This is a genomic window from Pseudomonas sp. 7-41, from assembly GCF_021233075.1.
GTDB classification, from domain to species: domain Bacteria; phylum Pseudomonadota; class Gammaproteobacteria; order Pseudomonadales; family Pseudomonadaceae; genus Aquipseudomonas; species Aquipseudomonas veronii.
The window spans coordinates 3507793-3565463 of sequence record NZ_CP089551.1 but is presented as its reverse complement, the minus strand read 5'-3'; the positions used below and the strand labels follow the sequence as shown (position 1 = coordinate 3565463).

The 57671-nt window shown below is 59.6% G+C and carries 42 protein-coding genes and 4 pseudogenes (1 of these 46 running past the window's edge); 18 read left to right on the top strand and 28 right to left on the bottom strand.

The genetic code is table 11. The features are described 5' to 3' along the window. The 5 genes from LQ249_RS15820 to LQ249_RS15800 form a co-directional block, all read right to left on the bottom strand. Nucleotides 1–4023, bottom strand: the 5' portion of a protein-coding gene (locus tag LQ249_RS15820) for a hypothetical protein (RefSeq protein ID WP_232565616.1). It extends 741 nt beyond the left edge of the window; only the first 4023 of its 4764 coding nucleotides appear in the window; its start codon is at nt 4021–4023; its stop codon lies off the left edge, out of view. Nucleotides 4024–4134: 111 nt separating this feature from the next. Next, nucleotides 4135–5844, bottom strand: coding sequence for an ATP-binding protein (locus tag LQ249_RS15815; RefSeq protein ID WP_232565615.1), 1710 nt, complete (start codon nt 5842–5844; stop codon nt 4135–4137). After that, entirely contained in the window at nt 5841–7343 is a 1503-nt protein-coding gene (locus tag LQ249_RS15810) for an ATPase domain-containing protein (RefSeq protein ID WP_046383506.1), read from the bottom strand. The genes LQ249_RS15815 and LQ249_RS15810 overlap by 4 nt, the downstream gene beginning before the upstream one ends. Before the next feature lie 142 nt (nt 7344–7485). Then, a complete protein-coding gene (locus tag LQ249_RS15805) occupies nt 7486–8544 on the bottom strand; it encodes a tetratricopeptide repeat protein (protein ID WP_017846266.1) in 1059 nt (352 codons plus the stop codon). A gap of 76 nt (nt 8545–8620) precedes the next feature. After that, nucleotides 8621–9514 carry a bestrophin family protein gene (locus LQ249_RS15800; RefSeq protein ID WP_201021066.1) on the bottom strand — a complete coding sequence of 298 codons (894 nt, stop codon included), beginning with the start codon at nt 9512–9514 and terminating at the stop codon, nt 8621–8623. Nucleotides 9515–9750: 236 nt separating this feature from the next. On the opposite strand from LQ249_RS15800, the gene LQ249_RS15795 reads away from it, so the two are divergent. The 5 genes from LQ249_RS15795 to LQ249_RS15775 are packed head-to-tail and all read left to right on the top strand — an operon-like array spanning nt 9751 to nt 15310. After that, nucleotides 9751–11400: an AMP-binding protein gene (locus LQ249_RS15795; RefSeq protein ID WP_057004148.1), complete on the top strand. Its 1650-nt coding sequence runs from the start codon at nt 9751–9753 to the stop codon at nt 11398–11400. A gap of 22 nt (nt 11401–11422) precedes the next feature. Then, the gene (locus LQ249_RS15790; RefSeq protein WP_017846263.1) at nt 11423–12190 is read left to right on the top strand and encodes an SDR family NAD(P)-dependent oxidoreductase; all 768 of its coding nucleotides are present in this window, start codon (nt 11423–11425) and stop codon (nt 12188–12190) included. A 13-nt stretch (nt 12191–12203) separates the two neighbouring features. Next, complete coding sequence (locus LQ249_RS15785) at nt 12204–13388, top strand: acetyl-CoA C-acyltransferase (protein ID WP_017846262.1); 1185 nt, start codon at nt 12204–12206, stop codon at nt 13386–13388. A 9-nt stretch (nt 13389–13397) separates the two neighbouring features. Next, nucleotides 13398–14525, top strand: coding sequence for an acyl-CoA dehydrogenase (locus tag LQ249_RS15780; protein WP_046383503.1), 1128 nt, complete (start codon nt 13398–13400; stop codon nt 14523–14525). Between the two features lie 11 nt (nt 14526–14536). Then, nucleotides 14537–15310 carry an enoyl-CoA hydratase gene (locus LQ249_RS15775; RefSeq protein ID WP_017846260.1) on the top strand — a complete coding sequence of 258 codons (774 nt, stop codon included), beginning with the start codon at nt 14537–14539 and terminating at the stop codon, nt 15308–15310. Nucleotides 15311–15373: 63 nt separating this feature from the next. Here LQ249_RS15775 and LQ249_RS15770 read toward each other — a convergent pair whose 3' ends face one another. The 14 genes from LQ249_RS15770 to arnC form a co-directional block, all read right to left on the bottom strand. After that, the gene (locus tag LQ249_RS15770) at nt 15374–16525 is read right to left on the bottom strand and encodes an acyl-CoA dehydrogenase family protein (protein ID WP_057004145.1); all 1152 of its coding nucleotides are present in this window, start codon (nt 16523–16525) and stop codon (nt 15374–15376) included. A gap of 3 nt (nt 16526–16528) precedes the next feature. Further along, a complete protein-coding gene (locus tag LQ249_RS15765) occupies nt 16529–17632 on the bottom strand; it encodes an enoyl-CoA hydratase/isomerase family protein (protein ID WP_232565614.1) in 1104 nt (367 codons plus the stop codon). A 134-nt stretch (nt 17633–17766) separates the two neighbouring features. Further along, a complete protein-coding gene (locus LQ249_RS15760; RefSeq protein WP_017846257.1) occupies nt 17767–18612 on the bottom strand; it encodes an alpha/beta hydrolase in 846 nt (281 codons plus the stop codon). Beyond that, nucleotides 18609–20234: a cytochrome P450 gene (locus tag LQ249_RS15755; RefSeq protein ID WP_046383500.1), complete on the bottom strand. Its 1626-nt coding sequence runs from the start codon at nt 20232–20234 to the stop codon at nt 18609–18611. The genes LQ249_RS15760 and LQ249_RS15755 overlap by 4 nt, the downstream gene beginning before the upstream one ends. A gap of 2 nt (nt 20235–20236) precedes the next feature. Beyond that, nucleotides 20237–21754, bottom strand: coding sequence for an acyl-CoA dehydrogenase family protein (locus LQ249_RS15750; protein ID WP_046383499.1), 1518 nt, complete (start codon nt 21752–21754; stop codon nt 20237–20239). A gap of 233 nt (nt 21755–21987) precedes the next feature. Continuing rightward, the gene (locus LQ249_RS15745) at nt 21988–22698 is read right to left on the bottom strand and encodes an HPP family protein (protein WP_232565613.1); all 711 of its coding nucleotides are present in this window, start codon (nt 22696–22698) and stop codon (nt 21988–21990) included. Nucleotides 22699–22886: 188 nt separating this feature from the next. Continuing rightward, nucleotides 22887–24497: an ArnT family glycosyltransferase gene (locus tag LQ249_RS15740; protein WP_057004143.1), complete on the bottom strand. Its 1611-nt coding sequence runs from the start codon at nt 24495–24497 to the stop codon at nt 22887–22889. A 15-nt stretch (nt 24498–24512) separates the two neighbouring features. Continuing rightward, a complete protein-coding gene (locus LQ249_RS15735; RefSeq protein ID WP_057004142.1) occupies nt 24513–25892 on the bottom strand; it encodes a UDP-glucose dehydrogenase family protein in 1380 nt (459 codons plus the stop codon). Further along, on the bottom strand, nt 25889–26302 hold the full coding sequence (gene arnF, locus LQ249_RS15730; RefSeq protein ID WP_046489489.1) for a 4-amino-4-deoxy-L-arabinose-phosphoundecaprenol flippase subunit ArnF: 414 nt from the start codon (nt 26300–26302) through the stop codon (nt 25889–25891). Before arnF ends, LQ249_RS15735 begins: the two co-directional genes overlap by 4 nt. Next, nucleotides 26299–26646 carry a 4-amino-4-deoxy-L-arabinose-phosphoundecaprenol flippase subunit ArnE gene (arnE, locus tag LQ249_RS15725; RefSeq protein ID WP_017846250.1) on the bottom strand — a complete coding sequence of 116 codons (348 nt, stop codon included), beginning with the start codon at nt 26644–26646 and terminating at the stop codon, nt 26299–26301. Before arnE ends, arnF begins: the two co-directional genes overlap by 4 nt. Next, a complete protein-coding gene (gene arnT / locus LQ249_RS15720; protein ID WP_169881054.1) occupies nt 26643–28298 on the bottom strand; it encodes a lipid IV(A) 4-amino-4-deoxy-L-arabinosyltransferase in 1656 nt (551 codons plus the stop codon). Before arnT ends, arnE begins: the two co-directional genes overlap by 4 nt. After that, nucleotides 28295–29179: a 4-deoxy-4-formamido-L-arabinose-phosphoundecaprenol deformylase gene (arnD, locus tag LQ249_RS15715; protein WP_128191418.1), complete on the bottom strand. Its 885-nt coding sequence runs from the start codon at nt 29177–29179 to the stop codon at nt 28295–28297. The genes arnT and arnD overlap by 4 nt, the downstream gene beginning before the upstream one ends. After that, nucleotides 29179–31170, bottom strand: coding sequence for a bifunctional UDP-4-amino-4-deoxy-L-arabinose formyltransferase/UDP-glucuronic acid oxidase ArnA (arnA, locus tag LQ249_RS15710; RefSeq protein ID WP_232565612.1), 1992 nt, complete (start codon nt 31168–31170; stop codon nt 29179–29181). The genes arnD and arnA overlap by 1 nt, the downstream gene beginning before the upstream one ends. Continuing rightward, a complete protein-coding gene (gene arnC / locus LQ249_RS15705) occupies nt 31167–32204 on the bottom strand; it encodes an undecaprenyl-phosphate 4-deoxy-4-formamido-L-arabinose transferase (RefSeq protein WP_032804319.1) in 1038 nt (345 codons plus the stop codon). Before arnC ends, arnA begins: the two co-directional genes overlap by 4 nt. A gap of 512 nt (nt 32205–32716) precedes the next feature. Between arnC and LQ249_RS15700 the strand changes: the two genes are divergently transcribed. Next, on the top strand, nt 32717–33529 hold the full coding sequence (locus LQ249_RS15700; RefSeq protein WP_046383491.1) for a M949_RS01915 family surface polysaccharide biosynthesis protein: 813 nt from the start codon (nt 32717–32719) through the stop codon (nt 33527–33529). A 108-nt stretch (nt 33530–33637) separates the two neighbouring features. Continuing rightward, nucleotides 33638–34552: a site-specific integrase gene (locus LQ249_RS15695; protein WP_017846244.1), complete on the top strand. Its 915-nt coding sequence runs from the start codon at nt 33638–33640 to the stop codon at nt 34550–34552. Between the two features lie 43 nt (nt 34553–34595). On the opposite strand, the gene LQ249_RS15690 is transcribed toward LQ249_RS15695, so the two are convergent. Further along, nucleotides 34596–35807, bottom strand: a complete 1212-nt coding sequence (locus LQ249_RS15690; RefSeq protein ID WP_108524167.1) for a multidrug effflux MFS transporter — start codon at nt 35805–35807, stop codon at nt 34596–34598. Between the two features lie 190 nt (nt 35808–35997). On the opposite strand from LQ249_RS15690, the pseudogene LQ249_RS31805 reads away from it, so the two are divergent. After that, a pseudogene (locus LQ249_RS31805) lies at nt 35998–36762 on the top strand (MCP four helix bundle domain-containing protein); the annotation flags it as partial. Next, nucleotides 36757–37620, top strand: coding sequence for a methyl-accepting chemotaxis protein (locus tag LQ249_RS31800; protein ID WP_371920069.1), 864 nt, complete (start codon nt 36757–36759; stop codon nt 37618–37620). The pseudogene LQ249_RS31805 and the gene LQ249_RS31800, both read left to right, overlap by 6 nt. Before the next feature lie 168 nt (nt 37621–37788). On the opposite strand, the gene flgG is transcribed toward LQ249_RS31800, so the two are convergent. Next, on the bottom strand, nt 37789–38574 hold the full coding sequence (gene flgG, locus LQ249_RS15680) for a flagellar basal-body rod protein FlgG (RefSeq protein WP_232565611.1): 786 nt from the start codon (nt 38572–38574) through the stop codon (nt 37789–37791). Nucleotides 38575–38649: 75 nt separating this feature from the next. Continuing rightward, a complete protein-coding gene (flgE, locus tag LQ249_RS15675) occupies nt 38650–39966 on the bottom strand; it encodes a flagellar hook protein FlgE (RefSeq protein ID WP_232565610.1) in 1317 nt (438 codons plus the stop codon). A 312-nt stretch (nt 39967–40278) separates the two neighbouring features. On the opposite strand from flgE, the gene LQ249_RS15670 reads away from it, so the two are divergent. Further along, nucleotides 40279–40785: an AAA family ATPase gene (locus LQ249_RS15670; protein WP_046385296.1), complete on the top strand. Its 507-nt coding sequence runs from the start codon at nt 40279–40281 to the stop codon at nt 40783–40785. A gap of 87 nt (nt 40786–40872) precedes the next feature. Here LQ249_RS15670 and LQ249_RS15665 read toward each other — a convergent pair whose 3' ends face one another. After that, complete coding sequence (locus tag LQ249_RS15665; RefSeq protein ID WP_046383487.1) at nt 40873–41775, bottom strand: LysR family transcriptional regulator; 903 nt, start codon at nt 41773–41775, stop codon at nt 40873–40875. A gap of 147 nt (nt 41776–41922) precedes the next feature. On the opposite strand from LQ249_RS15665, the gene LQ249_RS15660 reads away from it, so the two are divergent. From LQ249_RS15660 to LQ249_RS15640, 5 genes are all read left to right on the top strand, one after another. Further along, nucleotides 41923–42696, top strand: a complete 774-nt coding sequence (locus LQ249_RS15660; RefSeq protein ID WP_046383486.1) for an SDR family NAD(P)-dependent oxidoreductase — start codon at nt 41923–41925, stop codon at nt 42694–42696. 43 nt (nt 42697–42739) lie between these two features. After that, nucleotides 42740–44059 (top strand): MFS transporter, encoded by a 1320-nt coding sequence (locus tag LQ249_RS15655; RefSeq protein ID WP_232565609.1) that lies wholly within the window; start codon nt 42740–42742, stop codon nt 44057–44059. A gap of 316 nt (nt 44060–44375) precedes the next feature. After that, nucleotides 44376–45107, top strand: a complete 732-nt coding sequence (locus LQ249_RS15650; RefSeq protein ID WP_046383484.1) for a GntR family transcriptional regulator — start codon at nt 44376–44378, stop codon at nt 45105–45107. A 135-nt stretch (nt 45108–45242) separates the two neighbouring features. Then, the gene (locus LQ249_RS15645; protein WP_046383483.1) at nt 45243–46532 is read left to right on the top strand and encodes an MFS transporter; all 1290 of its coding nucleotides are present in this window, start codon (nt 45243–45245) and stop codon (nt 46530–46532) included. A gap of 28 nt (nt 46533–46560) precedes the next feature. Continuing rightward, nucleotides 46561–47406: an amidohydrolase family protein gene (locus LQ249_RS15640; protein WP_232565608.1), complete on the top strand. Its 846-nt coding sequence runs from the start codon at nt 46561–46563 to the stop codon at nt 47404–47406. A 153-nt stretch (nt 47407–47559) separates the two neighbouring features. Here LQ249_RS15640 and LQ249_RS15635 read toward each other — a convergent pair whose 3' ends face one another. Further along, nucleotides 47560–48162, bottom strand: a complete 603-nt coding sequence (locus LQ249_RS15635) for a MepB family protein (RefSeq protein ID WP_232565607.1) — start codon at nt 48160–48162, stop codon at nt 47560–47562. Between the two features lie 247 nt (nt 48163–48409). Between LQ249_RS15635 and LQ249_RS15630 the strand changes: the two are divergent. Continuing rightward, nucleotides 48410–48598 (top strand): annotated as a pseudogene (locus LQ249_RS15630) (site-specific integrase); the annotation flags it as partial. A gap of 67 nt (nt 48599–48665) precedes the next feature. Here LQ249_RS15630 and LQ249_RS15625 read toward each other — a convergent pair. The 4 genes from LQ249_RS15625 to LQ249_RS15610 are packed head-to-tail and all read right to left on the bottom strand — an operon-like array spanning nt 48666 to nt 55124. Next, entirely contained in the window at nt 48666–49505 is an 840-nt protein-coding gene (locus LQ249_RS15625; protein ID WP_232565606.1) for a DUF7281 domain-containing protein, read from the bottom strand. Further along, entirely contained in the window at nt 49502–50743 is a 1242-nt protein-coding gene (locus LQ249_RS15620; protein WP_232565605.1) for a hypothetical protein, read from the bottom strand. The genes LQ249_RS15625 and LQ249_RS15620 overlap by 4 nt, the downstream gene beginning before the upstream one ends. Next, a complete protein-coding gene (locus LQ249_RS15615; protein ID WP_232565604.1) occupies nt 50740–51402 on the bottom strand; it encodes a hypothetical protein in 663 nt (220 codons plus the stop codon). Before LQ249_RS15615 ends, LQ249_RS15620 begins: the two co-directional genes overlap by 4 nt. Beyond that, nucleotides 51399–55124, bottom strand: a complete 3726-nt coding sequence (locus LQ249_RS15610) for an ATP-binding protein (protein ID WP_232565603.1) — start codon at nt 55122–55124, stop codon at nt 51399–51401. Before LQ249_RS15610 ends, LQ249_RS15615 begins: the two co-directional genes overlap by 4 nt. Before the next feature lie 186 nt (nt 55125–55310). Between LQ249_RS15610 and LQ249_RS15605 the strand changes: the two are divergent. Both LQ249_RS15605 and LQ249_RS15600 read left to right on the top strand, forming a co-directional pair. Further along, nucleotides 55311–56184: pseudogene (locus LQ249_RS15605) on the top strand (helix-turn-helix transcriptional regulator). A gap of 220 nt (nt 56185–56404) precedes the next feature. Next, nucleotides 56405–57566, top strand: a pseudogene (locus tag LQ249_RS15600) (IS3 family transposase). Nucleotides 57567–57671 lie beyond the last annotated feature (105 nt).

Sequence of the window (57671 nt, the reverse complement as noted above, 5' to 3'; positions counted from 1 at the left end):
GTCGCCATCCGGCACGGACCCGGCCACCATCGCATGGCCGGGAGAGTCGATCATCACGGTCTTGCCCCCAGGCGCATTGGCCAGTTCCGTAATCATGTCCTGATACGTTACCTGGCGCTGTGGGTTACCGGCGTGAAACATGGTCGGTATACTGATGCTTTTTTGCACATCGTCTAATGTGCGAGCAAATACTCGCGACCCCTCAGCCCGCGGATTGGCGGCGGCAACGTACAGGTTGTCAATAAATACGCGTTCTTTTCCTTGCGCCTTGGCCGATGCGAACGTACGCGAGAGAGCGGCGCACTGCCCATCGGAAAGGTGGTTGACCTGGCTAAGGTAGATGGTCTGAGGTACGGGGGTGAACGTTCCTCCGACGGCATTTACGTGGGCGTTGAAATGCTGTGTGCCGTTGAGCCCGTGCTGGACAGCCAGCCTTTCCTGCTGGCGGACCAAGGTGCCCACCTCTTTTGCTGTTTTGTCCGGGCGTAGCGCCAGCTTCATCACGTCTTCTGATTTCATGCCCTTGGCATAGCCTTTAATCAGTTCCGGCGCGCCGTCCTCATAGCCACTCTTAAACGCAGCGCTGGGCGTCACCCCATCGCCCTGGTAACGGTCCAGTAGCTTTCCCCAGTCTTTTCGAATTTGAATCGACTCCGGCGAGAGCGCGCGTTGCGTGTTTTGCCACGCATGAAGCTCCTGAGTACCGCCTCGTATTGACGGCTGGAAATCGTCCAGTGCTTTGCCAAACGGGCGTCGGGTCGTCGTATCAAAGGCATACCATTTACCGTCCTGAAGAACCGCGGCACCTTGCAAGGTCTCGCCGGACGTCTTGAAGGTACCCATCGCTGCTGCGTCGTATTGTTTGCTCGCGGCGACCAGGTCGTAGCCAGTGTGGGTGCCGCGTAGGTGCCGGATGTCTTGAATCGTGTCGGTGATGACGCGTTTACCGACGCTTGCCACGCCGCGACCGGTAGCGCGCAGTAAATCCGCCGCGCCGTCCAACGGATTAACCAGGCTGATCGCGCTCAACCCCAGGGTCTTTCCTATATGCAAGGCCTTGCTACCGGCAGACAGGGTCTTGGTTGCAACGTTAGCCAGTTTCCCTACGGTGGAGGCTCCAACGGTCATGATGCCAAACAGGTCGAGTGATAAGTCGATGATCCCTTCGCCGAGGTTGCCCTCCGTAAAATGCTTGATGGCTGACCGTAATGGGATCAGGTTAAGAAGCAACTCATTTAACTTTTTGTAAAAGGGTACCTCGGACTCAACCGTCGTCACCCCTCGAGCCTCGGCCTCCAGCGCGCCCCATACGCTGCTGACCTTGGCCACCGTGGCACCGATGGCCGCGCTCCGGGGGCTGGCGAAACTGTTCAACGGCCCGGCGGTGTCGGTGTTTTCTTGTAGCAGCTGTTGCCGTACCAGCGGGGAACCTTCATCGGGAATGGACAGTGTGACGGGGACCATGTCGGTATACGGCGTGTTGTTATCGCGCGGTTTTCCGTCTTCTATATGAGCCCCAGGCTGATAACCGGGCTGGAAATCGCCGAGGTCCCCGCGTTTGGTGAGCGTGTTCTTCTGGACATTCAGTTCATAGGTATGGGCAATCCCGTCGCGCATCACTTTCAATAGCACAGGGTTGCCGTCGGCAGCCGGGACCCGGACGATACCGCTGAGCTGATGTTCGCCCTTGAACTCCTTGAAGATCGAAAGGCTTCCGTATTCGATATTCTGCCGGTCCTCCAGCGGCAACTGGGCGATCAGGTGCTTGACCTGCGTGGCGACGCTGCTGTCGAGGGCGCGACCAAACTGTTGGAACTCACTGACGAATTCCCTGCTGATATTTTTCAGGTTTTGCGTCTTGCTCAAGACCTCCTCGAGGGTGAAGTTAGGCGTGTTTGCAGCAGAGCGTCCGGGGCCCCTGCGCGGTGGCGTGTAAGGCTCGATCACCCATTGATTGGGGTGTGACGCATTGTTGTGCCGGGCCGGGTGGTAGGGCACATTGGGCGGGTTGTGCAGCATGTTCTCCATGTACAAATCCAATATCGAATACGGCCCGGGTCGATCTTTATCGTAAGTGTCCAGTACGATGCACTTCAGTTCCAGGCGCGCGTCATCGCCCAAAACTTCGCGCAGTTCGGCCAGGGCCATCTCCTTGCGAGACGCCGGCGCGGGCGTGCGCTGTGCTTCGGAAGCTGTTCGCAGTTCGCCGACCTGTTGGTTAAAGGCGTCGGCGATGGTTTGCATATCTGCAGGCGACGTCACACTCGTGACGATGCTGTTGGTCAGGCCCCATTCCTTGAGCGCGTCATGCTGGGCGACATATTCGATCTGACGCTGAGCCTGGGACACTGGAGCGATATCCGCGTACAACATGACCTCGCCGTAACTCATGGTGGATGCCCGGCCCGGCGTCTCAGCCTCTATGCGCGCCACCGCGGTACTGAAGCTGACGTGGGCGGGGGAGCCGTGAGTGACCGTGGCGGGGATATCCTTGACCAGCAACTCTGGCGCCTTCGAGGTCAGTTTCAGGTTGGCCTGGATATTGGCTTTTTCCGGTGACGAAGCCTCTTTCGTGACGTAGTACAAATGGTCGGCCACACGCTGGGCCGTCTCTGATAAAGGTTTGCCTTTAAGCTGCTGGCCGGCCAGGTCAAAGCCTGAAATGTGCTTCTGGGGCAAGGTTGCCTGGGTGAATGCATCGGTGTAATTCAGGTTCAAGGCCGCCATTAACCAGTCATTGACGCTGCCTTTGACCGACAGTGTGTTGAACTTGGCCTGGATGGCCGCCCCCAGCGCCTGGCCCTTGGGCGACTGGATGATGCGGTCGAGCAGTTGCCGTGGGTTGCGAAGCTCGTGGGCTTCGACTGCTACACCTTGCATCAACGCTTCCAACACATTGCGGTTGCTCCCCAGGTTCAGGTCACCCACATTGCCGTGCTGCAAGAACGCCAACAGTTGGCGCTGGGTGTCCGTGTCAATCGGCTGCGGCCAGGACAGGGCACCGCCGTAGTTACCATGGACGGGGCTTCGCGGTGTGGGGGTGAGGAGGAATCGCCTGAGGTTCTCCACGTCCTGTGCGGTGCCGGGTTTTTCAAAGCCGTGGTATTCAAGAAAATCAGCCAGGCTAGCCACGCCTCCTTGCTGCACGTCTCGGTCCCGTTCGTATGAGGAGTGGGGGTTCAATTCGAAGGTGGTTTCACGCAGATACGCGGGGACCTGCGACAGCTGAAGGCTGCCTGAGGCAAGCACTGTCCCCAGATGCTTCAACAACACAGTCGCTTGGTGCCGGTTGTTGATGTTCCCCAGCAGCGTCTGCTGCTGCTCGAGTGCGTCCTCGCTGCGCGTTTCCTGGAGCCCAGGGAATACAGCGGGGTCAAGCGGGGCAAAGGTTTTATCGCGCTCCAGCTCGGCGGCGCGTTGCTGGAGTTCGGAAGGGGCGATTCGCGTCGGCTCTTTGTAGAACTGCCCAACCAGCCAGGCCGGCGCACGGTTGGCGCTCTCGGACGACGGAAGGGGAAACGGCCTGTTCCTGTCGGAGATGACCCCTCCGGCATCCATTAACGGCCCTCGTACCGCCGACCAGCGCTTGTCCTCGCTCGCACGCAACTGTAAGGGCGCATTGAGCGAAACATCTGGGGTTACACGGTAGGTGACTTGACCACTTTGCGGCAGGATTTTGATCGAGTCGGGCAGGGCTCTGACCGTGAGCCGCCAGTCGAGGAACTCCGGCGACCGAGCGGCATTGCCTAGTAACTTCCACCACTGGCCAAATGTTGAATTCGGCGGAATATCCACCATGATCGCGTTGTCGTGGGCGGGAACGCCGCTGAAGCCCTGCAATGCCTTGCCGTAGTTCTGCGCCAACGCACTGTCGCCCCTGGCCCGGGGGGAATCGCCAGGGGCAGAGAGGTGGGGGCTTTCGCGGTCAGGCTCTACAGCTACCTGCTCGACTGGCTCCAGCGTGTCGCTGGCAATGGAAGAATGCGGGGGAAAAGCGTGGGCAAGGCTGTTGGAAATCGTCATGGGGGGCGGCTCTATCATCAGGATTGAGGTCCACTGGGTGAAAATTCCAGGTCCCAGTGGTAATCCTTCGTACCCAAGCCCCTTGACCGATTCCATTTTCGAACCGTGGCTTTATTGCACCTTGTTGCCGGTCGCCTCCGCTTGGCTGGCGGCTGCGCGGATCATTTCCCTGACTTTCGCCGTCAAGAGATCAAACGTGAACGGCTTGGTAATCAACTGCATCCCAGGGTCCAGAAAACCACCGCGCACCGCCGCGTGTTCGGCATAGCCGGTGATAAATAGGACCTTGAGTTCCGGCCGAATCTGCCGGCCGATTTCCGCCAGTTGCCGGCCGTTCATACCCGGCAGCCCGACGTCGCTGATCATCAGGTCAATGCGCTGGTCGGACTCGATGATCGGCAGTGCGGTGTTGGCATCGCTGGCCTCGACAAAGGCATAGCCCAGTTCCTTGAGCACCGCGCTGACCAGCACCCGTACCGCCGGGTCGTCCTCGACGATCAACACTGTTTCACCGGCATTGGCAAAGGGCAGCCGCGCGGGGTTCGCAGCTTCGGCCACGACCATTTTACCGACGAAACGCGGCAGGAACAGGCTGACGGTAGTGCCTTTTCCGACTTCGCTGTGGATCGTCACATGGCCACCGGATTGACGTGCAAAGCCGTAAATCATCGACAGGCCGAGGCCGGTGCCCTGGCCGATCGGTTTGGTGGTGAAGAAAGGATCGAAGACGCGCCCCATTAAACTTTCCGGGATACCGCAGCCGCTGTCGCTGACGCTCAATTCAACGTAGTCACCGGGTTGCAATGTGCCGTAGGCGGCGGTGAACACGCTGTCGAGATGGCGGTTGCTGGTTTCCACGGTGAGGTTGCCGCCGTTCGGCATGGCATCGCGTGCGTTGATCACCAGGTTGAGCAGCGCGCTTTCCAACTGGTTGGGGTCGGCTTCGGCGGTCCAGAGCGGGTCGCTGAGGCGCATGTCCAGCGCAATGCTTTCATTGATGCTGCGTTGCAACAGTTCGCCCATGGAGGTCACCAGTTGGTTGATCTCGACGGGTTTTGAATCCAGCGACTGCCGCCGGGAGAACGCGAGCAGGCGGTGGGTAAGGCCGGCGGCCCGGTTGGCGGAGGTGACGCCCAGGTCGATCAGGCTGTCCAGGTCGTCCAGCTTGCCGCGGGAGACGCGCCTGCGCAGTAACTCCAGGCTGCCGATGATGCCGGTGAGCATGTTGTTGAAGTCATGGGCGATGCCGCCGGTCAACTGGCCGACGGCCTCCATCTTCTGCGATTGACGCAGTGCTTCTTCATTGCTGCGCAGCTGCGCCGTGCGTTCTTCTACTTGCTGCTCGAGCGTCTCCAGCGTGCGTTGCAAGCGCAGTTCGCTTTCGCTCAGGTCGATCAGCCGGTCGCGCGCATCGTATTGTCGGCGTCGTCCGCGCAGTGCCGCCGTAACCAGGCTGATCAACGTCACAGGATGGAAAGGCCGCTCGAGAAAGGTGACATTGCCCAATAACCCGCTCAGGTGCGAGGAACCGTTCTGCTCGGCGCCGCCGTGATGGGTCATCAATACGATGGGCAAGTCCGACCACGCAGGCTGTTGGTGCAAATACTCGAGCAGCGGCTCCAGATCGACGCCGCGCAAGGCTTCGGCAGCAATAATCAGCAGGCCGGCCCCTTCTTCCAGTGCGTTGCACAAGGCCGTCAGGCCCGTGGCGATCATGCCGTTGTACCCGGCCTCGTTGAGCATCATCAGCGCCAACGCGCCGTCGCGGCCCATCGGCGCAAGTACGATGGCGCGCTCGGAGACGGGGGAAAGGCTCGTCACTGGCCCTCATCCTTGAGCAGAGGAGAGCCGGCGCCCATGTACGTGGGGATACCGCGCAGTACGCCCTGGAAATTATCGAGCGGCTCGCCGACAGTCATGCCCTGGCTGCTGATGCGGTACTCGCGAATGGTCGATTCATGGGCACCGGTGCGTTTCTTGATGATTGAAATGGCGCGGCGCACCTTGCCCAGCGCTTCGAAATAGCGCAGCAGAATGACCGTGTCGGCGAGGTAGGTAATGTCGACGGGCGCCTGCATGTCACCGACCAGGCCGTGCTGGGCGACGGTCATGAACGTGGCGGCGCCGCGGCGGTTGAGATACAGCAGCAGTTCGTGCATGTGCAGGATCAGCGCATTTTCTTCCGGCATGGCGGCCTGATAGCCGTTGATGCTGTCGATCACCACAGTCTTGATCCCGCGCTCATCCACGCAGCGCCGCACGCGGTGCGAGAACTCGCCGGGGGTCAACTCGGCCGCGTCGACTTGTTCGATCAGCAGGTTGCCGGTGGCTTGCAGCGCGGCGAGGTCGATGCCCATGTTTTTCATGCGCTCGAAGAGCAGGCCCAGTTCCTCATCGAAGATGAACAGCGCGGCTTTTTCGCCCCGCGCCACGGCGGCGGCGGCAAACACCATCGAGATCAGCGACTTGCCGGTGCCGGCGGGGCCGAGGATCAGGCTGCTGGAGCCGGTCTCGACTCCGCCGCCCATCAAGGCATCCAGTTCGCGAATGCCGCTGCTCAGGGTCTCGCGCACATAGCCGCCGCGATGCTCGGCCGCCACCAGCCGCGGGAACACATGCACGCCATCGCCCATGATGGTGAAATCGTGGAAGCCGCCGCGGTACTTTTGGCCGCGGTACTTCACGACCCGCACGCGACGGCGTTCGGCGCCGTAATTGGGCGTCAGTTCTTCCAGGCGAATCACCCCGTGGGCGACGCTGTGTACGGTTTTGTCGAGGGATTCGGTGGTCAGGTCGTCGAGCAGCAACACCGTGGCGTCGTAGCGCACGAAATAGTGCTTGATCGCCAGGATCTGTCGTCGATAACGCAGGGAACTTTGCGCCAGCAGACGGATTTCGGAGAGGCTGTCGACCACCACGCGGGTCGGCTTGACCCGTTCCACCACTTCAAAGATCTGCCGCGTGGCCTCGCCCAGTTCCAGGTCGGAAGAGTACAACAGGCTTTGCTGCTGTTCGGCATTGAGCAGGCTTTCCGGCGGGGTCAGCTCGAAAATATGGATATTGTCATCCAGATCCCAGCCGTGGGATTTTGCGCCCTGGCGCAATTCACGTTCGGTTTCGGACAAGGTGATATAGAGCGAGCGTTCACCATTTTCTGCCCCTGCCTTCAGGAAGTGCAGGGCGACGGTGGTTTTGCCGGTCCCTGGTTCGCCTTCGAGCAGAAACAGATGGCTGCGGGACAAACCGCCGCAAAGAATGTCATCAAGACCTTCGATACCGGTGGCCGCCTTTTCGGATAACAGCGCGTTGGACATAGACAAGAAGTGCCCTCAGGTCACATACGAGTAAGGGGTGCGCGTTCGTTCGAGCGCGCTATACCTTCTTGACCCTGGCGTATGAGCGGGGTTCCACCTTTTCGTCTTTTGCGCGCAATGTCAGCGCCTGGGCGGCGATGCGGCGCGCCTACAGGCCCTGTTGCAGCGCCGGATCATCCGGGTTTTGTTGCTCCAACTGCGCCAGCAGCACCTGAACGTTCTGCAATTGACCGCTTTCTTTCCAGTAGCTGACCAGCAGCACTCGCGCCTTGCGATTGGCCGGGTGGCGCTGGATGATTTCTTCCAACTGGCGCTGGGCGGCTTCGAGTTCTTCCTGAGCGTGCAGGGTGGTGGCCAGGTCGTAACGGTAATCCTGATTGCTCGGTTCCAGTTCCACTGCCTTGGACAGGCCGAGCAAGGCGTAAGCACGCTCGCCATGGTGCAGCAACCACATGCCCAGGGCGTGTTGCAGGTACGCGGATTCGGGGTGCGCCGCGAGCTGGCGGGCGAGCAGTTGGCGGGACTCGTCGGTCTTGCCCTGTTTATCCAGCAGTTCGATTTGCGCAACCACGGCTTGCAGGTTGTCCGGCTGCAGGCGCATCGCTTGCTCCAGGGCGTTCTGCGCCTCCGGCAGCAGCGCGCTGTGGATGTACAGGCGCGCCAGTTGGAGCCAACCTTCGGCGGTTTCAGGTTGCGCCTTGAGCTTCTTCACGAACTCATCGAGTACCTGCTGCAAGGGCCCGAAATACAGGCCGAGGGTGTCGGGCGAGAGGCCGAGCAATGCGTTGGCGGCGGCAAAGCGCACGTCTTGTTGCGGATCGTCGAGCAACGGCCCGAGTAGCAGCGTGCGCTGGCCCGTGGGCACCAGGCCGACGATGCTGTGAATCGCCGCTTCACGCACCTGCGGCGAGTCATCGGCCAGGTCCTTGTCGGCGAGCTTCAGTGCCTGGGGGCTGGGGTAATTGGGCAGCTCGGCGTGCAAGGCCACACGACGCTCGTCGGACAAGTCCGGCCGGGCCAGTTGCTGGTACAGCACGCGGGCGGCGCCCGGTTCGCCGTTGCGCGCCTGTTTCAAGGCTTTCGCGTAGCCATGGGCAATGGCGGGCGGCACGGCCACCGGGGTGGAACGGGAGAAATACCAGGTGATCAGCACAATCAACAACAGGGCGCACAGGCCGATGATGGAGTAACGGCGTGACTTTGACATGCAGGCGTCCGAGAGCTTAGGCAGCTAGGGCAAAGCTCTCAGCTTCGGTCAGACCACGGCGAGTGTCAAACCTGTATCAGGTCAGCACGTATTCCACCGGCTCCAGGACAGGCGGCAAGGCCGTTTCGCCGAGGGCCGCCAGAATCTCGCGCTCCAGGGTCCGCACGATCGCGTTGCAGGGCAGGTCGTTCTCATCGAAGCCGAAGGGGTCCTCCAGGTCGTCGCCGATTTCGTCGAGGCCAAAGAAGGTGTAGCTGACGATTGCGGTGAACACCGGTGTCAGCCAGCCCAGCGGTTCGGCCATGGCAAACGGCAACAGAATGCAGAACAGGTAGATGGTGCGGTGCAGCAGCAGGGTGTAGGGGAAGGGCAGCGGTGTGCTTTTGATCCGCTCGCACGCTGCCTGCACCTGGGTCAGGCTGACCAGTCGGGTTTCCAGCTGGGTGTAGCGCCATTCACTGATCACGCCCCGTTCGGCCAGCCCGGAAAACCGCGCGCCGAGCTGTTGCAGGACCTGGTCCGGGAGGTTGGGGTGGCCTGCTTCGACGTCGATCCAGGGCTTCACCGCTCGCGCCTCATCTTCCAGGCGCAGGCGCGCGATCAATCCATGGGCAAAGCCGCACAGGCCGCGCAGCAGGCCGGCCCGCTCCAGCGGGTCGCTGAATACCTGGGTTTCACGGATCAGTGAGCGCACTTCGATGGTCATCTGCCCGAGTTGCTTGCGGCCTTCCCACCAGCGGTCGTAGCAAGCGTTGTTGCGAAAACTCATGAAGATCGACAGCGACAGCCCGAGCAAGGTGAACGGCGTGGCATTGACCTTGGAGAAATACGCCGGGTGCAGGGTTTCCACCAGCACGATGACCGAGGCCAGCAACGTGACCAGCAGGCTGCGCAGGGCGATGCGCTTGGCGATCGAGCCCTTGAGCGAAAACAGAATGCCCAGCAGGTTGGGTTTGGGGCGAACGATCATCGGGAGGGGCTTCTTCGGTGGCGCAGGCCATCAGGTTAGAAGCTGGCGGCCGGCGCGTCCAATCGCTTGGGCCGACCGCTTGATCGGCGGGGTCTATGATCAAGCGGCATTGGCCAAACCAGTCAGGCATGTTGGTGGCTTTGACCATTGCTGCTGCAGCGCTCTAGAGCGACTATTTCCGCGGCTCTCGTCCGAAAAAACGTCCTGAAAATAAAAATACTGAAGGATTTGAAGCGATGCGTGACTATTTGGCTGCCACTACCGAGTTCGATTACCAACATACCGTCGACAGCGCCTTGGCCGGTAACCTGCAAGGCCTCAATGCCTGCGTGGAATGCTGCGACCGACATGCGTTACCAGGGCGCATTGCGCTGTTCTGGGAAGGCAAGGATGGGCGCAGTGCCACATCCACCTTCAGCGACTTGCAAGACCAGGCTGCACGCTTCGCCAATTTCCTGTTGGCCCAGGGCGTCAAACGCGGCGACAAGGTGGCCGGCCTGTTGCCACGCACCGCCGAATTACTGGTGGTGGTCCTTGCGACCTGGCGCATCGGCGCCGTCTATCAACCGTTGTTCACCGCCTTCGGCCCCAAGGCCATTGAGCATCGCCTGAACAGTTCCGGCGCGGCCGTGGTGGTCACCGATGCGGTGAACCGGCCCAAGCTCGCGCAAGTGGAAGGCTGCCCGACGATCGTCACGGTCACTGGCGCCAAGGGCGAAGGCCTGGTACGCGGTGATTTCAGTTTCTGGGCCGAGCTGGCCACCTATTCCAACCACTGCGAGCCGGTGCTGCTGGGCGCTGACGACCCGTTCCTGCTGATGTTCACCTCGGGCACCACCGGCCCGTCGAAAGCGCTGTCGGTGCCGCTCAAGGCCATTGTTGCGTTCCAGAGCTACACCCGCGACGCGGTGGACCTGCGCCCCGAAGACGCATTCTGGAACGTTGCCGACCCGGGCTGGGCCTATGGCATCTATTTCGGCGTGACCGGACCGTTGTCCATGGGCCACCCGATTACTTTCTACGATGGCCCGTTCACCCTCGAAAGCACCTGCCGGGTGATCAATAAATACGGGATCACCAACCTGACCGGCTCGCCGACCGCGTATCGCCTGTTGATTGCCGGCGGCGAGCAATTCGCCCGCTCGATCAAGGGCAAGCTGCGTATTGTCAGCAGCGCCGGCGAGCCGCTGAACCCGGAAGTGATCCGCTGGTTTGCCGACAACCTGGGGGTGACCATCCATGACCATTACGGCCAGACCGAGTTGGGTATGGTGCTGTGCAATCACCACGGCCTGGAACACCCGGTGCATGTCGGTTCGGCGGGTTTTGCCTCGCCGGGGCATCGCATCGTGGTGCTGGACGACGATCACCAGGAATTGCCCGCCGGCCAGCCAGGGATTCTCGCCGTCGACCGCGAGCAATCGCCGATGTGTTGGTTCGCCGGCTATGACGGCGTGCGGACCAAGGCGTTTGTCGGCAAGTACTACCTCAGCGGCGACACCGTCGAACTGAACCCTGACGGCAGCATCAGCTTCGTCGGGCGCAGTGACGATGTGATCACCACTTCCGGCTACCGCGTCGGCCCGTTCGATGTGGAAAGCGCGCTGGTCGAACACCCGGCGGTGGTGGAAGCGGCGGTCGTCGGCAAGCCCGACGCGGAACGCACCGAACTGGTGAAAGCCTTCGTGGTGATCAACGAACAGTTCCGCGCCACCCCCGAGTTGGCCGAGGAATTGCGCCTGCATGTACGCCAGCGCCTGGCCGCGCATGCCTACCCGCGGGAAATCGAATTTGTCAGCGACTTGCCCAAGACCCCGAGCGGCAAGCTGCAGCGCTTCATTTTGCGTAATCAGGAAATCGCCAAGGCGCAAGCCGTGTTGGCCTGATCCACTTTTCAAGGAAACAACGATGCAGATTGCAAACAAGGTTTTTCTGGTCAGCGGCGGCGCGTCGGGCCTCGGCGCAGCCACCGCTGACATGCTGGTCGCCGCCGGCGCCAAGGTGATGCTGGTGGACCTGAACGCCGATGCCGTCGCGGCCAAGGCCAAACAACTGGGCGACAACGCCCGCAGCGCGGTGGCGGACATCAGCCAGGAAGCCGCTGCCGAAGCCGCCGTGCAGGCCACCGTTGCGGCCTTTGGGGGCTTGCACGGGCTGGTGAACTGCGCCGGTGTGGTACGTGGCGAGAAGATCCTCGGCAAGAACGGCCCCCATGGCCTGGCCAGCTTTGCCCAGGTGATCAACGTCAACCTGATCGGCAGCTTCAACCTGCTGCGCCTGGCCGCTGCGGCCATCGCAGAAACCCAGGCAGACGCCGACGGTGAACGCGGCGTGATCATCAATACCGCGTCGGTAGCGGCGTTTGACGGGCAGATCGGCCAGGCGGCGTATGCTGCGTCCAAAGGTGCGATCGCCAGCCTGACCCTGCCCGCCGCACGCGAATTGGCGCGCTTCGGCATTCGGGTGATGACCATCGCCCCCGGCATTTTCGAAACCCCGATGATGGCTGGCATGACCCCGGAAGTCCGCGATTCCCTGGCCGCTGGCGTGCCGTTCCCGCCACGCCTGGGCAAACCGAGCGAATACGCCGCGTTGGTTCGGCACATTATTGAAAACAGCATGCTCAATGGCGAGGTGATCCGTCTCGACGGCGCCTTGCGCATGGCAGCCAAGTAAGAGAGGAAGCGTCATGAGTGACCCCATCGTAATTGTCAGCGCCGCACGCACCCCCATGGGCGGGTTCCAGGGCGATCTCAAAGGCCTGACCGCACCGCAACTGGGCTCCGCGGCGATTCGCGCCGCCGTCGAGCGTGCCGGCATCGCCAGCGATGCCGTGGATGAAGTGCTGTTCGGCTGTGTACTGCCGGCCGGCCTCGGCCAGGCCCCGGCACGCCAGGCCGCGCTTGGCGCCGGGCTGGACAAGGCCACCCGCTGCACCACCCTCAACAAAATGTGCGGCTCGGGCATGGAGGCGACGATGCTTGCCCATGACTCGCTGCTGGCCGGCAGCGTTGATGTGGTGATTGCCGGCGGCATGGAAAGCATGTCCAACGCGCCGTACCTGCTGGACCGCGCACGCAGCGGCTACCGCATGGGCCACGGCCGCGTGCTCGACCATATGTTCCTCGACGGCCTGGAAGACGCCTACGACAAAGGCCGCCTGATGGGCACCTTTGCCGAAGACTGCGCACAACATAACGGCTTTACCCGCGAGGCCCAGGATGCGTTTGCCATTGCATCCCTGAGCCGCGCACAAGCCGCGATCAGCAATGGCAGCTTCGCGGCCGAGATCGTCCCGGTGCAGGTCACAGTGGGCAAGGAGCAAAAAACCATCCTGCATGATGAGCAACCACCCAAAGCCAAGCCGGAGAAGATCGCCAGCCTGAAGCCGGCGTTCCGTGAAGGGGGCACAGTGACTGCGGCCAACTCCAGTTCGATTTCCGACGGTGCGGCGGCTTTGCTCCTGATGCGTCAGTCCGAGGCGCACAAGCGCGGGCTGCAACCCTTGGCGGTGATCCGTGGGCATGCGGCGTTTGCCGATGAGCCGGGCCTGTTTCCGGAGGCGCCGGTGGGGGCGATCCGCAAGTTGATGAGCAAGACCGGCTGGAACCTGGGCGACGTGGACCTGTTCGAAATCAACGAAGCCTTTGCCGTGGTCAGCCTGATCACCATGAGCAAGCTGGAGATCCCCCACGACAAGGTCAACATTCATGGCGGCGCCTGTGCCCTGGGCCACCCGATCGGCGCCTCAGGCGCGCGGATTCTGGTGACGCTGCTGTCGGCCCTGCGCCAGAAAGGCCTCAAGCGTGGCGTCGCCGCCATCTGCATCGGCGGCGGTGAAGCCACGGCCATGGCAGTCGAATGCCTGTATTAAGGATTGAACATGCTGCCCAATGACGAACAACTGCAAATCAGCGACGCGGCCCGACAATTCGCCCAGGAACGCCTGAAACCGTTCGCGGCCGAGTGGGACCGCGAGCACCGCTTTCCCAAGGAGGCCATCGGCGAAATGGCCGAACTGGGCTTCTTCGGCATGCTGGTGCCGGAACAGTGGGGCGGTTGCGACACCGGCTACCTGGCCTACGCCATGGCCCTGGAAGAAATCGCCGCCGGCGACGGGGCCTGCTCGACCATCATGAGCGTACACAACTCGGTGGGCTGCGTGCCGATCCTCACGTTCGGCAACGATCAGCAGAAAGAGCAGTTCCTCAAGCCTCTGGCCAGCGGCGCGATGCTCGGCGCCTTCGCGTTGACCGAGCCGCAGGCCGGTTCCGATGCCAGCAGCCTGAAAACCCGAGCGCGCCGCGAAGGCGACCACTATGTGTTGAACGGCTGCAAACAATTCATCACCTCCGGGCAAAACGCCGGCATCGTGATTGTGTTTGCCGTCACCGACCCGGCGGCGGGCAAGCGCGGCATCAGCGCGTTTATCGTGCCGACGGATTCGCCGGGCTACACGGTGGCGCGGGTCGAGGACAAGCTGGGCCAGCATGCGTCGGACACTTGCCAGATCCTGTTCGAAGACGTCAAGGTGCCGCTCGCCAATCGTCTGGGGGAGGAGGGCGAAGGCTACCGCATCGCCCTGGCCAACCTCGAAGGCGGGCGGGTCGGCATTGCCTCGCAATCGGTGGGCATGGCCCGCGCCGCCTTTGAAGCGGCGCGCGACTATGCCCGCGAGCGCGAAAGTTTTGGCAAAACCTTGATCGAACACCAGGCCGTGGCCTTCCGCCTGGCGGACATGGCCACGCAAATCGCTGTCGCGCGGCAAATGGTGCATTACGCCGCCGCCCTGCGCGACAGCGGCAAACCGGCGCTGGTCGAGGCGTCCATGGCCAAGCTGTTCGCCTCGGAAATGGCCGAGAAAGTCTGCTCCGCCGCCTTGCAAACCTTGGGCGGTTACGGTTACCTGAGCGACTTCCCCTTGGAGCGGATCTACCGCGATGTGCGGGTCTGCCAGATTTACGAAGGCACCAGCGATATTCAGCGCATGGTCATCTCACGCAATCTTTAAGGAGCCATTACATGAGTTACGAAACTATTTTGCTCGACGTGCAGGGCCGTGTCGGGTTGATCACCCTCAACCGCCCGCAAGCCCTGAACGCGTTGAACGCACAACTGATCAACGAGTTGAATCAGGCGCTGGACACCCTGGAACGCAACCCTGAAATCGGCTGCATCGTGCTGACCGGCTCGAAAAAAGCCTTCGCCGCCGGCGCCGACATCAAGGAAATGGCCGAGCTGACCTACCCGCGGATCTATATCGACGACCTGTTCAGCGAGGCCGATCGCGTGGCCAACCGTCGCAAGCCGATCATCGCGGCCGTCAACGGCTTCGCCCTGGGCGGCGGCTGTGAGCTGGCGCTGATGTGCGACTTCATTCTGGCGGGCGACGGCGCCAAGTTCGGCCAGCCGGAAATCAACCTCGGCGTGCTGCCGGGCATGGGCGGCACCCAGCGCCTGACCCGCGCCGTGGGCAAGGCCAAAGCCATGGAAATGTGCCTGACCGGGCGCTTTATCGATGCGGTGGAAGCCGAGCGTTGTGGGGTCGTGGCGCGTATTGTCCCGGCCGATGAACTGCTCGAAGAGGCGCTGAAAGTCGCCACGCTGATTGCCGGCAAGTCGGTGCCGATCAGCATGATGGTCAAGGAAAGCGTGAACCGGGCGTTTGAAGTGAGCCTGTCGGAAGGCGTGCGCTTTGAGCGTCGGGTATTCCATGCGGCGTTTGCGACGCAGGATCAGAAGGAAGGCATGGCGGCATTTGTGGCCAAGCGCGCGCCTGAATTCAAAGACCAGTAAGCAGCTTATAAACGCCACAACCCCCCTGTGGGACGCTCCCACAGGGGGGTTGTGGCGTGTCAGTCAGAGCTGGTAGTTCTTCAGCTCCCGTGCAATCACCATCCGCTGAATTTCGCTGGTGCCCTCGTAGATCTGCGTGATCCGCGCATCGCGGTAGTAGCGCTCCACCGGATAATCCTCCAGATACCCATACCCGCCATGAATCTGCATGGCCGAGGAGCAGACCTTTTCGGCCATTTCCGAGGCGAACAGCTTGGCCTGGGACGCTTCCGAAAGGCACGGCTTGCCCGCACTGCGCAGGCGTGCGGCGTGCAGGATCAGCAAGCGTGCGGCATTGAGCCGGGTTTGCATGTCGGCCAGCAGGTTGGCCACGCTCTGGTGCTCGATGATGGCCTTGTCGAACTGCACGCGGTCACGGGCATACGCCAGCGCCGCTTCAAACGCAGCACGGGCGATGCCCAGGGCTTGAGCGGCAATGCCGATGCGCCCGCCTTCCAGGTTGGACAGCGCAATCGCCAGGCCTTTGCCGCGCTCACCCAGCAGGTTGGCCTCAGGCACGCTGCATTGGTTGAGGGTGACGGCACAGGTGTCCGAGGCGCGGATGCCCATTTTGTGTTCGGTACGGTCGACCACGAACCCCGGCGTGTCGGTCGGCACCAGGAAGGCAGAAATGCCGCGCTTGCCCAGTTCCGGATCGGTCACCGCAAACACAATCGCCAACTTGGCGCGCTTGCCGTTGCTGACAAACTGCTTGGCGCCATTGATCACCCACTGGCCGTCGCGCAGTTCGGCACGGGTACGCAGGTTGTGGGCTTCGGAGCCGGCCTGCGGTTCGGTCAGGCAGAAGCAGCCGATGGCCTGGCCGCTGGCGAGGTCGGCCAGCCAGGTTTGTTTCTGTTCAGGTGTGCCGTAGTTGAGGATTGGCCCGCAACCCACTGAATTATGGATACTCATCAGGGCGCCTGTGGCACCGTCGCCGGCGGAAATCTCTTCCACGGCCAAGGCATATGCCACGTAATCGACATAGGTGCCGCCCCATTCTTCCGGCACCACCATGCCCAGCAGGCCCAGTTCGCCCATCTTCGCCACCAGGGCATCATCGATCCAGCCGGCTTTTTCCCAGGCCTGGGCGTGAGGGGCGATTTCGCCACGGGCAAAGTCGCGCGCCATGTCGCGAATCATGATCTGTTCTTCAGTATATTCAATATCTTGCATGGCTTATCTCGCAACCTGCGTGAAGTTGTGGAAGAAGCTTTCCACGTGGCTCGGGTCCAGTCCATGGAGCGTCGACGGGTTCCAGCGCGGGCTCTTGTCCTTGTCGATGATCAGGGCGCGGACGCCTTCAATCAGGTCGCCACGCTCGAACCACTGGCGATCCAGATGCAGTTCCAGGGCGAAACACTGCTCCAGCCGCAAACGGCGCCCGCGCCGCAGCATTTCCAGGGTCACGGCCATGGCCAGCGGCGAACGGGTTTGCATCAGGTTGGCCGTGGTCAGCGCCCATTCATGGCTGTTGGCAACCGTTACTTGCTGCAGTTGTTCGACAATGCTCGGCACGTCCGGCAAGGCAAAGAAATGATCGATGGCGGGGCGCAAGGCGGCGAGCGGGGCGTCCGGCAGTTGTTGCACGGCCAGCTTGGCCAACACGCCTTGCAGGTCCTTGAGAGGGGAGTCTTGCCATTGCAGTTGATCGAGTTTCTGGTCGAGGTCGGCCAGCTTGGTGCTGTCCAGGTACCAGTCCGCCAGCCCGCAGTACAGCGCATCGGCCGCGCGAATCTGCACGCCGGTAACGCCCAGATAAATGCCCAGTTCGCCAGGAATGCGCGGCAGGAAGTAGCTGCCGCCGACGTCGGGGAAGTAACCGATCGCCACTTCCGGCATCGCCAGGCGGCTGCGTTCGGTGACCACGCGCAGATCCGCGCCTTGCACCAGGCCCATGCCGCCGCCTAGGACAAAACCGTCCATCAGGGCCAGTATCGGTTTGCGGTAATGGTGGATGGACAGGTCGAGGGCGTATTCCTCGACGAAGAAATCCTGGTGCAGGCTGTCGCCGTTCTTGAAGCTGTCGTAAAGCGAGCGAATATCGCCGCCGGCGCAGAAGGCTTTTTCATCGGCACCGCGTAGGACCACGGCGTACACCTGGGGATCGTCTGCCCAGGCCTGTAACTGTTCGGTCAGGCTGCGAACCATGTTCAGGGTGATGGCGTTCAAGCCGGCGGGGCGATTGAGGGTAAGGTGGCCAATATGGTTGCGAACGTCGGCCAGAACCTCTTGCTGAAGCCTGTCGGCGTGGCTTGCCTCGGATGAAACCTGAGCAGTCATCTGTAACTCCCTGCTTTTATTGTTCTTTATCAATATGTTCGGGGACGAACGCTCCCGCGATCGTACCAGTGCAAATTTGCCCAGTACAACCCGGAATCATGCAGGTCGTTTTTGCATTTATGCAGAACCGGCGATCAGGCCGCCGAAGGATGAAAATAGCCGGCCAGAGCCTCGGCGCAGAGCAGCACGGCCCGCCTGGCCGCAGGCTCGGCAGCGGGGTGGTTGATAAACCCGTGGCGCATGCCTGGGTACTCTTTGTGCCGCACCGGCACCCCGGCGGTTTTCAAGCGTCGCGCGAAGGCGCGCCCTTCATCGCGCAGCGGATCGCAGCCGGCGGTGATGATCAAGGCCGCAGGCAAGCCCTGCAGGCACGGATCGCGGGCGGGTGAAAGCCAAGGATGCGCCCGCGGCGTATCGGCGGGTACGTAGTGGCTCACGTACCACTCCAGCAATTCGGCCGTCAGCCCGAAGCCTGTGGCGAAGTCATGTCGGGAACGATTGCGCGCCAGGCAGTCGAGAAGCGGGTAGAGCAGTAATTGAAAACCGATGTGCGCCTCGCCCAGGTCCCTGGCCATTTGGCCGATCACCGCGGCAAGCCCGCCGCCCGAGCCACCGCCCGCCACGGCGATACGCCGAGTGTCCAAGCCCAGGCTGGCACCGTGGCGGGCGATCCAGACCGTGGCGGCGTAACAGCTTTTTACCGCGGCGGGGAAGCGTTGTTCCGGTGGCCTCGGGTAGTCCACCGCCACCACGGCGCAGCCGGCCCACTCTGCCATCACCCGGCAAAAGCTGTCGTGGGTATCGAGGTCGCCTGTGACCCAGCCGCCGCCATGGAAATACATCAGCACCGCTGCCGGCGCAGGACGGGCCGGCCGGTACAGCCTCACGGCCACCGGCTGCCCCGGTGTGGCCAGGGTCAGGTCGCTGACATCCATCACCACCGCATCACGCACTTCCCGACGTGCCTGCTCGGGGCTCATGGCCTGGCCTCCGGTGCCTGTGCCTGGGCTTCGATTTCCACCAGGTAGTCCGGGGTTATCAGCGCCTTGACGCCCAACAACATGGTGGTCGGTTCGCAGCCCTCGAAAAACTCCTTATGCGCTTGGGCGATTTGCGGCCACCACTTCACGTTGGTGGTGTACATGCGTGTGGCAATCACTCGGGTGCGATCGGTGCCCAGCCGTTTAAGCGCCGCTTCGATGATTTCCAGGCAGCGACGGGTCTGTAAGTACACATCGTCGCTGGCGTAGGGGTTGCCCTGCTCGTCGAAGGCTACCGTGCCACTGGTGACGATGGTTTCACCGACGCGCAAGGCACGGCAGTAACCGCCATTTTTCTCCCAGGGGGCGGCGGAAAAGCAGCGCTGGATCGATGCGCCCTTTGGAATCGGTTCAAGTTCGACGTGGAGGGTCTTCAAGCCGCGGAACTGCAGGTTACTGGTACGCCACACCGGCGGCTTTTTCTCCTGCAGGCGCAGGTTCGGGAAGCGCTTGAGCAGGCTGCTGAACACCACCTCGGCCTCCAGCCGGAACAGCGCCGGGCCCAGACAGAAATGCACGCCACGGCCAAAGGCCAGGTGGTCGTTTTTCGCGCGTTGAATGTTGAAGCGGTCCGGGTCGGCGAAGTGCTCCGGGTCGCGGTTGGCAGCGGCACGTATCAGGTACACCAGATCGCCTTTGCGCAGGGTCTGGCCTCTGAGCTCGATATCTTGCGTCACGACGCGATGGCTGAACTGCCCCGACGGATCAATGCGCAGCATTTCTTCGATCGCGGGTTTCATCAACGAACCATCGGCCAGCAGTGCGTTCAACTGGGCAGGGTTGGTCAACAAGTACCACAGGCCGATGCCCAGCATATCGGCGCTGGTGGTGTAGCCAGCCACCAGAACAAAGGCCACCTGGGCCAGCAGATCGTCTGTGCTCGTGTCGGGGCCGGCGGCGGCAATGACACGGCTGACCAAGTCGTCACGCGGGGCCTGTCGGCGTCGCTCGATCAGGTTGCCGAAGTACGCATACATCTCCTCCAGGCCTTGCGCGGCGGCGCCGGGAGTATTCGCCGGGTCAAGGTTGCCGACCAGAAACATCAGGATCACATCGGTCCAGCGCCGCAGCTTGAGCGCATCTTTTTTGGGGATGCCGTAGAGCATCGCCAGCACTCTGGCCGGCACCTGATTGAACAGGCGGCTCATCAGTTCGGCGGAAGGGCCCACTGTGGCGAGGAGTTCATCGGTAACCGCCTGGATGTCTGCCCGCAGCGCTTCAATCGAGCGCGGCGTGAATGCGCGGCCGAGCAGATGGCGGCTGGCCTCATGGACTTTGCCATCCTGGGCGTACATCCAGCGCGATGCTTTTTCAATAAAGGGCTCGTACATCGCGCGTTTTTCGGGCGGCAGTTGCGCGTTTACCAACTGGCGTATCCGATCCGAGGAGTAGCGCGCGGCGTCGCTTTGCGCCTTGAAGACGTCATCGAAGCGAGTCAGCATCCACGCCTTGTGCTGGGAACTCCAATACACGGGATGATGGGTGCGTAGAAACGCGTAGGCCGGGTAGGGATCGCGAACCGTGTCGGGGTCGCGGAAGTCGGGTTTGCCTTGAGGGTTCATGGTTATTGATCCTCATACAATGCGCGGGTGAACTGCTGGATGTAGTCGGCTTTCGCGATAGGCGCGTCGACCAGCTCGTCAGGCGGCTTCAGCCAGTCGCCGAGCCAGGCAATGCGCGCAATGCTGGCGCACGGTTCGTCATCGTGAGCGAGCCCCCAGCGGTGCAAATAGGCGACAAACACTGCGATCAAGTCGCGCAGCAGGCCCGGTTCGAGCGGCTGGCCTTCGAGCGCCTGAATGATCAGATCGAGGGCGCGGGCGTAAGTCAGCCCCACCGCTTGCGGGTGGGAAAAATCACCGGCGTCTCGGCACTGCCGGACAATGCTCCGCTCGATTGCCTGGCCCGGGTTACAGGGCGCGACCCGGTCAAATCGCGGACGGGACAGCGCATCCTTGATCACTTGGTAGGCCATCACGCTGTTGTCCCCGGCGAATGTCGGGCTGATCTCGAAGTCCATGCGCAGGGTGACGATCTGGTTGTAGTGGTGAAACCCTTGTGAACCACACAACTCACGGCACTGGGCGATCACTTCCAGGCCCATCCAGGTGCCGATGCATTTGCTTAATGCCGCGAGAATGTGCAGGTCTTTACGCCGTTCGGTCTGCGGCCATTGCGCTTCGAAGCGTTCGAGGATGGCTTGCTCAAGATACTTGAGGGCCAATGCCTTGAGCTGGACGTTGTACAAGCGCTGGCGAAACAGCGGGTTGCCCAGTAGCGGGCCGGCCTGTGTCAGGCGGTGGCGGGCGAATTGATAGGCCAGGTGCGCGCTCAATCCTGCACCAAGGCGCGAGGCGGCCATCAACAGCAGGCGCTCCTGAAGGAATGTCTCCAGTGCATTGATAAAACGTTCGTTTTTGGGCAGGTCGCTGACGAACTGGCCGTTGCGGGTAAACCTGGCGTGGCGTTGCAACAAGGCGTCGGTGTCCAGCTGCATCTGGCAAAAGCGCAAACCGCCGACCTGATTGGCGTGAATGCCGCCCTTGGGGTCGCAAGCCATGACCTTGACACCCGGGCGCAACGGGCCGTTCTCCGCGTCGCGAATCACCACGCGAAACCAGTGGTGCCCCTGGTCTTCGCCATTGACCTGCAATCGCGCGAGTACCATCGCCACCTGGGCAGCATACAAACTGTTGCCGATCCAGTATTTACAGGCGCCGGCGCACGGTGAGTCGAGCACCAGGCAGTGCCGGGCAGGATCGTAGGTAACGGTCGTCTTGAGGTTACGCACGTCGGTGCCGCTGGCGATTTCAGTGCAGCCAAAGGCATACACAGCGCGCATCTGAATGACTTCATCGCGGTAGCGCGCCACTTGCTCCGGGCTGCCCTGGGTCAGTAAGGCGTTGGCGGCAATCATGTGGTCGACCAGCGAGGAATACAGTGCGTAATCGTAGGCGCCGATCACGCCGATCTGTTCGCACAGCGCCCTGAAATGTGATTCGTCCGGTTGGCCGAGCCACATGTCATTGTTGATCACTCCGGCATTGAAAATGGCGTGCATACGCCTGATGGTCAGGTCCATGTAGGCCCTGAGGGGGAGGTGGTGACGTTCTCGAGCAGCAAATAACGGGGTGCGAAGCAGGTGTTGCAGACATTCGTTCATACCGTAACCCTCAGCCAGACTCTGCATGTCTTCGCTACTGGGTTACGGCGTTCCAGACCTCAAGTGAACCACTGACATAGTTAGAACTTTAGCCGCCGTGTACTGCGTCGCAACTCTGTGGACACGCCACTCGTCGTGCGCCATGCACGGGCTCAATTGACACGGCTTGCCAGTACCTCACCGATACTGCGGCGGCGCGCGTGGGTTTCTGCGGCGTGGATCAACTGTTCCAGTTCATTGGGTTCCACATCGTAGAACTGTTCCATCTCGGCCAATGCCAGCTTCAGGTCGGCGGCGGTAATCGCCGGATCGCGTGCGGCCCTGGCATCCTTAAAGATTGCTGTCGGCGACTCGCTGGCACCTTTGGGATAGCGCGTGCGGGTGGCATTGTTGTAGGCCAGTGCACAGGTCAATAACGCTCCGGCGCCGAGCATCACCACCGGCAGTTCCTGCCAGCCGAGCGCCGCCGAGGCCGGATCGGCCAGTACCAGCGTCATCGCCAGGCCTCCCGCGGGCGGGTGCAGGCAGCGCAGCCAGCAGATCAGGATCACAGTCATGCCCGCAGCCAGGCAGGCGCTGCCCAAGGTGCGCCCCAGGACCCGCGCGACTAACAGCGCGATCACGGCCGCACACAGGTAGCTGCCGATGATCGACCACGGCTGGGCCAGGGCGCCGGATGAAACGGCAAACAGCAGCACGGCCGACGCGCCCAGCGGGCCGAGCAGGTGCAGGGCGACCTCCATGCCAAACACTTGGGCGCAGAGCCATACGCTGAGCAGAGTGCCCAAGGCCATGCCGATCGCGGCACGGCTCCATTCGGCAGGGCGGGTATTGATGGCGGCGGGTAACCAGCGAGCGAGCATCGACAACTTCCATAAACAGCGGGCAAAAAAAAGGCTTGTCTGGTTTCCCGGAAAAGCCCTTGAAAGTTCCTGCATTTGGGGGAGGAACCTGCGTAGTGTGCCGAGCGCGATGCAAGGTCGCCAATGCATATTAATGCAGGTTAAATACAAAAATAATGGACTCAACTGGCCGGCTGCCGCCGGCGCAGTCAAGGTTGGAGGGGCTTGTCCAAGTGCAGCAGCACGTAGGGATTCTTGTCGAATGTGCCGGTGAGCGTCGGTGTGATCGAGCGCAATCGCGGGTCTTGCAACGCTTCGAAGTCGTCCTGGCTCATGACCAGCCACGCCGGGCCTTGCAACGTCGCCAGGTCGGCGGGCTGCTGTGTGAACAACGGCACTCGGTCGCAATCGAGGTTGACGATGAACTTGATGGCTTTGGCATCTTTGCCCAGCGCATGCAGCACGACGGGCGCCGGTTGCTGGTGGACCTGGGCCTGGACTTGCAGGCTGAAGGTACGCGTGTCATAGAGGCTACGCTCCAGTGGCTCGACCACCCAAATATAGGTGGTCCATACCGCCAGCACGGCGGTCAGCGCCGGCGCCAGCATGCGCAGGCGTGCCTGGAACACTGCCACCAACGCCAGCACTTGAAGCACGCCAAGCACGCCCAACACCCAGCCGATGTGCGCCAACTGCTCCGGGTAACGCGGGCGCGCCATCCAGAGCCCGGCGATCAGCAACGCAGGTAACACGGTCCACAGGCTCAGCATCAAACCGCGCAGCCAGCCGAACAACCGGCCGTGGGCGACTTGAAACGGATACGCCGCAATAATGGCCGCCATCGGCAGCATCGGCAGCACGTAACGCGCTTTCTTCGCCTGGGGCACCGACAAGCCGAGCATCACCAGCAAGCCCGCCGCGGCGCAGTACAGCACCAACTGCAACGCCGGATCAGGTGCGCGTCGGCCGCCCAGCGCTATCGCCAGCAGCACCAGCAACGCCAGCGGGTAAGCCAGCGCGTAGTTGCCCAGGGAACTGCTGAAGTAATACAACGCACCGCTGGAGCCTTCACTGCCATCCATCCGCCCGAGGAACTGCATGCGGATCACGTCCTGCATGAACGCTTCGCCGCCACTGAGCTTGGCCAGCAGCAACAGCAGGCCGACGCAGGCCCCCAGCAGTGCCAGGGCCAACAGGCCGAAGCTGAACAGTTGGCGCCATTGACGGTTGATCAGGAAGTAGCTGCACAGCACGCCTGTGGGAATCACCAGGCCAATCGGCCCACGGATCGCAAAGCCCACGATCAACAGCAGGTACAGCCAATGCAAGCGCTTGGCGGCGCCGAAGTGATCATGTGCATAACCCAGGTAGAACACCGTCAGGGCCACGGCCGCGAGCATCTGGTCCAGCGACACAGCGCGGGTTTCGCTGATAAACGTGCTGCTGAGCAACAGCAGCGCAACACTCAGCAGGCCCCAACGCTGGGAGTAGGGCGCCGTCAGGCGATACACCAGCATGACGATCAGCGCCGAAGCGATGGACGTCGGCAACCAGGCCGTGAAGCTGTTGACCTGGCCCAGGGGCAAGGACAGCAGCCACGTCATCAGCGTCGAGGTCGCCAGGTAATCGGCATACGGTTGCCCGTAGGTCGTGGGGAAGAAGCTCGGCCCATGGCGCAGCATCTCCTGGGCGAATACCACGAAGCGCGAGTCAAACCCGATGATTGCCTGGTGCCAGTTACCGGCGATGAATAACAGCAACGCCAGCAGCGCCAACCCCAGCGACTGGCGCCGGATCGCTGCGTTCATCAGCTGGGGCATTTGATCTTTCACTTGTCAGGCTTCCCCTGCTTGCGGCACCCACTGTTGCTGGGGAATCGGCAACTGGCAGGAGTCGCCACGGCCCATCGGGAAGTACTGGAAGCCTTTGCGCGCCAGGCGCTCGCCGTCGTACAGGTTGCGCCCATCGAAGATCACCGGAGTGTTCAGGCGTTGGTGGATCAGGTCGAAGTCCGGTGCCTTGAACTGCTGCCATTCCGTGCAGATGATCAGCGCATCGGCGCCGCTCAGGGTGGATTCCGGAGTGCCCATCAGCATCAGCCGTGGGTCGTCGCCGTAGATCCGCAGGGTTTCCTGCATGGCTTCGGGGTCAAACGCGCGCACATTGGCGCCGGCTGCCCACAGCGCTTCCATCAACACGCGGCTCGGGGCATCGCGCATGTCGTCGGTGTTGGGCTTGAAGGCCAGGCCCCACAGGGCGAAGGTTTTACCGCGCAGGTCGCCCTTGAAGAAGGCGTTGACGCGCTCAAACAGCTTGCTCTTCTGGCGCTGGTTGATCGCTTCGACGGCTTCGAGCAGGTCGCTCGAGCAATGGGCCTGCTTGGCGCTGTGGATCAGGGCGCGCATGTCCTTGGGGAAGCACGAGCCGCCGTAGCCGCAGCCTGGGTAGATGAAGTGATAGCCGATGCGCGAGTCGGCGCCGATGCCCAGGCGTATCGCTTCGATGTCCGCCCCCAGGTGTTCGGCCAGTTCGGCGATCTGGTTGATGAAGCTGATCTTGGTGGCCAGCATGCAGTTGGCGGCGTACTTGGTCAGTTCGGCGCTGCGCAGGTCCATGAAGATGATGCGATCGTGGTTGCGGTTGAAGGGCGCGTACAGGTCGCGCATGACTTCGCGCACTTCTTCACGCTCGCAGCCGATGATGATGCGGTCCGGGCGGCGGCAGTCGGCAACCGCCGAGCCTTCCTTGAGGAATTCCGGGTTGGAGACGATATCGAACTCCAGGTGCCGGCCGGTCCCGTGCAGGGCCTTTTCGATATGGGCGCGCAAGGTGTCGCCGGTGCCGACGGGTACAGTGGATTTTTCCACCAGGATCACCGGCTCGATGCGATGGCGGGCAACCGCATCGCCGACCGACAGCACGTATTTCAAGTCCGCCGAACCGTCTTCATCCGACGGCGTACCTACCGCGATAAACAGCACTTCGCCATGTTCGACGGCGAGCTTTTCATCGAAGGTGAAGCTCAGTCGTCCGCTTTCAAGGTTCTCCTTGACCATCGCCGCCAACCCTGGCTCGAAAATGCTCACATGGCCCTGCTGCAATTGCCTGACCTTGTGTTGATCAACGTCCATGCAGATGACATCGTGACCGACTTCGGCCAATACAGTGGCCTGTACCAGACCGACGTAACCACTACCAAATACACTGATTTTCATGGGGCATTCCTGGGGCTTGCTGTGCTAGCACGACGAGAGTTAATAACCAGTACACCGAGGATGACCAAGGCCACCCCCAGGGTTTTTGAAAGCGAAAAATGTTCGTTGAACACCGGCAGGCTGGCGGCCAACAGGTAGACCAGCGCGTAGCTGATGCTGAGCAGCGAATAGGCGCGGCCCAGGGGCAAATCCTTGAGCGCACAGAGCCAGCACAGCATCGACAGCGCATAAGCGAGGATTGCCAGGCTCACCACGCCGAGGGCGCCCAGGTCGATGGCGTTGCTGCTGAATGCGCCGAGCCATTCGTCCGGCAGGGGCAGGCGCGTCATGCTCCAGCGCATCCCCAACTGGGCGGCGCTGACCAGGCCGACACTGCCCAGGGCGAAGGCAAACCCGCGAGCCCGGCTCATACCTGGCGCCCCAGCAGCACGACGCCGGCAATCACCAGCGCCACGCCCAGCCAATGCCGAGTGTCGATGTGCTCCTTGAATACGAAGCGCGCCATTAACGTGACCAAGACGAAATTGAGGCTGAGCATCGGGTAGGCAATCCCGACTTCGAGGCGCTGCAGCACCAGCAACCAGACCAACAGGCCAAAACCCAGGCACAACAGCGCGGCCCACAACCAGGCAGAGCGCAGTTTCAGGGCCCAACCGTCAGGCTGGTCGCGCCAGCTTTCCACGGCGAACTTCTGAGCGACCTGGCCCATGCAAGTGAGCAGGCAGGCGGCCAATAACAGGAACAGGGTGATCATGGCGCAACCCGCGGGAAAATCAGGATCACGATATTGCCTTGCTCATAGCGCTTGCCGTCCGGGGGCAGCAGGTTCACTTCGGCGATCTCCTCGTCACCCTTGACGCGCATCACCACGCCCACAGAGCCTTGCCGGCGGGCCTCGTTCATCCATTGCTGGACCTGGGTCATGTCGACCTTGCGCTGGGCGGCGTCCGGGTAGGCGAGGCCGTATTTCACTTCGCCGATGGTGTTATAGAGGGTGATGTCGGTGCGTTGCAGGCGCCAGGCCAAGGCCGATGCCGCGCCGAGGTCATTGCTGAGCAGGGCGGATGTCGGTTGCAGTTCCTGCAGGTGGTCGATGATGAATTGATCCGGCGTCTTGTTGTACACCACCGAATGGGGCAGCGCGGCCGGGGCCAATGCCAACAGCAACCAGCTGCCCAGCGCCGGCGCAGCCCACAGTTTCAGTGGGCGTGCAACCTGCAACAGGTTGGCGATGATCCAGCCGAACAGGCCGGTGAATACCAGCACCAGGCTGAGGGTTTCCTGGCCGTGTTCGTACAGCGGTTTTTTCAGTTGGAACCACGTCAGTGCGAGCAAGGCCACGACACCGAGGATCAGGTTCAGCCAGCCGTTGATGCGCAAGGCACGGTCACGCGCCTGGGCCAGTTTGTCGGTGAGCGCGTTACCCATGAGCAACGCCAGCGGCAGCAGGCACGGCATGATGTAGGACGGCAGCTTGCCTTTGGCCAGGCTGAACAGTGCCAGCGGCATCAGCAGCCACAACAGCAGGAATGCGGTGCCGGGCGCGCGCTTCTGCTGCCAGGCCTGCTTGACGGTGGACGGCAACAGCGCCACCCACGGCAGGCTGAATGCGACCAGCAGCGGCAGGTAGTACCAGAATGGCTCGGCGTGCTGCGCGTCTGCGCCGGCAAAGCGTTGGATATGCTCATGCCAAAAGAAGAAGTTCCAGAAATCCGGCTCCTGACTCTGCACCGCAAGCGCCCAGGGCAGGCTGATGACAATCGCCACGGCGACGGCGACCAGGCCGTAACCGAGCAGCTCGCGCAAGCGCTTCTGCCAGATCGCGTAGGGCAGGGCGATCAGCACCGGCAGCAGCCAGGCGAGGAAGCCTTTGGTCATGAAACCCATGCCACAGGCAGCCCCAAGCAGCGCCCAGGACCCGATGCGACCGTTGCGGGTGGTGCTGTCGAAGCAAAACCACAGCGCCACGCCGGTCAGGTTGACCCAGAAGGTGAACTGCGGGTCCAGGTTGGCATAACCGCCCAGCGCCACGACGCTGACAAAGCTCATGTACAGCACTGTGCTGACCAGGCTCTTGTGCGGGTCATTCCACAACCGGCGCGACACCAGGTACACCAGCAGAATGCTGAGCCCGGTGCTCAAGGCCGACGCAAAGCGCACGCCGAACAGGTTTTGCCCGAAGATCGCCTGGCCCAGCGCGATCATCCAGTAACCGGCAGCCGGTTTTTCGAAATAACGAATGCCCATGAAATGCGGCGACGCCCATTTGCCGGTCAGCAGCATTTCCTGGCTGATCTGTGCATAGCGGGTTTCATCCGGAATCCACAGGCCATGGGTGGCCAGGGGTAACAGATAAAATGCGCCGAATGCCAACAGCAGCAGGGGCAGCGCCCAACGGCGGATCATGCCTGCTGCACTCCGAGCCAACCCTCACGGCCGCTCAGGGCGCCGCGCACCAGTTGTTGCTGGGGCAGGGTGGAGACGTCCGCCGGGAGCAGATCGCCCAGCGGTTTGAAATGGATGCCGCGCTGCCCTGCCTGGGCGAGCAACTGGCGAAAATCGTTGGCCATCAGAATCCCTTCTACTTCTGCGTGGATCGTGTAGACGTTCAGCTTCGACTGTGCGAAGCGGTCGAGAATGAACCCGTTGAAATCCTTGGCAGCCACCACCGGCCCGACGACTTCGTCGAAGGTCGGCAGGTCTACCGGAATCTGTGGGGTGCCCGCGCTGCCATCGGCCAGGGTCGGACGAAACAGGCTGGTGCCCCGGCAATCGCTGTTGTAGCGAAAGTTGAAGGCTTGCTTGGCTTGCACCACGCGTTCATCGGCGCGCCAACCGGCGGCCGCTGAACAGTCGATACGTTCACCGAGGATGTCGCTCAAGGTGTCCACACCGCGTCGGACCTGCTCGATCAACTGTGCGTCGCTCCAACGTCCGGCGTTGGCCTGCCAGCCATGGTGATCCCAGGCGTGCAGGCCGACTTCATGCCCGGCGGCCTTGGCCTGGCGCATCAAGTGCCCCAGGTCGCGGCCGATCGGCTTGCCCGGCCAGGCGGTGCCGGCGAGCAAGATATCCCAGCCATACAGGCCGGCGGCGTTGGAACGCAGCATCTTCCACAGAAATTGCGGGCGGATCAGGCGCCACAAGTGGCGCCCCATATTGTCCGGCCCGACACTGAAGAAGAACGTTGCTTTTACCCCGGCTTCATCCAGGGACTCGAGCAACCGTGGCACGCCTTCGCGGGTGCCGCGGTAGGTGTCGACATCAATGCGAAGACCTGCCTGCATCAGCGCTTGTCCGAGATTTCGAGCATGGCTTCACGCAGGAAGAAATCCAGGGTGTTGCCGATGGTTTCGCTCATCTCCACGGTCGGCTCCCAGTTCAGCAGGCGCTTGGCGTTTTCGATGCTTGGTTTGCGGTGAGCCACGTCCTGGTAGCCGGTGCCGTAGAACGCCTTGCTTTCCACGTCGCGGAAACCGGCGAACGGCGGGAAGTTGCTGCGCAGCGGGTGAGCTTCGAACTGACGCAGCAGTTCTTCGCCCAACTGGCGGATGCTCGCTTCGTTTTCCGGGTTGCCAATGTTGATGATCTGGCCGTTGCACGCATCGTTGTCGTTATCGATGATGCGCGCCAGGGCTTCGATGCCGTCGGCGATGTCGGTGAAGCAGCGTTTCTGCTCGCCACCGTCGAACAGGCGGATCGGCGTACCTTCCACCAGGTTCAGGATCAACTGGGTGATCGCACGGGAGCTGCCGATACGTGCCGAGTCCAGGCGGTCCAGACGCGGGCCCATCCAGTTGAATGGACGGAACAGGGTGAACTTCAGGCCCTTGGCGCCGTAGGCCCAGATCACGCGGTCCAGCAGTTGCTTGGAGACCGAGTAGATCCAGCGTTGCTTGTTGACCGGGCCGACCACCAGGTTGGAGGTGTCTTCGTCGAAGTACTGGTCCTGGCACATGCCATAGACTTCAGAAGTCGACGGGAAGATCACGCGCTTGTTGTACTTGACGCAGTAGCGCACCAGCTTGAGGTTCTCTTCGAAGTCCAGCTCGAACACGCGCAGCGGGTTGCGGGTGTATTCGATCGGGGTGGCGATGGCCACCAGCGGCAGGACCACGTCGCACTTCTTGATGTGGTACTCGATCCACTCGGTGTGGATGCTGATATCGCCTTCCACGTAATGGAAGTTCGGGTGGCTGCGCAGGCGCTCGATGGCGTCGGAGCCGATGTCCAGGCCGTAGACTTCGTAACGGTCGTCACGCAGCAGGCGTTCGGACAGGTGGTTACCGATAAAGCCGTTCACGCCCAGGATCAGCACACGGGTGCGACGTGGCTTGCGGCCGGACTCGGCGCCGCGCAGGACGGAACCGTCTACCAGGCCCAATTCGTTGGCCAGGGACGGGCCGGTCAGGTACAGACCGTTGTCGTTGCGCTGACCGAACTTGATCACCAGCGAGTCTTCACCGCACGCGATGCGCAGCGGGTTGACGCTGATCACGCGGCCAGGCGCCAGGCCTTCGTTGCCCTGGACCACTTCGGCTTGCCACACGATCAGCTTGTGCTCGCCCACGGCGCAGAAAGCGCCCGGGTACGGTTGCGTCACGGCGCGCACCAGGTTGAACAGTTCTTCAGCCGGTTTTTGCCATTCCAACTTGCCATCCGCTGGAGTGCGGCGGCCGAAATAAGTGGCCTTGCTTTCGTCCTGGGCGGTTTCCGCCAGTTTGCCCGCGGCCAGTTGCGGCAAGGCGTCGCGCAGCAGGCTGCTGGCGGCGTCACGCAGTTTGGCGTGCAGGGTCAGGCCGGTGTCGGAACGCTCGATCGCGACTTTCTGCTGGGCCAGGATCGCGCCGGCATCGGCACGCTTGACCATGCGGTGCAGGGTCACGCCGGTTTCGGTTTCGCCCTTGACCAGCACCCAGTTGGCGGGCGCGCGGCCACGGTATTTCGGCAGCAGCGAGCCGTGCAGGTTGAACGCGCCTTTGCGGGCGGTGGCCAGCAGGGGTTCGCTCAGCAGGTTGCGGTAGTAGAAGGAGAAGATGAAATCCGGGTTGAGCTTGGCGATGCGCTCGATCCACAGCGGGTGGTTGGCGTCTTCCGGTGCATGCACCGGGATGCCTTTGCGGGCGCACAGTTGCGCGACGGAACCGTAGAAATTGTTTTCCTTGGGGTCATCGGCATGGGTGAACACGGCAGCAATGTCGTAACCGGCAGTCAGCAGGGCTTCAATGCCAGCACAGCCAATATCGTGGTAAGCGAAGACAACAGCTTTTGAATTCATGACGAAACCTGATCGGAAGGGGAAGTAGTGGTGGTATGGGAGGACACCATGCCGTCAACGACGACCACGGGTGCCGGTGCTGCCGGTTGGTTGCGCAGCACTTTTTCAATAAAGAACCGGGGGCGGGCGCGGACATCGCTGTACATGCGGCCCAGGTATTCACCCAAGAGGCCCATGCCGATGAACTGGCCGCCGGTGAACACGAACAGCACCGCGAACAGCACGAACGTACCGCCGCCGGCCCATTGGGCGCCGAAGGCCAGGCGCAGGACGATCAGCGCAACGGCGAACAGCACGCCCAGGCCCGCCAGGCTGAAGCCGACGATGGACAGCAGGCGCAGCGGGGTGGTGGTCATGCAGGTCAGCAGGTCGAACATCAGGCTGATCAGGCGCATGGCGCTGTATTTGGATTCGCCGTGTTCGCGCTCAGCATGGTGCACGAGGATTTCAGTCGTGTGACGGGCAAAACCGTTGGCCAGGATCGGAATAAACGTGCTGCGTTCGCGGCAGGCGAGCATGGCGTCGACGATGGTGCGGCGGTACGCGCGCAGCATGCAGCCGTAGTCACTCATGGCAACGCCGGTCGAACGCTGCACGGCCAGGTTGATCAGGCGCGACGGCCAGCGGCGGAAGGCCGAATCCTGGCGGTTGTTGCGCACGGTGGCAACCACGTCGTAGCCCAGCGCGGCTTGTTCCACCAGGCGCGGGATTTCTTCCGGCGGGTTCTGCAGGTCGGCGTCGAGGGTAATCACCACATCGCCCCGGCACTGCTCGAAACCGGCCATGATCGCCGCATGCTGGCCATAGTTGCGATTGAGGATCACCGCGACCACATTGCTGCCGTCTTCGGCGGCAGCGTCTTCAAGTAATTGTGCGGATTTGTCGCGGCTACCGTCATCCACCAGGATGATTTCGTATTCGTAGGCCAGTTGCTTGCAAGCTGCCGTCGTGCGACGCAGCAATTCAGGCAGGCTTTCTTGTTCGTTGTAGACCGGGATAACGATCGACACACAATGAATAGGGTAGGGTTTCAAAGATTCATAACCTCGGGGTTTGAGCAACTTGGAGCGTGAAGACAACAGCCACTGGCCGAAAAGGCGGGTGTCTGGTTAAACCTAGTGTGGAATTGGGGAGTTCATCCGACCATCCTGGTGGGGTATTGAGGTCTTCCATGTGTAGCAGAGAGTAAAGACCAAAAACCACAAAGGTAAAGGGGAATCAACAAGTTAGTCGGCACAGTGCGGCTCGTTCTCAAGTCCTATGGCCAAGATTAAGCGTAAAAATGTTCAACGAATATGAAAGCCGTATGAAAAACTCGTTTATTTGACAGGTAGACAGCTAGGGTTCAGCTACACAACTAAGGCTCTGAGGGTGTTGTTTATTTAGCGTAATAGGAACGTTTTGCATGACGCCGGGCTCCACTGAGTAGGCGCGGATCTGCGTGGTGCGTGGCGGCAGTGTCTGCTACGTGTGTTTATTGAAGAATCTTCTCTGCATTGCGCCTCAAGTGCCGGTAAAGTAAGCCATCTCTTGCCAGGGTACTCGGATGAATAGCGTGCAGCGTTTAGGCGGCCAATGGCGGCCGGTGTTGATGGGATTGTTGATGAGCGCAGCCTGCGTCACCACCGCATGCGCCGATGACGCAGTGGCGCTGACCACGGTGGCCCAACTGCCGGAAGGGGTTGAAGTGCGCGGCAAGCAAGTTGCCGCCTACACCTGGGACGACCGCCAGGGCAAGAACCTGCTGGTGTTGGCCGAGCAAATCAGCGAACGCGAGGATGACGGCACCCAGTCGGCGTTTGTCTACGCGGCCCAGTATCTGATCGACGGTGACCGCCCCAAGCGCATGTGGATGCTCTACGACGACGTGCAGCACTGTGAATTCGATGCCGCGCTGCGCTTCGACATGGCGGCGACCAAAGTCACCGACCTTGCCGGCGACGGCACCACCCAGGCTACGGTGGGTTACACGCGCACCTGCACCAGTGATGTCAGCCCTAATGAATTCAAACTGATCATGCATGTCGGCAAGGCGCAGAAGTACCGCCTGCGCGGGGTCGACCGGGTCGGCGCCGCCTGGTGGGACGAAGAGGCCGGGGCACTGCGTGGCATGCCGCTGCCCAGGGATTGCAGCGTCGCCGGGCAACAAGCGTTGGTCAGCCAGTACAAGGAGCAGGGCACCGAGTTGCCTTTGCCGGGTTGCTACAGCGACGAGAAAGACTTTGCCAAGGCGCCGGAGGCCTACCTGACGTTCATGCGTCAGCACTGGTTCGCGCTGATGCAGAAACAGGATGCTGAATGGGGCCAGGCGCAGACCCCGTCCCAGGAGCCGACCGAGGACGAAGAGACCGCCCCGTGATTTGGCGCCAGGGCCGATCGTGCGTTAGACTCGGCCGTCGCCAATTCAATAAATACCTCGAATAAACAATTGGTTACTCGAGGTATTTAATCCAAAGGCTGATCTACCTTGACTGAGTCTATCCGCAACCCTCTGACCCTCTACCTCACCCGCCTGGCGCCCTCCAGCCAACTGACCATGCGTTACGTGCTGCAGGATGCCGCCGACCGCCTGGGCTTCGAGGACATCAACCTTGAGGAGATCGACTGGCACCTGCTGCAACCCGAACAGGTGATCGCGCTGGTTGCGGCCTTGCGCGAGGACGGCTACGCGCCCAATACCTCATCGCTGTATGTCAACGCTGTGCGCGGGGTCATGAACGAAGCCTGGCGCATGAGCCTGATCAGCCAGGAACACCTGCTGAAAATCCGCACGGTCAAGGCTGCGCCCGGTACACGCCTGAGCCAGGGGCGCAATCTGCGTCGCACGTTGATCCGCGAAATGATGGACGTATGCGCTGCCGATCCGCGCCCCCAGGGCCTGCGCGATGCTGCAGTGATCGGCATCTTGTATGGCTCAGGCATGCGCAAGTCGGAGTCGGTCAACCTCGACCTGGCGCAGATCAACTTTGGCGAGCGCAGCCTGCGCGTGATCGGCAAGGGCAACAAGGAACTGATCAAGTACGCGCCGGGCTGGGCCTTCGCCAAATTACAGGCCTGGCTCGAATTCCGGCGCGAACAGCTCAAGGAAGGCGAGCCAGACGATGCGTTCCTGTTCAACCGCATCCGCCGGGGCAGCCACATCACCCGCGAACGCATCACCAAGCATGCGATTTACTACATCGCCCGCCAGCGCGGTCAGCAAGTCGGGGTGACGATCATGCCCCATGATTTTCGGCGGTCTTTCATCACGCGGGTGATCGAGGAACATGACCTGTCGATTGCACAAAAACTTGCGCACCACACCAATATCCAGACCACCGCCAGCTATGACATGCGCGATGACAATGAGCGCCGGCGCGCGGTGGATCGGTTTGACCTGTAGCCGTCGGCGAGCGCGGTCGCCGTGTTCCATCCTCGGGCATGGCTCAGGAGGAAGGCGGAGCGCCGGGCAGCAAGTGCGCCGGTAAACGGCGCAAGGTCCACAACGTGGTGAGCATCGCCGCGACCGCACACAGGGCGATGCCAATCAACATCGGCGCCGGGGTGTGATCGGCGAAGATTCCCACCAGGGTCATGGAGACCGCGGCCGTGATCATCTGGATCGCGCCGAGCAGTGCCGACGCGGAACCCGCCACCGCACCATGATCCTCCAGGGACAACACACCGGCCGCCGGTAACAGCAAGCCGAGAAACCCGAAACCGATAAACAGCAGTGTCATCATCAAGCCCAGGTGATTGCCCCACAGCGTGGTGGCGGCCAACACCACCATGACCGCCGCCACGCCCACCACCGACCAGCGAATCAGCGGCGCCAGCCCGAAGCGTGCGCTCAGGCGGGCGGTGAGTTGACTCATGGCAAAAAATGACGCCGCGTTCAGCGCAAAGCACAGGCTGAATTGGGTCGGGGTCAACCCGAAGTACTCGATGTATACGAACGGCGCGCTGCCGATAAACACAAAGAACGTTGCCAGGCCGAACCCGCACACCACCGATAAACCGATGAACACCGGGTCGCGCAACAACGCCCCATAACTGCTGAATGCATGCCCCAGGGTCTTGCCCAGTCTGCGCTCGGCGGGGTGGGTTTCAGGCAATTGCACGATGGTCATGCCCAGGCACAACACGGCCACCACCGCCAGCACGGCAAACACCTCGCGCCAACTCCAGAGCGCAATCACCAGGCTACCGGCCAATGGCGCGAGGATCGGCGACACACTCATCACCAACATCAGCAAAGCCATCAGGCGTGCCGCTTCATGGCCGGTATACAGGTCACGCACAATCGCCCGCGGAATCACCATCCCCGCGCATGCGCCGAACGCCTGCACGGCGCGAAAACCAATCAGCACTTCGATGCTCGGCGCCAGGGCGCAGCCGATACTGCCCACGGCGAAGATCACCAACCCGGCATAGATCGGCGGCTTGCGCCCGAACACATCACTGATCGGGCCATAAAACAGCTGGCAGACGCCGATGATCATGAAGAACACCGTGAGGCTCATCTGCACCGCTGCCGGCGAGGCCTGCAGGCTGGCGCCCAGGGTCGGCAGCGCTGGCAGGTAGATATCGATGGCAAAGGGGCCGACGGCCGTGATCAGACCTAGCAGCAAAGCAAGGCGGGCGATACGTTTAGGCATGGGCAGTTCCGGGTGAAGCAAAGGTCGGTCAGCTTAAAGAACCGCCCCCGCGCAAACAAGGCGGGGAGGGCTTTGAGTTTATCTGCGCAGATCTGCGCAATTGAGCTTCAATAACAGGGAGCCTCTGCCGATAACAGTATCAGTGACGCTCTAGCGGTTGGGTTCCCAACCGGCTGTCCAGGCTACGGGGATGACCAGCATGACGATCAAATTACGCTTATGGCTATTGATTGCGACCGGGTTGCTCACCGCTTTGATCATGAGCCTGGCCGGTTACCTGGGAAACGTCCGGATGGCCGATGCCGTGCAGGATAACGAGATCAGCATGACGGTGCTGCGCAACCACATGGAAGCCGACATGATGCACGACGCCCTGCGCGCCGATGTGTTGTCGGCGATGTTGGTCGGGTTGGGTAAAAGCACCAGCACCAAGGCCGAGGTCGGCAACTCGCTCAAGGAGCATGCCGAGCACTTTCGCCAGGTGCTGGAGGACAACCTCAAGCTGCCGCTGGGCGACACGCTCAAGACCAGCCTGGAAAAAATCAAACCCAGCCTGGATACCTATATCAGCGCCGCTGAACGCATTGTGGCACTCGCGCTGGACAACCCGGAGGCCGCTCGCGGCGAACTGGAGACCTTCAATACAGCCTTCAGCCAGTTGGAAGGTCAGCTGGCGAGCCTCAGCGAGCTGATCGAAACCAATACGCAGCAAACCAGCATCGGCACCCGACAAACCATCAGCAACGCCAACTTCACCTTGGGCGTGGTGTTGATTGCGAGCCTGCTGCTGCTCCTGGCGCAGGGCCGCTGGGTTACCCGGAGCATCATGGGGCCGTTGCAGGCCGCAAGCCGCATCGCCGACAGCATTGCCCGTGGCAATTTGAGCGAACCGATTGTCGAGCCCCAGCGCAAGGACGAGGCCAGCGCGCTGATACGCAGCCTCGGCACCATGCAGCGGGACCTGCGCGGCATGATCGAAGTGGTGCGCAGCAATGCCCATGGCGTCAATGGCATGAGCGAGCAGTTGAGCCAGGGTTGCCATGAGGTGGCGGGCAGCAGTCAGCAGCAAAGTAGCGCCGCCAGCACCATGGCGGCGGCGGCCAGTGAAATGACCGCCAGTATCGAGGAAATCACCCAACATGCGGCGCGCGCACTGAACATGGCCAACCAGGCAGAAGCCTTGGCCAAGGACGGCGGTCGGGTGATCCACCAAGTGGTCAGTGACATGGCTGGCATTGCCCGTTCGGCGCAGCAGTCGGCTCACGTCATCCGCACGCTGGACAAGGAGTCCGAGGCAATCTTCAGCATTATCCAGGTCATCAAGGGCATTGCCGATCAAACCAATCTGCTGGCCCTGAATGCCGCGATCGAAGCCGCCCGTGCCGGTGAACAGGGGCGCGGTTTTGCGGTAGTCGCCGATGAAGTGCGCAGCCTGGCCGGACGCACCAGCGCCTCGACCCAGGAAATTGCCAGCATGGTCGGCCGTATCCAGCAAAACACCCGCGAAGCGGTGACCAGCATGGAGGAGGGCGTCACACAAGTGGACAAGGGCATGGCCGTGACCGCCGAAGTCGAGCGCGCCATCCGCGAGATTCTCCAGGCCACCCTCAACACCACTGAGTTGGTCAACGACATCTCCCGCACCATCAGCGAGCAAAGCCTGGCCAGTAACGAAATTGCCCATCAAGTGGAGATGATTGCCAGCATGTCGCAGCGCAACAGCCAGGTGATCGGCACGACGGCCTCGACGACGGACGAGTTGTCTGCGTTGGCGGGGAAATTGTCGCAGTCGGTGGATCGATTTCGGCTCTGAGCATCACCGCTGATTTAGACAACTCGACTCAATCCTAACGCCAGCAGCCATCGGCAATTCGTGATGGCTGAGGGATGAGGTTTGGCTGTTTGGTACGCTGGCGGCTAGGGATATACGATCGTGACAGTCGTCATGGCAGCATTGAATCGGTGCTGTCTCGTTACTCAATCAAAGACTCTTTGTAAGGTTGCCTAGCATCTCTTTTGCGGTAGCGACAACTTTGGAGTTCATTTCATAGGCTCGTTGAGTGGTGATCATGTTGACCATCTCTTCAACGGTACTCACGTTTGAGGTTTCCAAGGTGCTCTGCAATGTTGTGCCGATACCATTGACTCCTGGAGTGCCGACTTGAGGAGCCCCGCTGGCGGCGGTTTCCAGAAAGAGGTTGGCGCCTTGTGCTTGCAAGCCTGCCGGATTAATGAAATCGGCTATCTGCAGATTGCCAATCACCTGCGAGGCAGGGCTGCCGGCGACAGTGATCGATACAGTCCCGTCCTGGCCCACGGTGAATGTCTGGGCGTTGTTGGGGACAACGATCGCCGGTTCCAGGGCGAACCCATTCGCTGTGACGATCTGACCGTTTGCATTTAAGTGGAACGTGCCGTCCCTCGTGTAGGAAAGGCTGCCGTCGGGTTGCAGTATCTGGAAAAAACCACGGCCGTTCAGCGCCAGGTCCAGAGGTTGACCGGTCGTTTGCAGGCTGCCGGCAGAGAAGTTTTTCTGGGTGCCGACGACATGCACCCCGGTGCCTAGTTGCAGGCCAGAGGGCAGTGCACTGTTCTGGGTTGACTGTGCGCCTGGCTGTCGTTTGATCTGATAGACAAGGTCTTGAAACTCGGCGCGATCACGTTTGAAGCCGGTAGTCGAGACGTTCGCCAGGTTGTTGGAAATAGTGGTCAGGTTAGTGTCCTGGGCAGAAAGCCCGGTTTTTGCGACATACAGTGCAGGCAGCATCCAAATCTCCTTGGCGGCGGTGGTGCGGGGTCAGGATCTATCGGGTGGAGCAAACAATGGACTTCCGACCACGCCTCACGTCATCTGGAGCAACGTTTTGTTGATGGTGCTCTCGGTCGAAATCGTCTTGGCGTTTGCCTGGTAGTTGCTCTGGGCCTTGATCAGGTTCACCAGCTCGGTGGTCAGGTTAACGTTGGAGTTCTCCAGAGCATTGGCGACGATCGATCCCAGCGTTCCGGCCTGAGGGACGTCATAACCCGGCTGGCCAGAAGCGAAGGTTTCCTTCCAGGCAGTGCCACCCGCCGGCTGCAGGCCTTGCTCGTTGTTGAAACTGGCCAGCGACAGCTGGCCGATCGCTTTACTTTGTTGGTTGCTGAACGTGGCGAACATCACACCGCTACCGTCGATTTTCAGGCCGGTAATTTGCCCCGTCGCGTAACCATCGGTGATCGGCGGGTTGCGATAGCTGGCAGAGTTGTACTGTGTGATGTTGCCCATGTTGATCGCAACGCCACCCGGGTTGGCGGCAGCGCCGTTATCTTTCCATGCGCCATTGACCAGCGCGCCCGGCTTCCAGTCGGTAATCGTCAGGGTGGTCTTGGACGTGGTGGAGGGCGGTACTGTAATAGTCGAAAGGGTGCCCGACGTGTCAAATGTCAACAGTGAGCCGCTGGGCGCGACACCGGCGGGGCCACTGATCGCCGTGCCGTCTGGATTGCGTCCATCGATCAGCGTGTAAGACATCCATTTATTGGCGTCCGTCTTCACCATGTACTGCACCATAGCGTGCGAGTTGCCTTGGGTGTCGTACAAGGTGGTGCTGTATTGGGTCGTGAAGCTGCTGGTGTCGGTTGGGTCGAACGGCTTGGTGGCTTGGTTGATCGCCGGCGCAGACGCGTTCAGGTTGCTGGTGGAGTCCACCTTGCTGGAAGCCTTTGGCGGCAGGTTCGATAGGTTCAGCCGCAGGTCGGTCAACCCGCCTTTGATGATCTTGCCGTCGGCGTCTGCGGCGTAGCCTTGCAGGCGTGAAGTGCCCGTATTGTTGGTGATGTAGCCATCTTTGTCTGCGCTGAAGGCACCGTTACGGGTGTACTGCAGAGAGCCGTCGCTGCCTTTCTGCACAAAAAAACCACCGCCTTGGATCGCCATATCCAGTGTGCCGCCACTGCCGTTGACATCGCCTTGAGTGAACTGCTGGGACACACCGGACAGGTTCACACCATTACCGATAGCGTTACGCCCAGTACCCAGCTTGGCAGCCGCATAGATATCAGCAAATTCTGCACGGGATGATTTGAAACCGGTGGTGGCGACGTTGGCGATGTTATTGCCAGTGACATCCAACTGTTTGTTGGCCGCAAACAGCCCGCTGAGCCCAATATTAAAAGACATAGCCACTCCTTATTTTGCCATTCGGTTTGAATTTGAAGCAGGGGGCTGATCTGGCCGGGATTGAAGCATGGGGTTGCTGAGACACCCTTGGAGTATCTTTTTCAGGCCGTCAGTTAGTCATCCAAGCGCCCACCGCTTAATCGGCGATGACATTAGAGATGCTGATTGTGCGCAAAGAATGTCGGGGTTTATGGGAGGAACCGTGGAGGAATGATGGAGGTGTCAGTTTTTTGTGGGAGGCATAACTTAAACGGTGATCTGATGACCGAGGTTACAAGGTACATTGTGTTTGCACTCTTCCAAGGACAGACAATGCTTATCGTATTCAGCGGCCTTCCGGGCACTGGAAAAACCACTATCGCCAAGGCCCTCGTCGCTACGACAGGCGCCCTCTACCTGCGGATCGATACGATCGAACAAGCGATTCGAAACTCCGGTGCTCTTGCGCAAGACGTGGGGCGCAGTGGCTACATGGTCGCGAATGAACTTGCCCTGAGTAATCTTCGTCTAGGCCGTATGGTCATCGTTGATTGCGTAAATCCAATCGTCGAAAGCCGAATGGCGTGGAACGAAGCCGCCTCGAAAGCGGGTGTTCGGTTGGTAAATATTGAAGTGATTTGCTCGGATAAAAACGAACATCGGCGCCGGATAGAAACGAGGCTGGGTGATATTCCCGGGTTGATTCCACCAACCTGGCAATCTGTGTTGGATCACGAATATGAAGCGTGGGCCGAAGCGCCGTTTTGCATAGACACCGCGCTGACTTCGCCGGAGCAAGCAGTATCGATGCTCACCGAAGGCTTATTGCCCAGTGAGTAGTGGCGGCTAATGGGCGCTTAGTCTGCGGTGAGGGCAGGGGAGTTTGCGCACTTGCCTGCGGCGCGGCGCGAGCAACCGCTGTTTTCGCTAGCGAAAACGCTCGGCAGCGGGGTCAGCCAACAGCTCGTTCACCAGGTTGAATACAGTGTTCTTCACCGGACTGTCCAGATCAACCCAGGCAAGGCCGGTCGTTGCCCGGTAATCGCCCAACTCCAGGGGCTTGGACATCACGTTGGCGGGCAGGGCACGCCCGGCACGAGCCGGCAGTAACCCGACGCCGAGCCCGGCGGAAACCAGCGCGAGCATGGTGGTGAACTCGCCGAGTTCCGATGCTATTTCCAGCTGCGCGCCGTGGGTGCTCACGGCATGCATTAGGCCATCGTAAAATCCGGGTGCATAGCGTCTGCCGAGGACGAAAACGGGTACGTTTGCCAGCGCTGTGGGGTGCAGCGTGCCGCACACAGCCAGAGGATGATCGCCGTGCAAAGCCACTATGAAGGTCTCCCGTAGCACTTCCAGGGTTTGAATCCCCGGGGCCACGGCCGGCAAACGCATCAAGCCGAAATCGAGCTGGCCATTTTTCAGCGCCGCTGTCTGATCCGGGCCCGGCATGTCCTTGAGTTCCAGTTCAATCCGCGGAAATCGTTGATGCAGTGAGCGGATCAAGGTGGGCAGCAATTCGGGTAATACCGAGGAGACGAAACCTAAACGCACGCGACCTATTTCACCGCGCCCTGACGCCCTGGCCACGTCCGCTGCATGGGCCGCTTGATGCAAGGTCGCGCGCGCCTCCGGTAGGAAAATCAGTCCCACTTCGGTCAAAGCGACCGAGTGCCGACTGCGCTCGAACAGGCGCACCCCCAGTTCTTCCTCGAGCAACTTGATCTGCATGCTCAGCGCCGGTTGAACGATCGACAGTTGTTGCGCGGCTCGACCGAAGTGAAGCTCCTGAGCCAAGGTCACAAATGCTCTCAAATGTTTGATTTCCATCTGAATACTCCGAGCTTTCAGGGGCTGTTTCGCGCTTATCATGAATTTTGATCACGATATCATTAATGACGATTGGACGTGACCGCTGGGCTGCGATGAAGTGACGGCAAGGCCGAAAAAAACAAATGGCCATTTGTGGAGAACAGCATGTCATTCAATACCAGTAGCTTCCAGCTTAACGGGCGCAGGGCCCTGATCACCGGTTCGGGCAAAGGCATCGGGCTTGAACTGGCCAGAGGCTTGGGAGCTGCGGGCGCCACTGTGGTGATCAATGATCGTAATAGTGACAGAGCGCAACTCATCGCAAGTCAATTGCGTGACGAGGGTGTAAGCACAGAGATCGCGGTGTTTGATGTCACCGATCAGGCTCAGGTTTTCGAAGTGATCAATAGCTTTGAGGCGCAGACCGGAGCCATCGATATCCTGGTGAACAATGCCGGCATTCAGCGGCGGGCACCGCTGGAAGATTTTGCCGCGAACGATTGGCACGAATTGATGCGGGTCAATCTAGACGGCGTCTTCCATGTGTCCCAGGCAGTCGCCCGGCACATGATTGCCCGGCGTCGCGGCAAGATCATCAATATCTGCTCGGTTCAGAGCGAATTGGCCCGGCCGACGATCGCTCCTTATGCGGCGTCGAAAGGTGCCGTGAAGATGCTCACCAAGGGCATGTGCGCCGAATGGGCGTGCCACGGTATTCAGGCCAATGGGTTGGCACCTGGCTATTTCGCGACGCAGATGAACCAGGCACTGGTAGACAATCCGGAATTTTCCCAATGGCTGTGCAAACGCACGCCTGCGGGCCGTTGGGGGCGCGTCGAGGAGTTGTGTGGTGCCGCCGTATTTCTCGCATCCGCTGCCTCGGACTTCATCAACGGCCAAACGATCTTCGTCGACGGAGGCCTGACAAGCGTCGTTTGAATGTTACTCCCGCCGCAAACAACAACAATAACAGGGGACATCCATGAGCAACCTCAAAGAGCAGGTAGCGTCGCTGGTCGATATTGCCGGGCAGGCTACCGACGAAAATCGTCAACACGTCAAAACCAAAAGCTTCGCACCCAAGCGTTGGCGGTATCTGATTCCGCTAATTTTCATTACCTACAGCCTCGCGTATCTGGATCGCGCCAATTATGGCTTTGCCAGTGCTGCGGGCATCGAGCAGGACCTGGGTATCACCAAAAGCATGTCCTCGTTGATCGGGGCCCTGTTCTTTCTGGGCTACTTTTTCTTTCAGGTTCCGGGCGCTATCTACGCGCAGAAATACAGTGTGCGCAAATTGGTGTTCTGGAGCCTGATCTTGTGGGGCATCTGCGCGATGGCCACGGGGCTGGTGACCAATATTCCGATGTTGATGGTGATCAGGGTGTCGCTGGGCATCGTCGAGGCCGCAGTGATGCCCGCCATGCTGATTTTCATCAGTAACTGGTTCACCCGCAAGGAACGCTCGCGTGCCAATACGTTTCTGGTTCTCGGCAATCCGGTCACCGTACTTTGGATGTCGGTGGTCTCGGGCTATTTGATTCACGCGTGGGGCTGGCGCGAGATGTTCGTGATTGAAGGCGCGCCAGCAGTGTTGTGGGCGTTCATCTGGTGGCGGCTGGCGCGGGACAAGCCCGAGCAGGTCGACTGGCTGACTCAGCAGGAAAAAAACCAGCTGGCCGCGACACTGGCAAACGAACAGAAAGGCATGAAGGTGGTGCGTAATTACCGCCAGGCGTTTACCAGCCGGGTGGTGATCCAACTGTGCTGCGTCCACGCGCTGTGGAGCATCGGGGTTTACGGATTCATCATGTGGCTGCCGACGATCATCAAACAAGCCGCGGCTACGGATATTGTCACGGTAGGCTGGTTGAGCGCTGTGCCTTATGTCGCGGCCGTGGCCGCCATGCTTGCGGTGTCTTGGATGTCAGATAAATCCCAGCAGCGTAAACATTTTGTCTGGCCGCTTCTGGCGCTGGGTGCGCTGGCATTTTTCTGCTCCTACTTGCTTGGCCCGAGCCATTTCTGGTTGTCGTTTGCTTTGCTGAGCATCGCCGGGGCGGCTTTGTACGCGCCTTACGGACCATTTTTTGCGCTGATCCCGGAAGTTCTGCCCTCCAATGTTTTCGGTGGCGCAATTGGTTTGATCAACGCTTGCGGGGCATTAGGTGCCTTTGTGGGCTCATGGATTGTCGGCTACCTGATCGGCCTTACCGGCAACCCCGGAGCGGCCTATATTTTCATGACGGTCGGGGTACTGTCCTCGGCGTTGCTCATGGCTTGGGTGAAGGTGCGGCGATGAGACACAAAATTGACTGCGCGGTTGTCAGCGATCCTGGCAATGCGTCAGTAGCCGTTCTGGTGATCCGCGATCAGTGCCGCCCTCAAAATCCTTGAGCAGGGCAGCGGTGTGGCTCAAGCGTTGATGGACAAGATTTGCGGGGGGGCAGGGGAGACAACGGAGAGGATTTCCGAGTCGAACTGACGCAGATTGGCTACGGCTTGGCCCCGCTATTCGTCAGCAAAATGCCTTGACCCTTATTGACAGCCAAGCGGTATGGGGAAATACTCACCTCTATATTCATATATATGACTAGATAACAAGGTGAATAAAGTCGATGAATGCTCTTTCCAGTGATGTTCGCCTGCCGCTTTACCAACGCCTGCGTGACCATTTGGCTGAACAGATCGCCAACAATCGCTGGCGTCCGGGGGAAGCGATTCCCACCGAAGCTGCGCTTTCAGCGGAATACCAACTGTCTACTGGCACCGTGCGCAAAGCGGTCGATGCATTGGTCAGTGAAGGTATCCTGGAACGTCAGCAAGGTCGAGGCACTTTCATTCGCCGGCCTCAGTTCCAATCTTCGCTGTTCCGATTCTTCCGTTTTCAAACCGCTGCCGGCGAGCGCCGGGTGCCAGAGAGTCGCATCCTGTCGATCGAACCGGTGGCCGCGCCCTCGGCGGTGGCCCAGGCGTTGGGGCTGCCACTCGACGCGCCGGTGATCCGCATTGTTCGTGTGCGTCTGCTCGATGTTCAGCCGGTGCTCGCCGAAGAAATCTGGTTGCCCCGCAACCGCTTTCAGCCGCTGCTGGAGATCGACCTGAGTAGCAAAGGGCCGCTGTTGTATCCGATCTATGAAGAGGTCTGCGGTCAGGTCGTCGCCTCGGCCGAAGAAACGCTGACCGCTGAATCGGTGAATGACGTGCACGCGCGATTGCTGCAAGTCCCGGTCAACAGCCCGGTGGTGGTGATCGAGAGGCTGGCGCGTGATTACGCCGGCACACCGCTGGAGTGGCGTCGTTCTCGCGGGCATGCCGAGCACTTCCGTTACCGCGTGGATATTCGCTGACCCGTGCCTGGGTAGCGTTTCGTTCAGCGGCGAGTCGGTCGCCGCTGGTTTGATCGTTTTGTTTGTTCTGACTGGCCTCGTAGCGGCGCGGTTCGCTCTCGGCTGCCTCACGTTCCACCTATAAGGATAAGAATCATGTTTAGCTGGTATCGCCAAGTCACTCCTCGGGAGCGCAAGACGTTTTGGGCCTGCTTCGGCGGATGGTCGCTCGACGCGCTGGAGGTACAAATGTTCGGCCTGGCGATTCCGGCGTTGATCGCCGCGTTCGCCCTGACCAAGGGCGACGCGGGGCTGATCAGTGGTGTCACCCTGGTCACTTCAGCCATTGGTGGCTGGGTAGGGGGGACGTTGTCCGACCGCTACGGCCGGGTACGCACACTTCAGTGGATGATTTTGTGGTTCTCGGTCTTCACCTTTCTGTCCGCGTTCGTTACGGGATTCAATCAGCTCTTGATCGTCAAAGCGCTCCAGGGTTTTGGCATCGGTGGCGAATGGGCTGCCGGCGCAGTGCTGATGGCTGAGACAATCAACCCTCAATATCGCGGCAAGGTCATGGGAACGGTGCAAAGCGCCTGGGCCGTGGGTTGGGGCCTGGCGGTCGGGGTGTTTACGCTGATTTACTCCTTTGTACCGCAGGACATGGCCTGGCGTGTGATGTTCCTGGTCGGATTGCTGCCGTCGTTCCTGATCATCTGGGTACGTCGCAACGTCGAGGAGCCCGACAGCTTCCAGCGCCTGCAAAAAGAAAACGCCATCCCGCAAAGCTTCTTCAAATCCCTGGCCGGCATTTTCCGCCCTGAACTCATCCGCGTGACGCTGTTCGGTGGTCTGTTGGGCCTCGGCGCGCACGGCGGCTACCACGCAGTGATGACCTGGCTGCCGACGTTCCTCAAGACAGAGCGCAACCTGTCGGTGCTGAACTCTGGCGGCTACCTCGCGGTGATTATCTTCGCCTTCTGGTGTGGCTGTGTGGTCAGCGGATTTTTGATCGACCGTATTGGCCGTCGCAAAAACATCGTGTTGTTTGCGTTGTGCTGTGTCGTCACCGTGCAGTGCTATGTGTTCCTGCCGCTGACCAATACCCAGATGCTGTTCCTGGGGTTTCCGCTCGGCTTCTTCGCCGCCGGCATTCCGGCGAGTCTTGGTGCGCTGTTCAACGAGTTGTATCCAGCGGACGTGCGCGGCGCCGGTGTCGGTTTCTGCTACAACTTTGGCCGAGTACTTTCCGCGGTGTTCCCGTTCCTGGTCGGCCACATGAGCGACTCCATGTCCTTGGGGTCTGCAATTGGCATCGACGCAGGGGTCGCCTACGGTGTGGCGGTGATCGCGGCACTTTGCCTGCCGGAAACCCGTGGGCGCAGTCTCGAGGCCTCGACTGCGCCGGTGCAAACCACGGTCGACGGCAACGAGACCGCCCGGGCCTGATGACCATTACCTTCGATAGATGAAATCCATGCCTGATACCTGTCCTGCGCCGATCACCGGCATCGACTCCCACGCTCATGTGTTCAGCCGCGAGCTGAACCTGGCCGCTGCACGACGCTATACCCCTGGCTACGACGCCACACTTGCGCAGTATCTGAAGCACTTGCAAGCCCATGGCCTGAGTCATGGTGTATTGGTGCAGCCGAGTTTTCTCGGCACCGACAATAACTACCTGCTGGCGGCGCTGAGGCAGGTGCCGGAACGATTGAGAGGGGTGGTGGTGCTGGAGCGAGGTGTTAGCCGCGTCATGTTGAACGACATGGCTCGGCTGGGCGTGGTCGGCATTCGCTTGAACCTCATGGGCAAAGCCTTGCCTGACTTTCACGACGCTGCCTGGAAGGACTTCTTCGGCCACATCGCTGAACTGGACTGGCACGTGGAGTTGCACCGCCAGGTGGAGGATTTACCGAAACTGATTCGTCAGCTGATGCCGTTTGGGATCAAACTCGTCATCGATCACTTGGGGCGTCCGGACGCGCGTTTTGGCCTTGATCAGCCAGGTTTTTCCGAGGTGCTGGAACTGGGGCTGAGCGGGCAAGTGTGGATGAAGGTGTCCGGTATCTATCGACTGGAAGGTACGCCACAACAGAACTTCGAGTTTGCCCGGATGGCGTTACCGCTGCTGGAGCAGAGCTTCGGCCGTCGCCGTTTGGTGTGGGGCAGCGACTGGCCGCATACGCAACATGAAGAAGGCGTCGGTTTCGATACGGTGATCGATCAACTTCAAGCACTGGAGTGCTCGACGGAGCTTATGCGTGCGCTGCTAGTGGACTCGCCACGGATGTTATTCGGGTTTGCAAAAGGCGAAAGTTGAAACTTACGCGTAAATTTCTGGCTACTTCAGACCTTTCTTAGTTGTAGAGTGGGAGGAAGGAATGAAGGAGTATATTAATAACTCAACTAAATGGCTATTTAGTTGAGTTATTAATAGCAGTCATGAGAGAGGGGGCTGGAGTAGGGTATACGCTCACTTTAACGAGGACCTGAACAACGATTTTATGTGCTGTAACGAAGTCTGGTCTGAGGGTTCAACTGTCACGAAATGCTGGAGTTGCCACCGCTGAGTCTGTAACGCTTGCTTGGCAATAGGTCGGCTCCAGGGCGGATACACACGTAAAGCACGCTTGCCACCGACGCCATTTATGGACATCACGCCATGGGACAGCAACGTTGCACGGTCAAATACAAACTGACCACTTTGTTCGGTGCCAGTCGCGTGGATCACAACGAAGTCGATATTATCGTTGCTATCCAGCGGAGTAATCACACTCGTTGCACAGGGTCGTTTCCACAGCGTCACGAACTGACCAATCTTGGTCGGCGTGGTTTTGGCGACACGGAACACAACCTGGCGAGTACCCAGCATGAATCGACAACCGCCATACTCTCTAGCCTCAACGTCAGGAGAAATATCTTCCGAGCATTTCAAGCCAGCCGGCAGATAAACCGCATCAATCGCAGCAAACAAACAACTCGGTACGACTGACGTGCCCATGGATGGAACCTTGATGGATTGGATTGCAGCAGATGCGAGCGTAGCGAGAAGATGTGTGTATTGCAGCGAACACATCAACAGACGCCACTGGTTCTAAAAGAAGCGTACCACCCACCCAAAGTCAGAATCTACTGCTACGCATAATGTATATTATGTTAAATAATGTGCCATGCTAGAGGTGCGTTGCCAATGCAAGCAGCCTTTCGTTTCTCAACTTGATATCTGTTACCGTTGCGAAACGAGGACAAAAATAGTGATCGTCGCTCTGGAGGCCTTGTGAATAAAGGCGTTCAGCCCACTTATCCTGTGCCAAAAACTCACTCGGGTAGCTTCGTCGCACTGGCTGCGCCATACCTCTGCAACGTTTGATGCGCCGTTTCGTAACGCCAAAGACTTGCAGAGTGATCTTCGGCATTCCAACCTGGCAACGACTCAGAACACGTATTATCACTCACACGATCAGGAGCGTGCACACTCAGTCAAGCGCCTAGGTTTACGCGATCGTGGCTAAACGTCTTTAGCTTCAAACGTGCCAATGCGTACCAGCGCGAGATGCTATGAGGTATCGGTCAGATCTTCTAAGAACAGAGGTCGAGTACCTCCAAGCCCATCCCCGCCATAGATTCCTGCGATATTGCCAGCTCTCTGGTCAGCAGATCTTCCACTTGCGGCAGTTCAATCCTCCTCAACCATTCTCTTGCGACGTGCTGCCTTTCGTAGTCCTGTGGCTTGTCCCATTCTTCCGCAATGATGCATTCGATCGCATCCATTGTTGGTACCACAATCCCTCGAGCTTTTATCGTCAGGGTGTTCATCCACCCTTGAGGGTCGTAATCAGGGAAGCATATGACATCAGTTACACCGGCCAGGGCCTTCGTAACAGCCGCAGCCGTGTTCTGAGGGCTTCCACGGAAAAGCATGGGTAAGCGCTTTACCTCATCCGGCCAGCGGTACTCGTGAATCGCAAACATGACTGCCAGATTCTCCACCAGCAGCACTCTCTCTGAACCATGTAACTCCTCAGCGGGGACGTTCAGGCTTCCGCCAATAGGGTGGCGATAGATTCCTGAAGCCAGCTCCAGCTGACCAGATAGCGATGCGACCATGACGACTCGATCTGCCGTCCTCAAGCGGGCCAGCTTTTCATTACGGGATTTCTTCGCAGTGTCGATGCGGTCTCCTTCCAGCTCACCCAAACTTTGGTGCAACGCATCAATTCCAGCGTCCCGCTGCAGCATCACCCTGAGGGTATGCAGGTCGCCCTCGCTCAGCGCCAAAGAACTGCTCCCAAACTTCGTGCCGATACCGTAGTCCGAGTGGAGGCGGCTCCAAGTCGCGTTCAGTTGTACCTTTGTAGCGTGTTGCCGGATCGCTTTTACGATGGGTGTAATCGATCTCCTAGTGGTGAAAATGCTCATAGCCGCCCTGCTCGCTCTAAAATCAGATCAAGTACAAGTCGGTTAGCTGATGCTCTCAGGAATGGTGCGTAAACCGGGTTCAATCGATAGTTGAGTGGCTTGTGACGTACCTTGCTCACAGCAGACTGCAGGCGTACGTAGCCATCTAGGGCATAGAGCCAAATGCTCATGGATATTCCCGGGGCTCCATGTGCCTGCCAATACGCCACAGCAGACTGGGGCTCCTTAGTGTCAATCAAGCACTTGAGCATGCATTCTAGGTGATCACGAGCGAATGGCTTCTCTAGCACTTTCGTCGGTTCGTCTTTGGGTACAACAGGTTTCGACTCACGTGGCTTGGGCGGCTCCGTTATGCGCCGGGTTTTAGTAGCTGGGAGTGAAGCGATCAGCAATTCAAGCTCTTCAAGGCTCTCTCCCGCCTCGACGTCACAGTACACGCTGCCAATCAGCTCCATCTTGACTGCTGGAGCCCAGGAGGCAGCGTCTTTTCGGGCAAAAAGAGGCTCGAGGTCGATAGGATTTCCTGCTTGGAGAAATACATCGACTGCGTGAGCAACCTGGCGCATGTGGTTACGCTTGCGCACCGCTAGGCTGAGTCGATCAAGACGCCCTATCATTTCATCCAAAGCAAGGCGGTTTCGCGATACCGCGCCGAGAAGACTCTCAAGGAGAACGCGTCGCAAAGAGCGATCGCTGCGCGCGAGGCCTGCTAGGCCAACATGAGTGAACAGCCCCAGCTTGTCATGCAGGCGCTTAAGGCGATTGATTGCGTTGTTGATGTCACGCAGCCGATCCCTGAGGCGTGGTGAAAAGCCGTATCCACCCTCAATAAACGCACGAGTCTGGGCTTGCTCATTCCGCAGATGGTTCATGACCTGGCGGCAGCTGTGCGTCAAACGCTTGAGGTGTCGTTCGGCATCACTAGATAAGTCGGCAGCCTTGGCATCATGGTAGGCCTCACAGTGCTGCTGAATGGCAATGAGGGATTCCTGCAAGTCAGGAGCGACACGTTCGAACCCTTGAAGTGAAATCTGCGCGCCTACATCCAGCAGCAAACCACTGAGGTAGTAGAGCTCATCATCCTCTTCGATCAGTCCCTTGGACATGAGGTAGGAAACACCCTTAGTCCTTCGTTCGGGCAGTGCGATCCCATCCTCGTCTGCAATCGCCAATGCTTCCAAGAATGGCGCATTCCGCATCAGCGCTTCGCCCAACTCTGTCCAGTCTGCCTCTTTCACAAATCGAGCCCTCCCTGTTGCTCGCCCCCAGGTTGATCACTCGTGCCCACGTCAAGACTGAGCGAGTTGTATTCGGCTATCCATGCAAGGATCGTGTGTACGTAGCCCATTTTGCCTGTGGCTACATAGTTAGCGGATTCGCAGCTGCGCTTGACTAGGTAGCCCGCATCAGCCAAAGCACGTAGCACCAAGCTCAGCCTGTCCTTGTTGTCCTTTCCGCTTTTGGATTTACTGAAGAAGTCGTATCCACTCAAATCCCAAAGCTGCGTACGGTAGGTCACGTGATTCTCGATCGAATCGAGCATGTCGGCGAAGGAAATCGTGTCACCCGGGGCTAGGCAGGTCTCACTCCGGCCTGCGCGATTGATCAGCCGGATGAACTCGAGACAGGGTCTGAGCTGATCACGCAGTTCGACCAGCTGAGCCGTGGCTGCATCTCGGTCGACCGCTTCAGTGAGATCTACGTACCGTGCAAAGAACGTGTCCGGAGCCTCAGGCTCGCCGAGAGTCGCCAATTTCCGCCCTAACGGGGCAAGCGCGTTCTCAACCGCTTCCGCAAAGTCAGCATCGCGCATCTGTCGGTGCAGCTCTGGGTAGGTGTACTGGCAGATGAAGCTGCCGGACAGAAGCTTATGTAGAACATCTCTCAATGGGCTCACAGTGCACCCTCCCCGTCGTCATTTCCAAGCGCATCATTCAGATCATCAAGCTCGTCCACTTCTTGGATGCCGTATTCCTTGACTACGATTGAGTCGGTATCGGCCCTCCGCTCGAGGCTGTATCGATTATTGAATTGCCGCAGCAGCTCCGGAGCTCCTCCCGGGAAGCACGCGAGCATGGAAAGCCCGCGCTCATTGAAGTAATTGACCAAAGCTACATAGTTTTCTGGCGAGAGCTCCAGGGCCTCGTCGATCGGGATAGACATCTGGAAATCTGCCTCATTCCGTAGCAGTTCAAACAGCGAGACGTAGATCATGGCGACGATGATCTTGGTGAGCCCAGTGCTGCTGAGGTGAATAAGCTCGGCGTTGTTCGTCGCTACCTTTACTCTGCCCTGGTCATTACATGTAACGTTCACGTCGAAGCAGTCCGACAGCTTGGAGGTGAACGCCCCTTCTTCAATCTGTCGCTCGATGGTGCGCAGCGCTTCCATGAAACCTTCTGTTGGAAGGTATTCGCCACCCATCGCATCCCACCGCTTGTATTGCTGCTCGTAGTTCGTCAGGTCATCCCAGAACGACATGTTGTGAATGCGTGATGAGACCTTGAATTCGAACTGGCGAATCTGCGCAAAGGAACCGAGCACCTCGCTCGCTTTTGCCGTTGCGTCACGACCTAGCTTCAAAATGCTTCGGTGCAATTGCTGCAGTTTTGAGCGACTATCGCAGAGCTCGTCTGACAGGTTTTTGGCTTGGATGATCAGCTTCGTCTTCTGATCTGGATGCGAGATTTCAATGTATTCCTGCAGGTTCGGAGCGGCTTCTAACCATGCGAGCTCAAGTTCATAAGTAGCGTTCGCGGCATGATTTATGATCTGTTCGATCGCAGCGCCCTGTGGTGTGTGGGCCAGACGATCTCGCTGGAAGCGTTTGTGAACTTCTCGATAAAGCTCCGTACCCTTCCGCTGACAATCGGCTCTCCGGCGCTTAAGCTTACCTACTTCATCCTCAATGTCAGACGCTTTAACTGTCAAGCTGAGCTGACCCTCTGTGGCTGCGTCGATTTGAGTGAGCTCGCGGAGGACACGCGTAACGGCTCCCAATTCCAGATCATCCTCATGACCCTGGATTACTAGAACCTTCCTGCGTTCGCTGATCACTTTTTGCGCAGTCTGCACTTCCCGTTGCCACTGATCGATGGAGCGATTGATCCGATCGAGCTCGGCCTTCGTCCTTGCCAGAGTGGCCTTGCGGTCGGATACCGCTGGCACAGCTTCTCTCACCCAGAGGCGGTAGCTATCGATCATTGATTCATGTGCGAGAAGATTCTTGACCTTCCCTGTTAACTCATCAATCTCCAAGTTGAGCCGTTTGCTCTCAGTGTCATCAACTCCAGCAGCCAGTAGCTGTGCTGCCAAGTCAATTTGTGCTTGTTGCAACGCCGCCGTTAGCGTTTTATCGATGCGCTCTCGTGTGGTATTCAGCTCCAGGTCAGCTTGATTCAGCTCCCCAGCCAGCAGCATCTGGCCTGCTTCACCATCAGCTTGTATGTCGCTAACTTCGCGCCTGTGCCTTTCTTTCACGTTTTCTAGCTGATGGTTTAGTCGTTCGAGGCGAATGTTCGCTTCCGAGACGCGGGCTTCTTGCAGCGCAAGCTCCTGGATTACCTCTTCGCGGGCTCGATCAATGAGCCCGGAGTGATCCCCTTTCAATGTTTCCAACTCGAGGCATGCATTGCTCAAGTCCTTCTGAGCTGCAGACACCTTCAGCCCGTGCTGGCGGAGCCGTTCTTCCACGCTGCGCTGCTGTTTCCCTACCGCATCCATTTCCGAGCTGAGCGATTGGATTTGCGCAGTCAGTGAGGCAATCTCGGCTTCAAGGGTCTGGGTGCTTGCAACCGCAGCTTGAGGGAGCACCTCAAGGTTAATCTCAACGCCATAAAGGCTTTGCTCAACCCCCTCGAGAAGTGCCGGATTTAGATCCGTGCGCATCAGCGTATCTACCGGGATGAGTCGAGCAATATTCTCCGTCCAGGTAGGATGATGGCGACGGAGAAAACCAAGCAGGGTCTCCGCGCCTGCCTTGAGTTGTTCCTTGAGGCTTTCGCGATCTCCGGTGAGCGCGTTCCTCCGTTGCTGCAAGCCGCTGAATTCTGCAGCGCGTACCAGTCGCTCCTGCGAAAAGCCCTCGATTTCTGCCGAAATAGCATTGAAGTGTTTCTGAAACTCGGCGACCACCATCATCTGGTCATCAATGTCACGCTGAGCCTGATCCAGTTCACGTTGCGCGGCCGGCAGAACGCTGATGGTTTTAAGCTGTTCGGCGAATGCAACCTCGCGAGCATGGGTGCTTGTCGCCTGCAACTGTTCCTGCAGATGCATTGCAAGCTCAGTCTCGTGGGCTGTTCGAGTTTCTTCGAGCAGCTTTTCCTGAGTCGCCAGCAGTTCCTTTTGTCGTCTCTGAATAACTTGCGATGCCGAGGTATGCCTAGAGAAGGCAACATCCCTGCCGTCCGAGGCGACCTCTCTCGCCGCAGCCTCGAGCTCTTGATAAACACTACGAATATCTGCTCCTTGGCGATTGAGTTTGATCAAGTGTTCCTGCTTGAGATTCAGCTGAGCTCGTATCTCGGGTAGTTGATCAAATTGCTCTGAAAGCTGTTGGGTGCGATTTTGTTGGTACTCGGCACGCTTGTTTTCAAACCTTTGGAGCCATGCTTCCTGCTCTGCCAGCTCAGTGTTAACTTCACCTTTTTGGCCATTTAGGCCACTCATTCTCTCTCTACTCGAGATCTGAAGCTGTTCGTCTTCCTCGGATAGGCCAGCCAAAGCGATGACAAGAGCGTTCTGACGTTCTCTAAGCTGATCTTCGAGCATTAAAACCCGACGTTTTTGAGTACCCATCTGTCGAACAACAGCACGGAACTCATGGCATTGGAGGTTCATTTGATAAATGTCCGGCTTGAGCGATTCCATTAGCTCGTAACCAGCGCGGTTGTCGACCACATTCCTGAATGGTTGCGCGTTGAGCATCATCAGGGTGCGGCTAGGATCCGCATTTTCCTGCTGAAGAATCTCGGCCATAGTCGCCTTCATGGTATCGAAGGTGCCCCCGCTCTCCAGGAGCGCCAGCGTCACATAGTCAATTCCATTGAAATCCTTGCGTTTCGGCGCCAGCGAGAAGCTCATACGCAGACTTACGATCAACTTACGTTTGCCAGCATCTGCGATTTTTTCGAGATGGGCTGTCCCGCTGTTGAACTGGATGATTTGCCGGTAATGATACGGCTGCAGCTCAGGTGAGCAGGAAACACCTTTTTGTGCGAGATGGCCATACAGCTCGCCGGGTAGCACCAGTTGGCCTGCTTCGTAGTCGCGATACAGGAGCTCAGGGCTCCAGGGGCTTGAAACGAGACGGTACGAATAACCTTCCCCGCTACGGTGCATGATCGCGCACCGGGCGGCGCCAGCGTAGTTGATGTATTCGAAAACGATAAAGCTGGATGACCGCGGGAGGTACCAGTTCGCAAAGCTCTCGCGGTTGGTGCCTGCTTTGACCAAGCGCCCTGGAGATGCGCCGTAGAAGACTGGAATCAGCTTGATGAACGATGACTTACCGATGCCATTTTCACCGGTGACGCTGGTGTTCCCTTCCATGACGAGCTCAGCTTTCGCTCCCGCACAAAGCGAATCGATCAGCACGATTTTGACTAGTTGCGACATCGGACGCCTCTCTGGCAAAAACCAAGTCTGTAGCAGTACAGCGGATTTCTCACACGGCAGCCGCTTAAATTCAGCACCAATTCGGTTTCATGGCGCTTGCTCTCGGTTGGACAATATGTAGATATACTCGACACATCCATAGTGTTTACGCATACAGGTAAACTTTTCAGGCAGATGGAGGCCGATATGAAACGCGGAAAGTCAATTGAATCGGTGCGCTGGGATCTGGCGTTGAGGTATAGGTTGATCGAGACAGTCGCGTGGTGGGAGGGACGTTTGACGACCAATCATCTGATTCAGAGTTTTGGCATCAGTCGACAGCAAGCGTCGAAGGACATCAACACCTACATCGATGAGCATGCGCCAAAAAATCTGGAGTATGACAAACACCTGAAAGGGTACGTACCTAGCAAACACTTCAAGCCACTATTCATTGAAAACAGCGCCACGGCATATCTTCATCTGCTTAGTCAGAACCATGAGCGAGCTCCGCATATCGAGGGGCTGGCTCTTGCCTACGCTCACATTGATGTGCTCGATGTTCCGGATCGTTCCATACGTCCCGAGGTGCTCCGACCGCTACTGAAGGCTTGTCGAGAAGGTCAACGGCTTGAGTGCGAATACGCGTCTTTCCGGTCACCAGAAGGCGAGACCCGCCTCATAGCGCCCCACACGCTGATTCATACCGGCATGCGTTGGCATGTTCGAGCCTACTGCGAAGAATGCGGACTATCGCGATTTTGTGTTGAGTCGTTTCAGAGGCGTACCGGAACTGATGGATGACTATACAGAGCACTCCCGCACGCTCGATCCAGGGTGGACAACGCCGGCGACGGTCATCATCGAGCCAGATTCACGACTAAAGCCAGGACAGCGCGCGATCATTGAAGCGGACTACGGAATGGAAGACGGAAAACTCATAATTCAGACTCGCGGAGCCATGGTTCAGTACGTTCTTCATCGCTATCAGATCGACGCAACCAAGGTGCATGCAAAACCCATGGCGCAACAAATTGTCGTTGCGAATCTGGATGAACTGGGGCCTTGGTTGTACCAGTGAGTCGATGTCGGTGGGTATCGAACCAAGGTTTAGCATGTGTAAATAATTCACCCACGTTCAACTAGCCAAAACTGGAAAAAGCGAATACTGGATAGCCAACGTCTGTCTCTGCCGGAGCCTTTGACACACGTTTCCCTCCTCGGTAAAGGGTGGCGGTGTAGTGGTCTAATGAAACCGGACACCCATTTAGGCGAGAATGCTCGCCAGAACGAGGTGTCAGATGACCAAACAACGCCGTACCTTTTCCCCTGAATTCAAACGCGAGGCTGCCGAGCTCGTTCTCAAGCAGGATTACAGCTTCATTGAGGCCAGCCGCTCGCTTGGTGTCGGGGAGTCGGCTTTGCGCCGATGGGTCGACCAGGTGCAACAAGAACGCACGGGCGTCACCCCGCAGAGCAAAGCGCTGACCCCGGAGCAGCAGAAAATCCAAGATCTGGAAGCCCGAATTGCTCGCCTTGAGCGGGAAAAATCGATCTTAAAAAAGGCTACCGCGCTCTTGATGTCGGAAGATCTCGAGCGTTCGCGCTGATTGACCAGTTGAGCATCCACGAGCCGGTTGATTGGCTGTGCAAGGTGTTTGAAGTGACCCGCTCGTGCTACTACGCTCGGCGTCTCAGGCGCCGCACACCGGAAGTAGAACGCCTTCGATTGCGCAGTCGGGTGAACGAGTTGTTCACCCAAGGCCGCAGTGCTCCCGGTAGCCGTAGCATCATGGCCATGATGCAGGACGACGGCGAGCAGATCGGGCGATTCAAAGTGCGCAGCCTGATGCGCGAGCTGGAGTTGGTCAGCAAACAACCGGGATCGCATGCTTACAAAAAGGCGACGGTCGAGCGGCCCGACATTCCTAATATTTTGAACCGGGAGTTTGATGTGCCCACTCCTGACCACGTCTGGTGTGGCGATATCACTTACATCTGGGCTCAAAGGAAATGGCAGTATCTGGCGGTTGTCCTAGATCTTTTTGCCCGCCGTGTTGTGGGCTGGGCGTTGTCGGGAAAGCCGGATGCGGACTTGGTCATCAAGGCCTTGGACATGGCTTACGAGCAGCGAGGGAAGCCTCAAGGTCTGCTGTTCCACTCCGACCAAGGCTCGCAATATGGAAGTCGGAGTTTTCGCCAGCGCCTTTGGCGATATCGCATGCGTCAGAGCATGAGCCGGCGAGGAAATTGTTGGGATATGCGCCGATGGAGCGGGTGTTCAGGAGCCTGAAAACCGAGTGGATACCGACCATGGGCTACACGACGGCCCAACAAGCTCAGCGGGATATCAGCCATTTTTTGATGCACCGGTACAACTGGATTCGACCGCACCAATTTAATGGTGGGCTGCCACCGGCTCAGGCCGAGAAAAAACTTAACGTCGTGTCCGGGATTAGTTGACCACTACACTTTGCCTCTCAGATTGAGCCGAACTACGGTGCCGAGCTTAAGGTGCGCCTGGAGCGCGTGCAGTGGCCAGTTCTTTACTAGGACTGACGCCTAACG

Excerpts from the sequence above, each read along its gene's own strand:
- LQ249_RS15805 (WP_017846266.1), bottom strand. The coding sequence starts at position 8,544 with ATGTCAAAGTCACGCCGTTACTCCATCATCGGCCTGTGCGCCCTGTTG.
- LQ249_RS15800 (WP_201021066.1), bottom strand. The coding sequence starts at position 9,514 with ATGATCGTTCGCCCCAAACCCAACCTGCTGGGCATTCTGTTTTCGCTC.
- LQ249_RS15795 (WP_057004148.1), top strand. The coding sequence starts at position 9,751 with ATGCGTGACTATTTGGCTGCCACTACCGAGTTCGATTACCAACATACC.
- LQ249_RS15790 (WP_017846263.1), top strand. The coding sequence starts at position 11,423 with ATGCAGATTGCAAACAAGGTTTTTCTGGTCAGCGGCGGCGCGTCGGGC.
- LQ249_RS15785 (WP_017846262.1), top strand. The coding sequence starts at position 12,204 with ATGAGTGACCCCATCGTAATTGTCAGCGCCGCACGCACCCCCATGGGC.
- LQ249_RS15780 (WP_046383503.1), top strand. The coding sequence starts at position 13,398 with ATGCTGCCCAATGACGAACAACTGCAAATCAGCGACGCGGCCCGACAA.
- LQ249_RS15775 (WP_017846260.1), top strand. The coding sequence starts at position 14,537 with ATGAGTTACGAAACTATTTTGCTCGACGTGCAGGGCCGTGTCGGGTTG.
- LQ249_RS15770 (WP_057004145.1), bottom strand. The coding sequence starts at position 16,525 with ATGCAAGATATTGAATATACTGAAGAACAGATCATGATTCGCGACATG.
- LQ249_RS15765 (WP_232565614.1), bottom strand. The coding sequence starts at position 17,632 with ATGACTGCTCAGGTTTCATCCGAGGCAAGCCACGCCGACAGGCTTCAG.
- LQ249_RS15760 (WP_017846257.1), bottom strand. The coding sequence starts at position 18,612 with ATGAGCCCCGAGCAGGCACGTCGGGAAGTGCGTGATGCGGTGGTGATG.
- LQ249_RS15755 (WP_046383500.1), bottom strand. The coding sequence starts at position 20,234 with ATGAACCCTCAAGGCAAACCCGACTTCCGCGACCCCGACACGGTTCGC.
- LQ249_RS15750 (WP_046383499.1), bottom strand. The coding sequence starts at position 21,754 with ATGGACCTGACCATCAGGCGTATGCACGCCATTTTCAATGCCGGAGTG.
- LQ249_RS15745 (WP_232565613.1), bottom strand. The coding sequence starts at position 22,698 with ATGCTCGCTCGCTGGTTACCCGCCGCCATCAATACCCGCCCTGCCGAA.
- LQ249_RS15740 (WP_057004143.1), bottom strand. The coding sequence starts at position 24,497 with ATGCCCCAGCTGATGAACGCAGCGATCCGGCGCCAGTCGCTGGGGTTG.
- LQ249_RS15735 (WP_057004142.1), bottom strand. The coding sequence starts at position 25,892 with ATGAAAATCAGTGTATTTGGTAGTGGTTACGTCGGTCTGGTACAGGCC.
- arnF (WP_046489489.1), bottom strand. The coding sequence starts at position 26,302 with ATGAGCCGGGCTCGCGGGTTTGCCTTCGCCCTGGGCAGTGTCGGCCTG.
- arnE (WP_017846250.1), bottom strand. The coding sequence starts at position 26,646 with ATGATCACCCTGTTCCTGTTATTGGCCGCCTGCCTGCTCACTTGCATG.
- arnT (WP_169881054.1), bottom strand. The coding sequence starts at position 28,298 with ATGATCCGCCGTTGGGCGCTGCCCCTGCTGCTGTTGGCATTCGGCGCA.
- arnD (WP_128191418.1), bottom strand. The coding sequence starts at position 29,179 with ATGCAGGCAGGTCTTCGCATTGATGTCGACACCTACCGCGGCACCCGC.
- arnA (WP_232565612.1), bottom strand. The coding sequence starts at position 31,170 with ATGAATTCAAAAGCTGTTGTCTTCGCTTACCACGATATTGGCTGTGCT.
- LQ249_RS15700 (WP_046383491.1), top strand. The coding sequence starts at position 32,717 with ATGAATAGCGTGCAGCGTTTAGGCGGCCAATGGCGGCCGGTGTTGATG.
- LQ249_RS15690 (WP_108524167.1), bottom strand. The coding sequence starts at position 35,807 with ATGCCTAAACGTATCGCCCGCCTTGCTTTGCTGCTAGGTCTGATCACG.
- LQ249_RS31800 (WP_371920069.1), top strand. The coding sequence starts at position 36,757 with ATGCAGCGGGACCTGCGCGGCATGATCGAAGTGGTGCGCAGCAATGCC.
- flgG (WP_232565611.1), bottom strand. The coding sequence starts at position 38,574 with ATGCTGCCTGCACTGTATGTCGCAAAAACCGGGCTTTCTGCCCAGGAC.
- flgE (WP_232565610.1), bottom strand. The coding sequence starts at position 39,966 with ATGTCTTTTAATATTGGGCTCAGCGGGCTGTTTGCGGCCAACAAACAG.
- LQ249_RS15670 (WP_046385296.1), top strand. The coding sequence starts at position 40,279 with ATGCTTATCGTATTCAGCGGCCTTCCGGGCACTGGAAAAACCACTATC.
- LQ249_RS15665 (WP_046383487.1), bottom strand. The coding sequence starts at position 41,775 with ATGGAAATCAAACATTTGAGAGCATTTGTGACCTTGGCTCAGGAGCTT.
- LQ249_RS15660 (WP_046383486.1), top strand. The coding sequence starts at position 41,923 with ATGTCATTCAATACCAGTAGCTTCCAGCTTAACGGGCGCAGGGCCCTG.
- LQ249_RS15655 (WP_232565609.1), top strand. The coding sequence starts at position 42,740 with ATGAGCAACCTCAAAGAGCAGGTAGCGTCGCTGGTCGATATTGCCGGG.
- LQ249_RS15650 (WP_046383484.1), top strand. The coding sequence starts at position 44,376 with ATGAATGCTCTTTCCAGTGATGTTCGCCTGCCGCTTTACCAACGCCTG.
- LQ249_RS15645 (WP_046383483.1), top strand. The coding sequence starts at position 45,243 with ATGTTTAGCTGGTATCGCCAAGTCACTCCTCGGGAGCGCAAGACGTTT.
- LQ249_RS15640 (WP_232565608.1), top strand. The coding sequence starts at position 46,561 with ATGCCTGATACCTGTCCTGCGCCGATCACCGGCATCGACTCCCACGCT.
- LQ249_RS15635 (WP_232565607.1), bottom strand. The coding sequence starts at position 48,162 with ATGTGTTCGCTGCAATACACACATCTTCTCGCTACGCTCGCATCTGCT.
- LQ249_RS15625 (WP_232565606.1), bottom strand. The coding sequence starts at position 49,505 with ATGAGCATTTTCACCACTAGGAGATCGATTACACCCATCGTAAAAGCG.
- LQ249_RS15610 (WP_232565603.1), bottom strand. The coding sequence starts at position 55,124 with ATGTCGCAACTAGTCAAAATCGTGCTGATCGATTCGCTTTGTGCGGGA.